The organism is Nonomuraea sp. NPDC050547 (assembly GCF_044457345.1).
Taxonomy (GTDB): domain Bacteria; phylum Actinomycetota; class Actinomycetes; order Streptosporangiales; family Streptosporangiaceae; genus Nonomuraea.
On sequence record NZ_JBITGW010000025.1, the window covers coordinates 170,018 to 211,183 of the forward strand.

General features: G+C 67.7%; 35 protein-coding genes and 4 pseudogenes (1 of these 39 running past the window's edge). 19 read left to right on the plus strand and 20 right to left on the minus strand.

Annotated elements, in window-relative coordinates:
• Window positions 1-909 carry the 3' portion of a PucR family transcriptional regulator gene (locus ACIBHY_RS47165; protein ID WP_397310177.1) on the plus strand. The gene continues 645 nt to the left of window position 1, outside the view, so 909 of the gene's 1,554 nt are visible here — the last part of the coding sequence; the start codon falls outside the window, past its left edge; its stop codon occupies window positions 907-909.
• Between the two features lie 31 nt (window positions 910-940).
• On the opposite strand, the gene ACIBHY_RS47170 is transcribed toward ACIBHY_RS47165, so the two are convergent.
• The 4 genes from ACIBHY_RS47170 to ACIBHY_RS47185 are packed head-to-tail and all read right to left on the minus strand — an operon-like array spanning window position 941 to window position 5,207.
• Window positions 941-2,116: an ABC transporter permease gene (locus ACIBHY_RS47170; protein WP_397310178.1), complete on the minus strand. Its 1,176-nt coding sequence runs from the start codon at window positions 2,114-2,116 to the stop codon at window positions 941-943.
• On the minus strand, window positions 2,103-2,780 hold the full coding sequence (locus tag ACIBHY_RS47175; protein ID WP_397310179.1) for an ABC transporter ATP-binding protein: 678 nt from the start codon (window positions 2,778-2,780) through the stop codon (window positions 2,103-2,105). The genes ACIBHY_RS47170 and ACIBHY_RS47175 overlap by 14 nt, the downstream gene beginning before the upstream one ends.
• The gene (locus tag ACIBHY_RS47180; RefSeq protein WP_397310180.1) at window positions 2,773-4,413 is read right to left on the minus strand and encodes a peptidoglycan-binding protein; all 1,641 of its coding nucleotides are present in this window, start codon (window positions 4,411-4,413) and stop codon (window positions 2,773-2,775) included. The genes ACIBHY_RS47175 and ACIBHY_RS47180 overlap by 8 nt, the downstream gene beginning before the upstream one ends.
• Window positions 4,410-5,207 carry a hypothetical protein gene (locus ACIBHY_RS47185; RefSeq protein ID WP_397310181.1) on the minus strand — a complete coding sequence of 266 codons (798 nt, stop codon included), beginning with the start codon at window positions 5,205-5,207 and terminating at the stop codon, window positions 4,410-4,412. The genes ACIBHY_RS47180 and ACIBHY_RS47185 overlap by 4 nt, the downstream gene beginning before the upstream one ends.
• Before the next feature lie 131 nt (window positions 5,208-5,338).
• Here ACIBHY_RS47185 and ACIBHY_RS47190 point away from each other — a divergent pair, with 131 nt between their 5' ends.
• Window positions 5,339-7,072: a hypothetical protein gene (locus tag ACIBHY_RS47190; protein ID WP_397310182.1), complete on the plus strand. Its 1,734-nt coding sequence runs from the start codon at window positions 5,339-5,341 to the stop codon at window positions 7,070-7,072.
• Window positions 7,073-7,074: 2 nt separating this feature from the next.
• The gene (locus ACIBHY_RS47195) at window positions 7,075-7,368 is read left to right on the plus strand and encodes a hypothetical protein (RefSeq protein ID WP_397251860.1); all 294 of its coding nucleotides are present in this window, start codon (window positions 7,075-7,077) and stop codon (window positions 7,366-7,368) included.
• Window positions 7,369-7,376: 8 nt separating this feature from the next.
• Here ACIBHY_RS47195 and ACIBHY_RS47200 read toward each other — a convergent pair whose 3' ends face one another.
• A complete protein-coding gene (locus ACIBHY_RS47200) occupies window positions 7,377-7,874 on the minus strand; it encodes a hypothetical protein (protein ID WP_397310183.1) in 498 nt (165 codons plus the stop codon).
• 48 nt (window positions 7,875-7,922) lie between these two features.
• On the minus strand, window positions 7,923-8,222 hold the full coding sequence (locus ACIBHY_RS47205; protein WP_397251858.1) for a nucleoside triphosphate pyrophosphohydrolase: 300 nt from the start codon (window positions 8,220-8,222) through the stop codon (window positions 7,923-7,925).
• Window positions 8,223-8,315: 93 nt separating this feature from the next.
• Between ACIBHY_RS47205 and ACIBHY_RS47210 the strand changes: the two genes are divergently transcribed.
• The 3 genes from ACIBHY_RS47210 to ACIBHY_RS47220 are packed head-to-tail and all read left to right on the plus strand — an operon-like array spanning window position 8,316 to window position 11,447.
• On the plus strand, window positions 8,316-9,311 hold the full coding sequence (locus ACIBHY_RS47210; RefSeq protein ID WP_397310184.1) for an HNH endonuclease: 996 nt from the start codon (window positions 8,316-8,318) through the stop codon (window positions 9,309-9,311).
• A 58-nt stretch (window positions 9,312-9,369) separates the two neighbouring features.
• On the plus strand, window positions 9,370-10,659 hold the full coding sequence (locus tag ACIBHY_RS47215; protein WP_397251856.1) for an alpha-glucosidase/alpha-galactosidase: 1,290 nt from the start codon (window positions 9,370-9,372) through the stop codon (window positions 10,657-10,659).
• Window positions 10,656-11,447 (plus strand): DeoR/GlpR family DNA-binding transcription regulator, encoded by a 792-nt coding sequence (locus ACIBHY_RS47220; protein ID WP_397251855.1) that lies wholly within the window; start codon window positions 10,656-10,658, stop codon window positions 11,445-11,447. The genes ACIBHY_RS47215 and ACIBHY_RS47220 overlap by 4 nt, the downstream gene beginning before the upstream one ends.
• Here ACIBHY_RS47220 and ACIBHY_RS47225 read toward each other — a convergent pair.
• Together ACIBHY_RS47225 and ACIBHY_RS47230 are read right to left on the minus strand one after the other, a co-directional pair.
• Window positions 11,427-12,695 (minus strand): alpha-glucosidase/alpha-galactosidase, encoded by a 1,269-nt coding sequence (locus ACIBHY_RS47225; RefSeq protein WP_397310185.1) that lies wholly within the window; start codon window positions 12,693-12,695, stop codon window positions 11,427-11,429. The two genes, ACIBHY_RS47220 and ACIBHY_RS47225, sit on opposite strands and share 21 nt — an antisense overlap.
• The gene (locus ACIBHY_RS47230) at window positions 12,692-13,582 is read right to left on the minus strand and encodes a carbohydrate kinase family protein (RefSeq protein ID WP_397310186.1); all 891 of its coding nucleotides are present in this window, start codon (window positions 13,580-13,582) and stop codon (window positions 12,692-12,694) included. The genes ACIBHY_RS47225 and ACIBHY_RS47230 overlap by 4 nt, the downstream gene beginning before the upstream one ends.
• Window positions 13,583-13,742: 160 nt before the next feature.
• On the opposite strand from ACIBHY_RS47230, the gene ACIBHY_RS47235 reads away from it, so the two are divergent.
• Genes ACIBHY_RS47235 through ACIBHY_RS47250 form a run of 4 tightly spaced genes read left to right on the plus strand, consistent with a single transcriptional unit; the run spans window position 13,743 to window position 17,720 of the window.
• Window positions 13,743-14,681, plus strand: a complete 939-nt coding sequence (locus ACIBHY_RS47235; protein WP_397310187.1) for a carbohydrate ABC transporter permease — start codon at window positions 13,743-13,745, stop codon at window positions 14,679-14,681.
• Complete coding sequence (locus tag ACIBHY_RS47240) at window positions 14,678-15,544, plus strand: carbohydrate ABC transporter permease (protein ID WP_397310188.1); 867 nt, start codon at window positions 14,678-14,680, stop codon at window positions 15,542-15,544. Before ACIBHY_RS47235 ends, ACIBHY_RS47240 begins: the two co-directional genes overlap by 4 nt.
• A 3-nt stretch (window positions 15,545-15,547) precedes the next feature.
• Entirely contained in the window at window positions 15,548-16,864 is a 1,317-nt protein-coding gene (locus ACIBHY_RS47245) for an ABC transporter substrate-binding protein (protein WP_397310189.1), read from the plus strand.
• A gap of 1 nt (window position 16,865) precedes the next feature.
• Window positions 16,866-17,720, plus strand: coding sequence for an endo alpha-1,4 polygalactosaminidase (locus ACIBHY_RS47250; protein WP_397310190.1), 855 nt, complete (start codon window positions 16,866-16,868; stop codon window positions 17,718-17,720).
• Here the strand turns inward: ACIBHY_RS47250 and ACIBHY_RS47255 are convergent.
• Together ACIBHY_RS47255 and ACIBHY_RS47260 are read right to left on the minus strand one after the other, a co-directional pair.
• A complete protein-coding gene (locus tag ACIBHY_RS47255; protein WP_397310192.1) occupies window positions 17,689-19,599 on the minus strand; it encodes a DUF2075 domain-containing protein in 1,911 nt (636 codons plus the stop codon). The genes ACIBHY_RS47250 and ACIBHY_RS47255 overlap by 32 nt on opposite strands.
• 15 nt (window positions 19,600-19,614) lie before the next feature.
• The gene (locus tag ACIBHY_RS47260) at window positions 19,615-21,465 is read right to left on the minus strand and encodes a DNA/RNA helicase domain-containing protein (protein WP_397310193.1); all 1,851 of its coding nucleotides are present in this window, start codon (window positions 21,463-21,465) and stop codon (window positions 19,615-19,617) included.
• A 256-nt stretch (window positions 21,466-21,721) separates the two neighbouring features.
• Here ACIBHY_RS47260 and ACIBHY_RS47265 point away from each other — a divergent pair, with 256 nt between their 5' ends.
• The 7 genes from ACIBHY_RS47265 (at window position 21,722) to ACIBHY_RS47295 (ending at window position 28,278) form a co-directional block, all read left to right on the plus strand.
• Window positions 21,722-23,266: a toxin glutamine deamidase domain-containing protein gene (locus ACIBHY_RS47265; RefSeq protein ID WP_397310194.1), complete on the plus strand. Its 1,545-nt coding sequence runs from the start codon at window positions 21,722-21,724 to the stop codon at window positions 23,264-23,266.
• A gap of 16 nt (window positions 23,267-23,282) precedes the next feature.
• Window positions 23,283-23,576 carry a YrhB domain-containing protein gene (locus ACIBHY_RS47270; protein ID WP_397310195.1) on the plus strand — a complete coding sequence of 98 codons (294 nt, stop codon included), beginning with the start codon at window positions 23,283-23,285 and terminating at the stop codon, window positions 23,574-23,576.
• Window positions 23,577-23,648: 72 nt separating this feature from the next.
• The gene (locus ACIBHY_RS47275; RefSeq protein WP_397310196.1) at window positions 23,649-24,434 is read left to right on the plus strand and encodes a S1C family serine protease; all 786 of its coding nucleotides are present in this window, start codon (window positions 23,649-23,651) and stop codon (window positions 24,432-24,434) included.
• A gap of 9 nt (window positions 24,435-24,443) precedes the next feature.
• On the plus strand, window positions 24,444-25,409 hold the full coding sequence (locus tag ACIBHY_RS47280) for an AAA family ATPase (protein ID WP_397310197.1): 966 nt from the start codon (window positions 24,444-24,446) through the stop codon (window positions 25,407-25,409).
• A 5-nt stretch (window positions 25,410-25,414) separates the two neighbouring features.
• Complete coding sequence (locus ACIBHY_RS47285; RefSeq protein ID WP_397310198.1) at window positions 25,415-26,299, plus strand: DUF58 domain-containing protein; 885 nt, start codon at window positions 25,415-25,417, stop codon at window positions 26,297-26,299.
• Window positions 26,296-27,231 (plus strand): VWA domain-containing protein, encoded by a 936-nt coding sequence (locus ACIBHY_RS47290; RefSeq protein WP_397310199.1) that lies wholly within the window; start codon window positions 26,296-26,298, stop codon window positions 27,229-27,231. The genes ACIBHY_RS47285 and ACIBHY_RS47290 overlap by 4 nt, the downstream gene beginning before the upstream one ends.
• Complete coding sequence (locus ACIBHY_RS47295; RefSeq protein WP_397310200.1) at window positions 27,232-28,278, plus strand: VWA domain-containing protein; 1,047 nt, start codon at window positions 27,232-27,234, stop codon at window positions 28,276-28,278. It begins immediately after the preceding gene.
• Here ACIBHY_RS47295 and ACIBHY_RS47300 read toward each other — a convergent pair.
• From ACIBHY_RS47300 to ACIBHY_RS47310, 3 genes and pseudogenes are all read right to left on the minus strand, one after another.
• Window positions 28,264-28,944 carry a DUF899 domain-containing protein gene (locus ACIBHY_RS47300; protein ID WP_397310201.1) on the minus strand — a complete coding sequence of 227 codons (681 nt, stop codon included), beginning with the start codon at window positions 28,942-28,944 and terminating at the stop codon, window positions 28,264-28,266. The two genes, ACIBHY_RS47295 and ACIBHY_RS47300, sit on opposite strands and share 15 nt — an antisense overlap.
• A 1,082-nt stretch (window positions 28,945-30,026) precedes the next feature.
• Complete coding sequence (locus ACIBHY_RS47305; RefSeq protein WP_397310203.1) at window positions 30,027-32,537, minus strand: hypothetical protein; 2,511 nt, start codon at window positions 32,535-32,537, stop codon at window positions 30,027-30,029.
• A 562-nt stretch (window positions 32,538-33,099) separates the two neighbouring features.
• Window positions 33,100-33,258 (minus strand): annotated as a pseudogene (locus ACIBHY_RS47310) (transposase); the annotation flags it as partial.
• Window positions 33,259-33,676: 418 nt separating this feature from the next.
• Here ACIBHY_RS47310 and ACIBHY_RS47315 point away from each other — a divergent pair.
• Both ACIBHY_RS47315 and ACIBHY_RS47320 read left to right on the plus strand, forming a co-directional pair.
• The gene (locus ACIBHY_RS47315; RefSeq protein ID WP_397310204.1) at window positions 33,677-34,105 is read left to right on the plus strand and encodes a hypothetical protein; all 429 of its coding nucleotides are present in this window, start codon (window positions 33,677-33,679) and stop codon (window positions 34,103-34,105) included.
• A gap of 92 nt (window positions 34,106-34,197) precedes the next feature.
• Window positions 34,198-35,073, plus strand: a complete 876-nt coding sequence (locus tag ACIBHY_RS47320; RefSeq protein ID WP_397310205.1) for an HNH endonuclease — start codon at window positions 34,198-34,200, stop codon at window positions 35,071-35,073.
• A gap of 106 nt (window positions 35,074-35,179) precedes the next feature.
• Here ACIBHY_RS47320 and ACIBHY_RS47325 read toward each other — a convergent pair.
• The 7 genes and pseudogenes from ACIBHY_RS47325 to ACIBHY_RS47355 all read right to left on the minus strand — a co-directional run.
• Window positions 35,180-35,410, minus strand: a pseudogene (locus ACIBHY_RS47325) (integrase core domain-containing protein); the annotation flags it as partial.
• Between the two features lie 128 nt (window positions 35,411-35,538).
• The gene (locus ACIBHY_RS47330) at window positions 35,539-36,708 is read right to left on the minus strand and encodes an IS701 family transposase (protein ID WP_397310212.1); all 1,170 of its coding nucleotides are present in this window, start codon (window positions 36,706-36,708) and stop codon (window positions 35,539-35,541) included.
• 64 nt (window positions 36,709-36,772) lie between these two features.
• Window positions 36,773-37,665 (minus strand): annotated as a pseudogene (locus tag ACIBHY_RS47335) (IS5 family transposase).
• Window positions 37,666-37,716: 51 nt separating this feature from the next.
• Window positions 37,717-38,707, minus strand: a pseudogene (locus ACIBHY_RS47340) (IS3 family transposase); the annotation flags it as partial.
• A 24-nt stretch (window positions 38,708-38,731) separates the two neighbouring features.
• The gene (locus ACIBHY_RS47345; RefSeq protein WP_397310206.1) at window positions 38,732-38,923 is read right to left on the minus strand and encodes a hypothetical protein; all 192 of its coding nucleotides are present in this window, start codon (window positions 38,921-38,923) and stop codon (window positions 38,732-38,734) included.
• A gap of 75 nt (window positions 38,924-38,998) precedes the next feature.
• Window positions 38,999-39,994: a hypothetical protein gene (locus ACIBHY_RS47350; protein ID WP_397310207.1), complete on the minus strand. Its 996-nt coding sequence runs from the start codon at window positions 39,992-39,994 to the stop codon at window positions 38,999-39,001.
• A gap of 776 nt (window positions 39,995-40,770) precedes the next feature.
• The gene (locus tag ACIBHY_RS47355) at window positions 40,771-41,043 is read right to left on the minus strand and encodes a hypothetical protein (RefSeq protein WP_397310208.1); all 273 of its coding nucleotides are present in this window, start codon (window positions 41,041-41,043) and stop codon (window positions 40,771-40,773) included.
• Window positions 41,044-41,166: the final 123 nt, after the last annotated feature.

Here is a 41,166-nt window from a genome sequence, read left to right on the forward strand (position 1 = left end):
ACCCAGCAGGCGCTGCGCTTTCACACCGGCGAGCCGTTCGACAACCCGGAACAGCGCGTCTGGCGCATCGGCGTGGGCATCCGCAGCGGACCCGAGCCGCTCGGCATGCTCTGGATACTCGAAGGCCACGAGCGGCTGCCGGAAGAGCGCCTCGTGCTCGCGGAGGAGTTCGCCCGCCTGGCCGGGGCCCACCTGCTGCGTGCCCGCACCGCCCGCGACGCCGACCGCGAACGCCGCGGCCGCCTCGTCGGCGACGCCCTGGACGGCGACGCCGCCGCCTGCCGCCGCCTGGGCCTGCCCCGTACCGGCCTGGCGGTGCTGGCCATCACCTCACAGGGCCAGCCCGAGCACCTGCTCGACGCCGTGGCCACCTACCTGGACGCCTACCGCCGCTCGGCCGCCTGCGTCCTGCGCGACCACACCGTCTACTGCCTCCTGCCGGCGCCCGACCTCCGCACCGCCCGCGACACCGCCGCCGACCTGGCCGGCCGTCTGGCCCCCCGCCACCGCCTGACCGCCGCCGTGGGCTCCCTCGCCACGGCCGACACCCTGACCGTCTCCCTGCGCCACGCCGACCTGGTGCTCACCGTGCTGCGTTCCTCGGGCGCGCGGGTGGCCACCATCGACGAGGTACGGCCCGCCGCCGCCCTCATCGAACTCCAATCCCTGCTGTCCGCCCACCCGGACCTCCTGCTCCACACCTTCACCCCGCCCGCGGGGGAGGAGACGGTCACGGCCTGGCTGGAGGCCCACGGCGACATCCGCGCCGCCGCCGCGACCCTGGCCGTCCACCCCAACACCCTCCGTTACCGGCTGCGGCGCCTGGAATCCTCCGGCTACGACCTCTCCACCCCCGACGCCCGCCTCACCACCTGGCTCCGCCTCCGCCTCACCCAACCCCACCCTTGACCCCCCGGCCACCTCGGCGACCGTCGCGGGGTCAGCGTAGGGCGTCTACGGGTTCCATTCGGGCGGCTCGGAGGGCTGGGTAGAGGCCGGCGAGCAGGCCGACCAAGGCGCCCGCGATCGGGGCCGCGACGGCCAGCCGTACGTCCAGAACGGGGGTCCACTGCTTGATCGCGCAGATCACCACGATCGCCACCACCCCCACGGACGCGCCGATCACGCCGCCGGTGAGGCCGGTCAACGACGACTCCAGCAGGAACTGGGCGGCCACATGGCGGCGGGCCGCGCCCAGCGCGCGGCGCAGGCCGATCTCGGTGACGCGTTCCATGACCGTGACCAGCGTGACGTTCGCGATGCCGACCGCGCCCACGACGAGCGAGACCAGGCCGAGGATCAGGAAGAGCGCGTTGACGTCGTTCTCGACCCCGTCGCGTGCCCTGGTCGGGCTCTGCGGGGCGGTCACCTGCAGCATGGCCGCGTTGCCGGGGCTGAGCGCGAGCGGCGCCTGCTTCGCGATGAGGTCGGCCGCGCCGATGCTGGTGTTGATCAGCACGCGGGTCACCTCGCGCAGGCCGAAGCGCTGGCCGATGGTGGGCGGCAGCAGGACCGCGCTGCCCAGGCTCTTCTCCCGCCGCAGGTCGCCGAGCACCCCGATGACGGTGTACGCGTGCGTACCGATGAACACGGCCGGAGCGCGGTCGAGCCGCGTCACCCCGAGCAGTTGCGCCGCCCGCTCGCCCAGCACCACCACCTTGTCCCCGCGGGCCAGATGCCCGGCGTCGAAGTAGCGGCCCTGGACCATGCGGCCCTTCACCGCCGAGGGCAGCCCGGGACTGCTGGCGACCACGGTCAGCGTCAGCTCGGTCATCCGGCTCGGATCGACGAGTTCGTTGGCCCGGACGCTGATGTTGGCGCTCTCCTTGGCCTCGGCCACCGCGGCGGCCGAGGTCACCCCGCGCAGGCGCGTCACCTCCGCCACGTCGCCCCACCCGACCAGCGGACGGTCGTCTGCCGGGACGTCCACGGTGACGGAGGTGGCGGTCAGCTCGTCGAAGCGGCCGACGATCTGGTTGCCGGCGGTGGCGGCGGTGCCCAGCGTGATGACGAGGGTGGCGATGCCCAGCACCGTCCCCAGAGCGGTCAGCGCCGAGCGGACCGGACGGGCCAGCAGGCCGGCCGCCGCCTCGGCCCACAGGTCAAGGATCTTCACTGAGCACTCCGTCCGTGATCCGCAGCCGGCGCCGAGCCCTGCCGCTCACCTCGTTCTCGTGGGTGATGACGACGATCGTCATCCCCTGCGCGCACAGATCGTCGAACAGGGCGAGCACGGCCTCGGTGTTCTTGCTGTCCAGCGCGCCGGTCGGCTCGTCGCACAGCAGCAGCGAAGGCTCGCCGAGCAGGGCGCGGGCGATGGCGGCGCGCTGGCGTTCGCCGCCGGACAGCCGTTCGGGCGGGAAGTCCACCCGGTGGGAGAGGCCGACCCGGTCCAGTTGTTCCAGGGCGCGGGCTCTGCGGGTTTTGCGTTCGCGCCCGCCGTACACCTCGGCCAGCATGACGTTCTCCACCACGCTGCGGTGAGCGAGCAGGTGGAAGGACTGGAACACGAAGCCGATACGGCTGCCGCGCAGCCTGGTCCGCGCGCTGTCGGGCATCGAGGTGGTCTCGATGCCGTCCAGCCGGTAGCTGCCCGAGGTGGGACGGTCCAGCATGCCCAGCACGTTCAGCAGCGTCGACTTGCCCGATCCGGACGGGCCGACCACCGCCACGTAGTCGGCCGCGTGCACGCGCAACGACACCCGTGACAGCCCGAGCACCGGCGGGTCGGCGGGGAACTCCTTGGTCAGCTCGGTCAGCTCGATCACCGCCTCAGGCACCGCCGACCACCACCCGGTCGCCCTCCTTGAGCTCGCCGGTGACCTCGACGTCGCCGTCGGCGGTCAGCCCGGTGCGTACCTCGACCTCCTTCGTCCGGTCCTTACCGACCTCGACCTGCACCCGCGGCCGGCCGTCCGCCGCCGTGACCACGGCCGCGACCGGCACCGACAGGACCTTCTCCCGGGTCACGCCGACCGTCACCCGCACGGTGACACCCGCGCCGGACAGGCCCTTGAGACCGGCCATCGACTTGGGCGTGATCAGCACAGCCTCCGAGCCGAGCTTGGCCTTGCCCGCTCCTACCGAGCTGACGGTGGCGGGAATGGCCTTGCCCGCCTCGGTCTCGATCACCGCCGCCAGCCCGTGCTTCAACAACTTCGCCTCCGCCGTCTCCACCGAGCCGGACACCACGAACGTCGAGCTCGTCACCGTGGCGAACGCCTTGTCCACCACCCCGCCCGCCTTGACCGCCGCCTTGTGCAGCCGGGCCGGCAGTTTCGGCAGGAACACCACCTCGCCCGCGGGGACGGTCGTGCCGTAGGTGAGCGTGTACTCCGCGAGGATCGCCCTGGCCGCGGCCAGGTCCTTCTGCGCCCCTGCCACCTTGAGCTTGACCGGGGACAACTGCCTGGCCTGCCGCAACGCCTGGTCGGCCGTGGCGAGGGCCTCGCGGGCGAGCCGTACCGCCTTGCGCGCCTCGGTCAGCCGGCGCTCGCGCGCCTGCTCCGCCTCCACCTGGACGCGGTCGAGCGCCCGGCGCGCGGCGTCCAGGTCGGCGCGCGCGTTGGCGACGCGCAGCTCCTTCAGCCTGCCGTCCGACGGGGTCGGCGAGGGGCTGGGCTCCGGCCGGCTCGCCTCCTGCTCGGCCTCAAGCAACTTCTCCTCAGCCGTCCGTACGGCGGCCTCGGCCGCCTCCACCTTGGCCGCGTCCTCGGGGGTGAAGTGGGCCGCCTCGTCCAGAGCCCGGCCGGCGTCCCGGAGGTCCTGCTCGGCGTTGGCCAGCTTGAGCTTGAGCGGCCCCACGTCCCGCCCCTGCTCCAGGGCCTTGCGCTGGTCGGCCAGCACTTCCTGAGCAGTCTGTACGGCCCGGCGAAGTTCGTCACGCCGCTGCCTGGCCTCGATCGTGGGCTGCTGCGCCGCGTACCCCTTCTTGGCGTAGAAGCGCGTCACCGCCGCGACCGTGGCCGGATCGAACACGCCCGACACCCGCACCCGCAGCGCCCGCTGCAACTGCCGGACGTCGTCGCCTTTGGTGCCCGGGGCCAGCGTGCGGTGCATCGGCACCTTGCCGGTGAAGGCGAAGACCGGGCGGCCGTTCACCTCCATGAGCGTCCCGCCGTTCCTGACCTTTCCCGGCCGCGGGGCGCGGGTGGCGCGCTGGAGTGCCTCACTGCCGCCGACGACTCCGGCCAGCATGATCGGCTGCGGCGAGCCGTACTCCAGAGTGCCCGCGACGACCACGGTGCTGACCAGCTTGCGGCGCTCCACCAGCGCGGTGACCAGCGACGGCTTGGGCGGCGTGCGCAGCGCGGCCTCGTCCGCCGGCGAGCGCAGCCGCGTGCTCACCCCCCAGCCCGCCCCCGCGACCACGACGACGCCGGCCAGCACGGCCAGCAGCTTCTTCTTCCTCACGACTGCGGAAGGAAGCCGAACTTCAGCCGCGCCTCGGTGTTGAGCCGCGTGCTCAGAGGGTTGAACGCGGCATAGAACTCCTTGCCGCACTCCAGGTCGGTCAGCGCCGACTTGATCTCTCTCGTCAGGTACGGCCGCGCCTCCGCCGCCGAGGGCTCCTTCTGCTTGGCGACCAGTTCCTCCCACTCCATCGGACCCCTGTTGACCAGGTCGAGAGGCTTGCTGGAGCTGACCTTCTCCCCCTTGCCGGTCAGGCACTGCGCGAACGGCCCGGCCAGCTCGTTGAGCTTGGCGTCGCCGTTGAGCTCCCTGTCCACCTTCTCGATCTCCTTGGCCGTCATGTCCGAGAAGTCGGCCAAGGACTTGACCTCGAAGCCGAAGACCTGCTTGACCGCGGTGGTGTAGCAGGTCTTCGTCTGCAGCTCGTACGCCTCCCGCTGCCCCTTGTCCAACCCCGCCTTGATGGCCTCGTTGGGATCCTTCCTCTCCGGCTCGCCCCCCTCGTCCTTATAGACAAACCGGGAAAAGGCCCCGTACCCATGCTTGGACCGGACCTCCTTCAAACTCGCGTAGTCGCCGCTCGCCACCCGCTTCTGAAGGTCGGACTGCTTGAACGGCGGCACGTGGATCACATATTTGAAGCCCTTCTGCTTCATGCAGTCCGCGATCAGTGTTTCCCGCTCGTGCCGTTTGTCCTTCGCCCCGGACTCCGGGGCGGCAGCCGTACTCTCTGCACCGCACCCCGCCAGCAGCGCCAGCCCCAGCAGGCCGCAGACGGCCAGTCGCTTCTTCATGCCGGACACTCTGGCCCCCGCGTTCATCCGCCCCGTAGTACCCGCGTATCGGCCGTGTATCAGTTGGCGTTTACCGTGCTCTGACGGTGTGCTTGACTCCTCCCTTGTAGCCGCAGCCTCGGGGAGGGGCCATGGGGGAGTTCGTCGGGATCGACCCCCGCCGGGCGGAACAACTGATGCGGGAAATGGCCGGTGGCCAGGCCGTTCTGGGCCGCGCCAGGCCGGGTCTGGAAGCGGCCATCGCCGAAGCGGGCCCCTCCTGGACCGGCCCCGCCGGCACCACGGCCATGCACCAATCCTGGGCCTTTCTCGACGAGACCCAGCGCGACCTGAAATGGCGCGTGGACACGCTCCGGCAAATGGTCCCCGGCACCGGCCTCCTAAGCGGATCCCTGCCCTTCTTCAGTGAGACGGAGGCGGCCCGCCAGGGCACGGCCGACGGCCGCCGGATAGCGGACGCCCTGAAAGAGCTTGAAATCGACCACACGGTGGAGACCTGGCGCGCGGTCACCGAGGCCGCCGCCGCCGCGACCTCCCACCTGACCGACCCCGCCTACGCCGCCGCCCTGCTCAACGCCCTCGGTCCCGACAGGTTCCGCGCGTTGTTCATGCACTGGATGAAGAACAGGGGCCCGGCCATGGACAAGGGCCTGCCTCCCGGCGTCCTCCAGCAGAGCGGCCTGGGTCCGCTGGCCCAGGCGTACGCGAACGCCGAACGAGCCGGCCGCCTGGACACGAAATGGCTGGACGCCTTCGTCGAAACCACCCAGCCCGGCGTGCTGACCGCGTTGATCACGCTGTCCCGCCCGTCAAGCAGACTCCTGAACCAGGTGGCCACCCGCGTCCTGGGCCGCCCCCTCGCGGCCGACCTCCCGACCAGCCCCAACTGGAACCTGAACGCCCTGATCGACGCCTACACCCACGACCCCGCCGCCCTGCAGTCATTGCTGGCCACCAACAAGAACGCCGCAGGCTGGCTCCTGCACCCCCAGCGCATCCGGCTCAGCGGCGTGGACGGCCTCCAGACCAAGCTGGCCGCGGCCCTGAACCAGGCCCTGGCCCAGGGCCCCCACCGCGACCAGGCGATGTTCAACATCATCCGCACCATGGGCGCCGAGAACAGCCCGTGGATCTCCACCGGCTGGGGCATCTGGAGAGACTCCCCGATCAGCGAAACCCTGGCCGCCAACATGGGTCCCTACCTCGACCAGCTGGCCCGCGCCCAGTCCCAACGCGACTCACCCGAACTCACCGCCATCTACCCCACATCCCCCTGGAACACCCTCACCCCCGACGACGCCTCCCGCTTCGTCGGCGTCCTGATGCAGGACGCCGACGCGGCGAAGCTGCTGATGAAGGCCTCCCAGGACTACACGCTGAGCCTCGACATCGGCCGCTTCCGCCCCTTCGGCGACGAGGCCACCCAGGACCAGTACACGTCCCGGGCGGCGCTGGCGGGGGGAGTGGCGAACCTGATGCTGAGCGGGACCACGTACGCGGAGTGGGCTGACGACGAGTACGCGGATTGGGTGGCGGGGGTGGCGTTGCTGCCTGTGTCATGGCTTTCCAACAAATACTGGCCCATCCAAAACCCCACAACAGCCACCGGCCGCGACATCGGCTTGGACGCGGCGAAAGACGGCCTCAAGGGTCTGATCACGGACTACCTTGACAAAAGGACCCCTGCCACGGCGAAGGACGTTGGCGACAGCATCGTGTACAAGCAGGTTCAGTGGATAACGGAGTCGCTGAACGAGCATGGACAGAAACCGTTGACGGCCTCCCAGCGGAATGAGGTACGGATGGCCTTTCGAGGGCGCCTCTATGAGGCCTTGGTCACGGCATTGAAGCAGCGGGGAGGGTGAAAGTGACTATTCCAAGCCAGGGGCAACTGCTGCTGCAGGCCGCGGACAAGGAGCTGCTCGCCGCCACGTTCATGAGATATGCCGAAGAGCTTGACCAGGTCTTCTCCGGAATGCTGGCGCAGCCCCAGACCGTCGACACGTTCTGGAAGGGTCCCGCCGCAGGGCGCTTCACCACCCAGGCCGCGCAACTCGCCCGTGAGATCCGCCTGCTCAGGGAAGCTTGCGTGTCCACCGCTGAGCGCCTTCGCCGGCAGGCCCAGCTCACCCGAACCGAAGCGGCTCAGCTTTCCAGCTGAGCCGTGCGTCAGGCTCCGCGCTCGTAACAGCTGGTCTTGCCGACGATCATGATGTGGGGTTTCTGCCCATTGCGAATGGTTATCGCAAACGTAACTCCTGTAGTGGAATGCTGGAGTACCGCCGTTCCGAGGTTCTCGTCACGAAGATCCAGGTCATCCACAATGCTGGAGTAGCTGCGCAGTCGCAGCCAACTCGCCAGCAGTCCGGCTACGCTCCCCGGCGACTGCTTGTACGGCGGCCCTTTGAGATCCCCCTGCGCGCGAAAGAACCGCTGCACCTGGCCCTTCAAACATCCCACTTCGCCATCCCGATCCGCCCGTTCGGTCACGGCGGCCGACCCCACGGAGCGCATGTCCTGCGAATCCAGCAGTTTTTCCCCATCGGCGACGAGCAGTTTCGCGGCCTCATCCAGGCCGGGTTTCTCAGGATCCCCTGAACAGCCCGTTATCCCGAAAAGCGAAACGAGCGCTGCTGCGGCTGCCAGTCGTTGAATGTCTGGGCGCACGACCGGGACACTACCCAACCCGTACTCCCACGTACACCTGTCAAGGCGTCACGCCAGGTAGAGCCGATCCCGGAACGCCCCCCGCTCCTCACGCTTGGCGGCGGCCGCCTTCTCGATGGCGTCCCAGTCATGCCCGTCGACGGTGGCGATGGCCCGCAGCACCTCATACACGTCCGCGATCTCCCCGGCGACCTCACTGTCCGAGGCGTCACGTAGCTCGGCGGACTCCTCGAACAGCTTCTCCACCAGAGCCCGGCGATACTCGGCCAGGTCAAGCACGCGCACGATCGGCTCGCCGCCGTTCTGCCGGATGATCTCCGGGATGTTGTCCCGCACCAGCTTGCCCATGACGCGCGAGCCTACCGAGTCGCAGTGACATTCCTCGGTGATCGCGAACTACCCTGAAACGATCAATATCGCGATCAAGGCTGGTATGTCCGGATGACTGTGGAGTTCTTCCGTGAGGAGCCGACCGCCCGCACCTCATGGCGGCTGGCGGTGCTCATGGGCGCCAACGTGCGTACCTACAAGTTCGCCCTGGGTGAGGCGTTGCTGGGCGCCGCGGCCCAAGGGCAGGGCGACATCCTGCTCAAGGACCTGGCCGGGCCGTACGCGATGAGTCTGGTGGAGCATCTGGCCCAGGCGCCGCAGGCGTCGCCCAAGGTCGTGGCCGCCGGGGCGGACTTTCTTGCCGTGGCCCGGGAGGAGGCGGCCGAGTCCATGCGGTTCGGCGGGCCCACGGAGAAGCTGCTGGCCGCCGCGATGAAGTCGATGCCCGCCATGGTGATGCGGAAGTTCCACCGGCTGCGTGGCGACGGCGGCGCCGAGGTTCCCCATCGGTTCTATGAGGTGACGGGGCCCGCTCGCGAGCGCGTGATCAGGCTGACGGGGCCGCTGCTTGAGGTCGCGCTGTCCGAGCAGCGGCCGAGCTTGCTGGCGGAGCTGGCGGCGCGGTGGGGCATCGTCGAGATGTCGTTCGCCGCGGGGGTGGGCAGAAGCCTGGTCGAGGAGGGGGTCGCGGTCGATCTGGAGACGCTGCGGATCACCGACAAGGAACGGCGGCGCCCGGTCGCGGGAGTCACCGAGGCCGTCATCGGGTTCCAGCATGGCCGCTGCGGCATTTGCGGCGATCCGCTCATCCTCGGCGTCGATGAGATCGCGGTCGACCACGTGTTCCCGTACTCGTTCAGGCGCCTCATGCCCGCCATCGATCTGGACGCGATCTGGAACCTCGCCCCCGCGCACCGGCCCTGCAACGCCCAGAAGAGCAACCGGCCGCCCACGCCCGGCCAGCTCACCCGGCTGGCCATGCGGAACGAGGCGATCATGCTGTCGCCCCATCCGCTGAAGCGCACCCTTCAGCTCACGCTGAAGCGGCACGGCTTCCGGGACGGTTGGTGGCACTTCATCCAGGGGGTGCGCGATCAGCTCGGGTAGCGGGCCGTACCGTGAAGGCGTGGGGGTCGTCTAGATTGCTCAGCACAGGAGGTGGGCGATGCGACGGATCGTTCTCGTCGGGCTGGGCGACGTTGAGCTGGTTCGGCGCGTGCTGTCTGATCTGCTGCTCACCCCCGCCCTTCGCGGGCAGCTGGAGGTTGTGCTTCATGACGTCGATCCGGGGCTGAGGGCCACGGCGGAGGCGCTGGTCAGGTCGCTGGATGCCGAGGCGGACGCGCGGGCCGTGATCGGCGTGAGTGCCGAGCGGCGGCGGGCGCTGGCGGGGGCGGATTTCGTGGTGGCCGCCATTGACGTGGGCGGGTTCGAGGCCACGCTCAAGGACTTCGAGATCCCCCACCGGTACGGCCTGCGCCAGACCATTGGCGACACCATCGGCATAGGCGGCATCTTCCGCGGCCTGCGCGGCATCCCGACGTTCGTCGAGCTGGGTCACGAGATGGCCGAGCTGTGCCCCGAGGCGTGGCTGCTGAGCTGCAGTGATCCGATGGCCATGACCGGTCTGGCGGTGCAGCTCGCCACCGGTTTCACCCGGTTCGCGGGCTCCTGCCACGCGGTCTGCGACACCCATCTCTATCTCGCCGATCTGGTGGGCAGGGGGCTCGACGAGGTGGAGTTCGTCACCGCGGGGCTCAATCACCAGTCGTTCGTGCTGCGGTTCGAGGCTGAGGGGCGCTCGCTCTATCCGGAGCTCGATGCCGCCCTGGCCGCCGACGATCAGCATGTCCGCGTGGAGATCTACCGGCGTTTCGGATATTTCCCGACGGAGTCGAGCGAGCACGCGGCCGAGTACTTCCCCTGGTTCATGCGGCACAAGGACGAGACCTCGCGCCTCGGCGTCCAGGTCGAGGAGTACCTGAGGCGCAGCGGCCAGACCCTGCACCGCTACGAGGAGACCAGGCGCGCGCTGTCGGCGGGACGCTCCCTGCTGGTGCGCTGGCAGCACGCCGAGCCGGCCTCCGTGGCGATGCTGGCCATGCTGACCGGCCAGCCCAAGGAGGTCTACGTCAACGTCCCGAACGAGGGCCTCATCGAGAACCTGCCGCGCGAGGCCTGCGTGGAGGTCCCGGCCCTGGTCGACGCCGCCGGCATCCACCCCAAGCGGATCGGCGAGCTCCCGGTCCAGCTCGTCGCGCTCAACCGGACCTTCCAGAACGTGGTGGAGCTGACCGTGCGCGCCGTACTCGACGGCGAAAGACGGCACGTCCACCACGCCGCGATGGTCGACCCCAACACCGCCGCGACGTTGCCGCTGCACGCCATCGAGGCGTTGTGCGACGAGCTGATCGACGCCCACGGCGACCTCATGCCGGAAGGGGTGCGCCGATGACCGAGCCCGTGCCCACGGAGGTGCGGCGCGAGCGCATGCTCGGCCTGCTCATGGAGCAGGAGTTCGCGCGGGTGGCCGAGCTCGCCGAGGCGTTCGGCGTGTCGAGCGTGACCGTCCGCGCGGACCTCGACGCGCTCGAAGAGCACGGCAAGGTACGACGGGTCCGCGGCGGAGCGGTGGCGGCGGGCCCACCGGCGGCCCCGGGCGAACCGTCGTTCGAGCAGTCACTCGGCGCCGCCGCGGTGGAGAAGGCCCACATCGCCAAGCTCGCCGCCCATCTGGTGCGCTCAGGTGACAGTGTGCTCATGGGCGCCGGGACCACGACCACGTACGTGGCCAGGGAGATGGTGGCCCGTACCGATCTGACCGACGTGACGGTGTTCACCAACGGGCTGCGTACCGCGCTGGAGCTGGAGCCCGCGCTCCCGCGGTTCGCGATCGTCGTGACCGGCGGCAGCCTGCGCCGGGCCCAGCATTCGCTGGTGGACCCGCTGGCGAGCAAGCTCCTGGAGGGTGTGCGGGCGGCCAAGGTCTTTCTCGGTTGCGGCGGGGTGCATCCGGAGGGCGGGTTCACCAACGTCAACCTGCCCGACGCGGAGATGAAGCAGCGCATGCTCAAGGCCGGCACCCGGCGGATCATGGTCGCCGACTCCACGAAGCTCGGCGTGATCGAGATGGCCCCGATCTGCCCGCTGAACGGCGTCGACCTGCTCATCACCGGTGAGCAGGCCGATCCCGAGGTCGTGCGGTCGTTGCGGGCGGGCGGGCTAGAGGTTCAGCTGGCGTAGGGAGTCGGGCAGCAGGTCCCAGTGCGCCCGGGTCAGGTCGTCGCACATGCGGGAGATGTCCTCCAACGGCAGGGTCGCCGAGGCGTTGGGGTCGACCATGACGGCGTGCCGTACATGATCGGGGCGTCCTTCCCGCGCGGCGCGGACGGTCAGTTCCGCGACGCTGACATAGGCCTGGTTGAGCGCCGCGCACTGCGGCGGCAGCGCGCCCACCCTGGTCGGGCGCACGCCGCCGCCGTCGACCGCGCACGGCACCTCGACCACGCAGCCCGCGGGCAGGTTGGAGATGAGGCCGTCGTTGACGACGTTGCCGTAGACGATCCGCGGCGTGCCCGTCGCGATGCTGTGGATGATCTGCGGGGCGTACTCGTTGGTGCCCTCGACGGTCAGGGCCCGCCCATGCAGTACGGCGTCGCGGGTGCGCCCGTATTCCGCGAGGTTCTCCGCGCTGATGCGGACATAGTCGCCGACCGGGATGCGCAGTCGTTCGATCTCGCTGTCGTGTCTGAGCAGCCACGGCAGGTATTCGGCGGAATGCTCGCTGGTCTCGGTCGGGTAGTAGCCGAGCCGGCGGAACATCTCTACCCGTACCCGCCGGCTCAGCTCGGGGTCGCGGACGTCGAGCCGGTCGTAGAGGTTCTCGCCGTCGCGCTCGAAGCGCAGCACCCAGGCCTGGTGGTTGACGCCCGCGGCGAGGTAGGTGACCTCCTCGTACGGCACGCCGACCAGCGCGGCCAGATCGTGCATGGTCCAGTAGACCGAGTGGCACAGGCCGACGACGTTGCGCACCTTGCCGGACAGGTACCAGACGTTCATGGCCATCGGGTTGGTGTAGTTCAGCAGCCAGGCGTCGGGGCAGACCGCGTTCATGTCGGCGGCCAGGGCGTCGAGCACGGGGAACGTGCGCAGCGCGCGGAACACCCCGCCGACCCCGATGGTGTCGGCGATGGTCTGGCGCAGGCCGTAGCGGGCGGGGATCTCGAAGTCGGTCACGGTCGCCTCGTGCCCGCCGACCTGGATCATGTTGATGACGAAGTCGGCGTTCTCCAGCGCGTACTTCCTGTCGAGGCTGGCGCTGAGGTTGGTCACCCCGACGCGCCGGGCGACGGCCTCGGCCACCTCCAGGCGCTCGGCGTCGATGTCGTGCAGGGCGATATGGGCGTCTTTGAGCTCCGGAAAGGCCATCAGGTCGGCCAGCAGGCCCTGCGTGAACACGACGCTGCCCGCGCCGACGAAAACAATCTTCATGAAGTGGCTTCCTCCCAGGTGGGCTGCGCCGCTGTGCCCCCCGCGGCTCGGGTCGAGAGGGTTCCCGCCTTCGCGGCCACGGCCAGGCTCCGCCGTACGGCGAGGCCCCTCGCCCGCGCGGCGAGGAAGCCCGCGTTGAAGCTGTCACCGGCGCCGACGGTGTCCACGACCCGGGCCGGTGTGGCGGGGACGCGGATCACGGCGCCGTCGTGCACGGCGAGCGCGCCGTCGGCGCCGCACTTGATCACCGGCGTGGTGGTCCTGGCGAGCTCGGCCGCCGCTTCCTCCACGGTCGCGGCACCGGTGACGGCGAGCGCTTCGCGGTCGTTCGGCAGGAAGTAGTCGGTGACGGCGAGCAGTTCGTCCAGGCCCTTCCACCGGCCGGACGGGTCGTCGTTGGTGTCGAGCGAGGTCGTGGACGCGACCGTGCGGAAGTACTCCGCCAGCCCCGAGCCCAGCTCCGGCTGCAGAAAATAGGAGGAGACGTGCACATGGGCGGCCCGGAGACCGTCCGGAATGTCGGCCACCGTCAGCCGGTCCAGGCAGCCCGTGGCGGTCAGAATGGCCCGGTCGGTCCCGTCGGCGAGCACGACCGTGAGCGCCGTCCCCGCGCCCGGATCCACCACGCAGGACGAGACGTCCACGCCGCGTTTCTCCAGCTCATCGAGGACGAACCGGCCCGCCGCGTCATCGCCCACCCGGCCGGCGAAGGCGGTACGCAGTCCGAGCCGGGCCGCGCCGCACGCGGTGATGGCCCCGGAGCCGCCGAGCGTCAGCCGTCCCGCCTCGACGAGTTCTTCGCGCTGACCGAAGGCGGGGACCCGGGGCGCGCCGGCGACGATCACGTCCGGATTGGCGTCACCGACGACGAGTAGGTCGAAGTCCATGCCCCGGACCCTCGCAGCGCCTTCAGTAACTTGTCAATACTTTCGTTTCAGAGGGCATTGACAAGTTTTCGAAAGTCATCATGATGGGCTCCAACGCAATCCCCCCGCCAGGAGGTCCCATGCCCGGCCCAGTCTGCCCGCCGCCGAACGGCGGGCGCCGATGACGTCGACGCTGGTACGGCTGGCGGCCGACAAACACGTCAAACACGCCGCACCCCGGACACGCAAGCGGGGCGACGGCCGGCTCGCGCTCGTCTTCCTGGCTCCCGTCCTGGTGGGGTTCGGGGTTTTCTACCTCTATCCGGCGGTACGCGGCGCCTGGTTCTCGATGACCGACTGGAACATGCTGTCGGAGCCCGAGTTCGTCGGCCTCGACAACTACGAGCGGCTGGTCGGCGACCCGCTGTTCTGGAACGCCATGAAGGTCACCGGGTTCTACGTCGTCATGACGGTGGTCGTCCAGGTGGGCCTCGGGCTGCTGCTCGCGGCGCTGCTGCACAGGCTGACCCGATCCCTGGTGGTCAGGACGCTGATGGTGGTGCCCTGGCTGGTCCCGGGCGTCACCACCGCGCTGCTGTGGATGTGGCTGCTCGATGCCAACCTCGGCTTCGTCAACCACCTGCTCGTCGGCCTCGGGCTGCCGAACCAGGGCTTCCTGACCTCGCCCGACCTCGCGCTGCCGAGCATCTCGCTGATCAACTCGTGGAGCGGGACCGGCTACACCGCGCTGCTGCTCTACGCCGGGATGCTGCTGATCCCCAAACAGATCTACGAGGCGAGCGCGATCGACGGCGCGGGGGAGCTGCGGCTGTTCTTCAAGGTCACGCTGCCGCTGCTGCGGCCGATCCTGGCGTTCGTGCTGGTCATCTCGCTGATCACGGCCGTGCAGGTCTTCGACACCGTCGCGGTCGCCACCAAGCCGGGCGGCGGCCCGGTCAACGCCACCCGGGTGATCTACTTCTACATCTACCAGCGGGCCTTCACGAACTTCCAGATGGGCTACGCCTCGGCCATGGCGCTGACGCTGGTGCTCGTGCTGGGTGTGCTGACCTTCGTCCAACTGCGCCTTCTGCGCGCCTCGACCTCGGACCTGTCATGAGACGCGCACTCGGGTGGGCCTGCCTGATCCTGGCCCTCGTCATCTCGTTGTTCCCGCTGTACTGGATGATCAGGACGGCGATCACGCCTGGTAGGGAGCTGGCCGGGGACAATTCCGGATTTTTCCCGCAGAACCCTACTTTGTTTAACTTTGAGCGGGTTCTGGGGCTGGTGAGCCCCGAGGAGTCGCGGGCGGCCGGGGGGTCGGGCGCGGAGCTGGACTTCTTCCGCTATCTCGGCAACTCGATCGTCTACACGGGCCTGATCACGATATTTCAGACATTGTTCTGCGGAATGGCCGGCTACGCCTTCGCCCGCCTGCACTTCTTCGGGCGCGACGTCCTGTTCGGTCTGTTCGTCGGCGCGCTGATGGTCCCGCCGATCTTCACGTTGCTGCCTAACTTCGTGCTGGTCAAAGAGCTGGGATTGCTCGACAGTACGGCCGGCCTCGTCGCCCCGAGCCTGCTGATGACCCCGTTCGCCGTCTTCTTCCTCCGCCAGTTCTTCCTCGGCTTCCCCCGCGAGGTCGAGCAGGCCGCGCTGATCGACGGCGCGACCAAATGGACCATCTTCTGGCGGATCGTCCTGCCCATGACCAAGGGCCCGCTGTTCACGCTCGCGCTCACCACCGCGGTCTGGACCTGGAACGACTACCTGTGGCCCCTGCTCGTCGCGCCCGGCGAGGACACCCGCGTGCTGACCACGGCGCTCGGCCTCTTCCTCAAGCAGTCGCCCAACACCCACCCCGACTGGACCGGCCTGATGGCCGGCTCGGTGCTGTCGGTGATCCCCGTGCTGCTGCTCGTGGCCGTCTTCGGCCGCCGCCTGGTGGATTCGATCCAGTTCTCTGGAATGAAGGGATAAATCATGAAGCGAGGCATCTTGGTGCTCGCACTGCTGGCGGCGGCCGGTTGCGGCGGCGCCCAGCAGACCCCGGGCACGGTGACGCTCACCTACGGCCTCTGGGACGACGTCCAGCAACCCGCCTACCGGCAGTGCGCCGACGCCTTCACCCAGGCCAACCCCGACATCACCATCAAGATCACCCAGAACGCCTGGGACCAGTACTGGCAGAACCTCACCACCCAGATGGTCGCCGGCGGAGCCCCCGACGTCATCACCCTGCAGGCGTCCTACTACCCCCAGTTCGTCAAGAACGGCCAGCTCCTCGACATCCAGCCCATGGTCGAAGCCGACAAGGTCGACCTGGCGCAGTACCGCCCCGGCCTCGCCGAATCCTGGGTCAAGGACGGCGGAAGATACGGCCTGCCCAAGGACTGGGACACCATGGCCGTCATCTACAACACCGACCTGGTCAAGAAGGCCGGAGTAGACCTCTCGAACCTCACCTGGAACCCCGCCGACGGCGGCACCTACGAGAAGGCCATAGCCCGCCTCACCATCGACAAGAACGGCAAACGGGGCGACGAGCCGGGCTTCGACAAGACCAAGGTCGCCACGTACGGCATGGTGCCCGAGCTCAACGACGGCTCCCTCGGCCAGAACACCTGGGCCAACCTGGCGGTCTCCAACGGCTTCTCCTTCATCGACAAGAACCCGTTCGGCACCACGTACTTCTACGACAATCCCCAACTGGCCGAAACCGCGGCCTGGTACAGACGCCTGATCGAAAAGGGCTACATCGCCCCCTACGACAAGACCAGCACCCTGGGCACCGACGCCGTCCTGGCCGCCGGCAAGGGCGCCATGGGCGTCACCGGCTCCTGGATGATCACCACCTACCTGGGGGCGAAGGAGCGGAAGTTCGCCTTCGCGCCCCTGCCCAAGGGCCCGCTGGGCCGTAAATCCGCCATCAACGGCCTGGCCGACGCCATCTACGCCGGCACCAAGCACAAGGACGCCGCCTGGAAGTGGGTCAAGTTCCTCGGCTCCACCGCCTGCCAGGACATCGTCGCCAAGGCCGCCGTCGTCTTCCCCGCCATCACCTCCTCATCGGACAAGGCGCTCCAGGCACACGAGGCGGCGGGCCGCGACGTGAAGCTCTTCGTCGACCAGGCGAACGACAAGGACGGCACGTTCCTGCTCCCCGTGAGCGACCACGCCGACGAGATCAACGAGATCGTCGGCACCGCGATGGAACAGGTATGGCTGGGCGAAAAGGACGCCCCCTCCGCACTCACCACGGCCAACACCCAGGTCAACGCCCTCTTCGAAAGGGGATGACATGAAACTCCTCGCCCTGACCTCCCTCTTACTGACCGGCCTGCTGACCCCGGCCCCGGCCGCCGACTGGGTCCCCTCCGCCTCGGACCGCTGGCAGTACCAACTGCAGCCCACGGCCACCGGGGCCGGAACCGCAGGCGGCATCCGCCTCAACCTCTGCGCCGTGCCGTACACCGGAGGCGCCTGCGTGAAGCCCGACGTCTACAACATCGACCTCTACGGCCCCGACAAGGTCACCCCGAACAAGACGGCCGTCAACGCCATCCACGCCGCCGGCGGCCACGCCATCTGTTATGTGTCGGCCGGAAGCTGGGAGGACTGGCGCCCCGACAAGAACAGCTTCCCGGCCTCCGTGAAGGGCAACGACCTCGACAACTGGCCGGGCGAGAAATGGCTCGACATCCGCAAGCGCGACATCCTGCTGCCCATCATGAAGGCCAGGGTCGCCAAATGCGCCCAGGCGGGCTTCGACTCCGTCGAATTCGACAACGTGGACGCGTTCCAGAACGAGAACACCGGCTTCCCCCTGACCGGCGCCCACCAACTCGCGTACAACAAGGCCTTGGCCGACCTCGCCCACTCCCACGGAATGTCCGTGGGCCTGAAAAACGACCTCGACCAGGTGGATGCGCTGGTCGGCCGCTTCGACTACGCGGTGAACGAAAGCTGCCAGGCCTGGGACGAATGCGAAGCCCTGGCCCCGTTCCTGGACGCCGGAAAGCCCGTCTTCCAGATCGAATACACCGACGAAGGCGCAACGGCCCGCGAATCCTGCCCACCCGCGAACAAGGCCGCCCGCAGCACCATCCTCAAAACCCTCGCCCTCACCGCCACCCCCTGGACCCCCTGCCGCTGACCAGGGGGATACCGAGCCGCTCGAACATGTGGTTGGTCTCCGGGTCGTTCGAGAAGAGCACCGCTCCGGACATTCCCCTGGTGGCCAGCACCCGATAGGTGTTGCGGACCAGCTCACCGAACCGGGGCGCGCCATTCACCTGGGAATCCTTGTTCGCCTGCCGGCGCGCCTGCCATCCGTCGCCCCTCCAGACCAGATCTTCTCCGAAGATGACACCCGCGTAGTCGTACTCGAAGCCTTGAGCGGTGTAGATGCAGCCGATCTGCCCGAACCCCGCCGGGTGGGTGGCCCAGAGGCTGGAGGGAGGGACACCGTTCTTCTCCCGCTCGGCCCGCGAGTTCCAGGGACGGCGCCAGTCCCCGATCTGAACATCCTCCACCAGGGTCCCGTCACCCTGAGGGTCGCTCCACGGCCAGCAGAAGCCGGCCGCCATCCGGGCAGTTCGGCCCTCACCCTGCTTGGCGCGTAGAAAATCCTCCATGTCCGCGGGAGTACGGGCGACATACAGCTCGAAGGTCTCCAGAGGCCGCCACCGTTGTGGCCCGTGCTCCCACCCCAGCCCCAGAAGCTGCTCCACCCAGGTGACATATTCCGGGCAGCCGCCGCACCGGAACCGGTGGCGCAGGTCGATCTGCTGAACCTTCACCCCCATGTCGGTCGCGACGTCGTGGATCAGCCGCACGGAGCCCACCTCGCCGCGGCGGACCAGCTGGTGCTCATCGAGCAGGAACACCGGAACGGCCGCCGCCTCGATCAGCTCCTGCACCTGAGGCTTTCCCTGCCGCGGGTCGTCGAAGTGGCGGCGGCGGTCGGACGTCTCCCGGAGGCGGTGGGCTTCGTCGCAGATCAGAACGTCGATGTCGTGTGGCGTCGCATGGGTGTAGCTGTTGAAGTAGGAGAAACTACGCGCGGCCCGCCGATTGACCCTCTCCACGTTGTCGCGCAAGGTCAGCGTGAAGGATTTGCTGCCGGCGGCGTGCACCGCACGGATGCCGTGCCGGTTCAGGACGCCCAGCAGTTCCACGGCGATCACGCTCTTCCCGGTGCCCGGACCGCCCACGATCAGGATGGCCTCCTTGGGCGCGCCCCGCTTGCTCGCGTTCACCGCCGCCCGCACGTACTCATAGGCGTCCCGCTGCTCGTCGAGCAGCGGAAAGACCGACCGCTCGCACACACTCTCACTCACCAGCGCCATCAGGCTTTCCGTCGGCAGCACCGGCGCCTCGAGAAACTCCTGAGCGTGGTCAGCGGCCATATCCGGCGAGAGTACGGCCCGCAGCGCGTTCTTGAAGTGGTCCCGATGGTCGGAGCAGAACATCCGGACCGAGGAGGTGTCGTACTCAAGCCCGACGGCGGTCGGCTTGATGGCGGCCAGGTTCTCGCTGGTCGCATTGTGCATGTTGACGATGCAGTACACCTTGGCCGATTGCCGCACCAGAGGGATGTAGTCCACCAGGACCTGGCGGTAGTCCCAGACCTGCCGGATGGGGTGGGAGTGCGGCCTGGCGTTCGGTGAGCGGGAAAGGACGACCAGTTCGGGCGCAGGACCGGGCGCGGCCCACTGCCACTGCTTGTTCTCCACCACGACCAGCGACATCTGTCCGGTGCCCGGAACGGAGCCGATCAGGACCATGTCCATCCGCACGTCGCTGATCGGCGTCTTCAGCTCGATCAGCACCTGTACCTCGCCCAGGCCGGCTTCGAGCAGGAGACCGACGACGGCGGGGATGCTGTTCCGCCAGGAGCCGACCTCCTGGGGATTCAGCTTGCCGCCGATCAGTTCGTCGTAGCCGCGCCTGAGCTCGGCTAAGAGCCCGCCCGCGGCGATGAGGGCGGCGAGCTCGTCGGCGGTCGCGTGGTACAGGCAGCGTGACGCCATGAAAGCCGCTCCTTCTCACCGCATCAGGCTTGCCAGGAAATCCCGCAGCTCGGGATCGACGGCGTAGATCGCCGTTCCGCGCATGCCGCGGGTGAGCAGGACCTTGTAGACGTTGCGTACCAGCTGGTCGAAGTCGGTGTCGGGGACGGACTTACGGCTCTTGAAGGCGGGGTCCTTGTTCTCCGCGCGTTCGGTGGCTATCCGGCCGTCGCGGACGGTCAGGTCCGGGCCCAGGATGACGCCGTTCCAGTCGTACTCGAACCCCTGGGCGGTGTAGACGCAGCCGACCTGTCCGAACCCGTTGGGCTCGCTGGCCCACAGCATGCTGGGCGGGTGGTCGCCGACGGCGCGGTCCTTCTTGACGTTCCAGGGGCGGGTCCAGTCGCCGATGACGATGTCGTTGACGAGGGTGTCGTCGGGGCGAGGGTCGCTCCAGGGCCAGCAGTAGCCGGCGGTCATGCGGGCGGTTCCGCTCTTGCCGCTGAGGAAGGCTTCGAGTTCTTGCGGTGAGTGGGCGAGTTGCAGGTGGAAGTCCCTGTCTCCGTCCCACTCCATGGGCCCGCCGTCGGCCAGGTTCAGCAGGCGGAGTACCCACTGCTCGTATTTACGGCTGCCGCCGCAGCGGAACTGCTCATCGAGTGACACGAACCGCACGTCATGGCCCTTGGCCTGGGCGTACTGTTCGATGCCGGTCACGGTGCCGAGTTCGCCGGGCCGTACCACCTGGTGCTGGTCGAGCAGGAAGACCGGGACCCGCGCCGCGGACAGCAGTTCGTCGAGCTGGCTGCGCCCGGTGCGGCCGGCCGCGGGGGTGAAGCGATTGGTGGAGGTCTCGCGGATGCGGTGGGCCTCATCGCAGATCAGTACGTCCATGCCGTTCTGCTCGGCGTCGGTGAAGCTGTTGAAGTATTTGAACAGGTTCTGGATCCGGGTGCTGCCGCGGCCGGGGTAGCGGCGCATGGTGCGGGTGAACGACTGTGAGCCGGTGGCGTGCAGTGCCGAGCGGCCTTGTCTGTACAGCTCCCCGAGCAGTGAGAGGGCGATGACGCTCTTGCCGCTGCCGGGGCCGCCGGTGACCACGACGACCTGTTTGGAGTCGGCCCGCCGGGCCTTGCCGACGGCGCCCATGACCAGCTCGTAGGCGACCTGCTGCTCGTCCAGCAGAGTGAACTGCTCCCGTTCGCGGATCTCCTGGGAGGCGTACGTCATGAGCTGCTTGCTGGGCGCGACCGCGCTGGACAGGAGCCGGTCGGCGGCTTCGGCGCCCGGCTTGTCCGACAGCCGCTCGCTCAGGTACCGCAGGAACTCGCCGCGCCGCTGCTTGGTGAACAGGCGGCCTCGTTCGTCGCGAACCTGTTCCGGCAGTCCGTCGATGTCCAGGTCCATGGCGTTGTGCAGGTAGGCGGCGCCGTACACGGCGTTCGGGTTGAGCGCTCCGAGGAAGTCGCACATGTACTCGCAGTACCGGCGTACCTGCTCGGCCGGATGAAGCTGTTCCCCGCCCGGCATGCCGTCCACGATGACCAGATGCTCACCCAGTTCGGACGGCTCGGCACGACTCCACTGCTTGAGTTCGACGACGACATAGGAGTCTTCGCCGGTACGCGGATGGACACCGGCGAGCACCACATCGACCCGCCTGCTGGTGAGCGGAAGCTTGTACTCCACCAGCATCTCGACCCTGCGCAACCCCGCGTCGGCCAGATCACGGGCGAGAACCGGCAGGCTCCGCTGCCAGGACCTGACCTCGGACGGAGAAGCACGGCGCCCCGTCGTCACCCGCACGTGCTCGGCGATCACCTCCGCGAAGGCGGCCTCGTTCGGAGACACGAGCAGGTTCTCCACAGACAGCCGCAGCGCCGTCACAGATCGTCCCCCAGGCAGCACGAAGTCGCTCGTGCGGGTGGGGGCGTATCCGCTCCGGCCGGAGCCGGACGACCGCGGAAGCCCGTCGGGCCGCATCACATGGTCATCAAAAGCGTAGCGGCGCGAATGCCGCGGCGACACCGCCTGCGACAGTCGAGATGGAGTGGCGGACCCGACCTGCGTATTGGTTGTATTGAGCACATCGATAATCGCGAACAAGTGGGAGCTCATGGTCCCTCCCGAGGAAGCCCAGCGCGTGCTGGTCACCGTCGCGCGAATAGCCGAAGAGCAGGGAAACGCCCTGGAGCGGACATTTCACCTCTTCGGTGACGGGGCTTTGCTGGGGCCCGGTGCGGCGCGAATGTTCCAAGGATTGACCGAGCGGTACACGATTGTCCGGCAGGCACTTCTCCGGGCCTTCGACGCCGTCGAGCGAATCGCGACGGCCGAGGGAAAGCCGGCCGGAGTCGAGCCTCCGCGTTTTCGCCCGGCTCCGACGGCTCTTCCACCGTCTCCCGGCGGGTACGTGGGTGGCTCGCCCGAACTCATGCAGGCACTCGACGCTGAATTCGGGCGCGTGGGGAGAAACTGGCAGGACGCCGGACGCGAGCTCTCCTTGGCGCTGTCCAGACTGAGCCTGGCCACGGCGGCGGGTCAGGCGGTCGCGATGGCCGGTGGCCGGCTCCTCGAGCAGCGCGACGACCTTCGGCGACGCCGTGCCAAACTCCTGGAGACCCCGGCGGAGACCCCCGCACCCACCCTTGGCCTGGTCCCCCTTCTCCTCGGCGCGCGGAGCCGGGGCGGCTCTCCGGTGGTGGACCTCGCGGAGCAGGCGACCTCGCTCCTCAACAAGGGGATCGCATGGTACGGAGACTTCTGGGCGGCCAATGTCGGCCGGCTGAGCGTGAAGCTCGGGCGGCCGGAGGTCGGCGACGTGGCCCAGCGGTACGTCGACAAGATCGCGGAGCCGTTCGTCCAGGGAGCGAACGAGGGAGGCTGGGCGCTGATCAAGGGCGCGTGGAACTGGTCGCAGCTCGGCCTGATCACTGATCCGTTCGGGTATCTGGACCGCATGCGCGGGGCGGGAGAAACGGCCGCGTTCGCCAGGCGGCAACCTGTCGAGTTCGCCAAGGCACTCGTCGATCTGGAAACTCTGCAGAAGGATCCCAGCCGCTGGTTCGGCCGGCTTCTGCCCGACATCATGCTCAGCGTCGCCACCGTGGGTGCGGGCACTGCGAACCGTTTAAACAGAGGGCTCGGCAACGGCGGCCGCCGCGGGACCTCATCCGGGCCGCCGGTGAAGTCACCATTCCAGGATCCGGCCATCACCCGTCACGCCGGTAACGCGAAGCAAAAGGAGTTCGACGCGAATTTCGCCGACCTCAAGGACGTGAATCCGCAGTTCTCCACGCGGGCCTGGGAATACAGCAACAATTGCCAGAGCTGTGTCGTGGTCGTGGATCGTGTTCTCGGGGGTTCTTCGCCGATCTCCGCGGTTCCGTACCATCCCGCACACCCGTTCAAATGGCCTGGCGGTGTGACCGACAGCGTCGGGGGTGGGCGGGCGTTCCGCCTGGTCAAGGATTATGACGAGATCGTGGCGGAGCTGCTGCGGTCCGGAGACGGCGCCCGCGGAATCGTCCACGGCATACGCGTCGATCCACGGACAGGACTCCCTCGCGCGGGTCACGTCTTCAACGTGGTGAACCGTAGTGGAAAGATATACTTCGTCGACGGTCAGTCCGGAACGTGGGCGACGCCTGAGACGTATTCCCGCATCGAATTTCTGCGCACGAACTAGCCGGGAGGAAAAAGCGTTGGACATCGAGCGGGCCAAAGCGCTGGCCGAGCAATGTCTCGCACGCTTCTCAACCGCCGAGGAGCCGTTGGCCTTTTATGGCGACGAAACCATAGACGACCTCGGCTGGTGCTTCGTCTTCCCGTGGAACACGGCACGGTTCGTCGAGACGCGCGACTTCGCGCACGTGCGCGGTCCGGGGTACGGTCCGATCGTCGTGGTCAAGGGCAGTGGTGACACCTGGATGATGAACGGCCTGCCCGAAGATCAACAGCTGGCCGCCTACGCCGCGGAGCACGGCCTGTCCCCGTGACGGGCTCGGCTCTCATGGAGTTCTTAGGCGGGCTTTATAGCGCTTTTCGCTCATATTGCTGACGATGGGGCGATGGAGCGCGTGCCGCAGGACGCCGGTGCGGCCGAGGCTCGGGGAGCCGCGGCCGGGCGGGTTCGGCGGTTTGTCGTCGGAGGCGGTGCTCTTCTCGTCGTGGCGGTGCTGGCGTACTGGATCGGGAGCCAAGGAGGACGCGGTGGTGAGGCCGCGCCCAGGCCAAATGCGACGCCGACGCCCAGTGCGACGCTGACGACGCCCGAGGTGTTCAAGCGGGTCGGGCCGTCCGTGGTGGTGATTCAGGCCGGCAAGGCGTTCGGGACCGGGATGATCGCGGCCGAGGATGGGACGATCCTGACGGCGCACCACGTGGTCAAGGGCGCGAAGGACGTCACCCTGACGTTCGCGGACGGGACCAAGGCGAAGGCCGTCGTCGCGTCGTCGAATCCCAAACGGGACATAGCGACGCTCAAGCCGGAAAAGCTGCCGGAGATCGTCGTCCCGGCCACACTCGGCGGCGTCGTCGCGGTGGGCGCGCCGGTCGTGGCGATCGGCAACCCGCTCGGGCTGACCTACAGCGTCTCCACCGGGGTCGTGTCGGGTCTTGACCGTACCTCCAATGAGGGTGATCTGAGGGGGCTCATCCAGTTCGACGCCTCGGTCAATCCGGGCAGTTCGGGCGGGCCGCTCCTGGATGCCCGCGGGCTGGTCATCGGGGTCGTGGTGTCGATCGCCGATCCGGGCGGCGACGAGGCGTTCGCCGGGATCGCGTTCGCGGTGCCGATCGGCGTGGCGCTGGGCGGCGACGAAGGCGACGGCCCGCCGGGCGGGCCCCAGATCTGAAGGAAGGCCATGACCCATCCGCTGGAACAGGTGTTGTTCGAGGTCAAACGTACGATCGTCGGGCAGGACGTCCTGCTGGAGCGTATGGCCGTGGCGCTGATCGCCGACGGTCATCTGCTGGTGGAGGGCGTGCCGGGCCTGGCCAAGACGCTCGCGGTGAAGTCGCTGGCCGCCGCGATCGCCGGGAGTTTCCAGCGCGTTCAGTTCACGCCGGACCTGGTGCCCGCCGACCTCGTGGGTACGCGGGTCTACCACCAGCACTCCGGCGAGTTCCGCACCGAACTCGGCCCGGTCTTCGCCAACCTGCTGCTGGCCGACGAGATCAACCGCGCCCCCGCCAAGGTGCAGAGCGCCCTGCTGGAGGTGATGCAGGAGCACCAGGTGACGATCGGCCGTGAGACGTTCCGGGTGCCGGAGCCGTTCCTGGTGATGGCGACGGAGAACCCGATCGAGTCCGAGGGCACCTACCCGCTGCCCGAAGCGCAGGTCGACCGCTTCATGATGAAGGTGGTCGTCGACTATCCGACGCAGCCGGAAGAGCAGGCGATCGTCGCACGGGCGCTGCGCCCGCCCGAGCCGCCGCAGCCGACGCTGACGGCCGAGGACCTGATCGCGATGCGGGCCCGTGCCCAGCAGGTGTACGTCGATCCGGCCATCGTCGACTACGCGGTACGGCTCGTCGCCGTCACGCGTTCCCCCGCGACCGCCGGACTGGGCGAGCTGGAGCGGTACGTCACCTACGGCGCCAGCCCGCGGGCGTCCATCGCGCTCGTCACCGGCGCGCGGGCGCTGGCGTTCCTGCGCGGCCGCGACTACGCCCTGCCGCACGATCTGTCCGAGCTGGCCCTCGACGTGTTACGGCACCGCCTCGTCCTGTCCTACGAGGCCCACGCGGACGACGTCGACCCGGACACGATCATCACCAGGGTGCTCGGCGCCGTCCGCGCACCCGACGTCGTCCTCCAGAACCGCTGAACCCCATGGCCACCGCCCCCGAAAGGCTCCTGCTCCGCCTGGAGTGGAAGGTCGTCCGCAGGCTGGACGGCCGGCTCCAAGGCGCCCATCGCACCGCGCATCGCGGTTCCGGGATAGATTTCACCGGTTTGCGCGCGTACACCGACGGCGACGACGCTCGCCACATCGACTGGAACGTGACCGCCCGGCTGGACGAGCCGCACCTGCGGGTGTTCACCGAGGACCGCGAGCTGACGGTGTGGCTGGTGCTCGACCGGTCGGCCTCGATGACGGCCGGGCGGCCGGGGCGCGGCAAGCACGACGTGCTCGCCGAGCTGGCGCTCGTCCTCGCCCGGCTGTTCGGCAGGGGCGGCAACCGTGTCGGCGCGCTGCTGTTCGACGCGGGGGTGCTGCGCGTGGTGCCGCCCGGCACCTCACGCCGGCACACGTTGCGGATCGGCGCCGAGCTGGTACGCACCGGCGAGGCACGCGGCGCCACCACCACCGACCTGGCCGAGATGCTCGATGCCGCCGGCCGGCTGGCGCGCCGCCGCGCCCTTGTCGTCGTGCTGTCGGACTTCATCGGCGACGGCGACTGGGAACGCTCACTCCAGCGCCTGGCCAGGCGGCACGAGGTGGTCGCCCTGCGGATCACCGACACCGCCGACGACGTCCTTCCCGAAGCCGGGCTGATCGTGGTCGAGGACGCCGAGACCGGCGAGCAACTCGTCGTCGACTCCGCCGACCCGCTGCTCCAGGTTCGGTTCCGCGCCGCCGTCGACGCCCGCGACGCCCGGCTCGCGGCGGGCATGCGGCGGGCCGGCGTACCCGTCCACCGCGTCGACACCGACCGCGACCTGGTCGAAGCGCTGGTCGAGGTCGTCGCCCGGACCCGGGACCGGTCGCCATGACCCTTTCCTCCCCGCTGCTGCTGATCATCGGGCTGCTCGTCATGGCGGGGCTCGCCTGGGCGGCCGTCGTCACGGCCCGGCGCCGGGCGGCGTTGCTCGCGCGGGCCGGGGTCGCCGTGCCGGCGGGCCGCCGGCCGTACCTCGGAGTGGGTCTGACCATCGCCGGCGTCGGGGTGCTCGCGATCGCCACCGCGGGACCGGCGGCGATGGTGCCGGTGCCGCGGACGGCGGGCACCGTCATCCTCGCCATCGACGTCTCCAACAGCATGGGCGCCGACGACGTCGCGCCCACGAGGCTGGCCGCGGCGCAACGGGCGGCCCGCGCGTTCGTGGCGGCGCAGCCCGAAAACGTCGACATCGGCGTTGTCGCGTTCGAGAGGGGCGCGCTCACCACCGCCCGGCCCGACGCCGACCACTCCGTCGCGCTCAAGGCCATCGACCGCCTGAAGATCACCGGCGGCACCTCGCTGGGGACGGCCATCACCGCCTCACTCTCGGCGATCACCGGCAAGCAGGTGACCATCGGCCGCGACATCGGCTACTGGCCGTCCGCGACGATCGTCATGTTCTCCGACGGCCAGAATCTGGGCGCCGACGTCGAACCCGCCGCAATCCTCGCCCAGCGCGCGAACGTCCACATCCACACCGTCGGCGTCGGCACCACCGCCGGGACCACGGTCAAGGTCGACGGCTACCACCTGCAGACCTCGCTCGAACAGGACACGCTCACCTTGATCGCGCAGACCACCGGCGGCGCCTACCACCCCGCCTCCGACACCGCGCGCCTCGACGGCATCGCCGACACGATCGACCTGCGACTCACCGTCTCCGACGAGCCGCTGCCCCTGGCCGGCGCGCTGATCGGCCTCGCCCTGGTGCTCCTCACCGCCGGCGCCGCGCTCACCGTGCTCCGGTCGGGACGGGTGATCTGAATGACGTTCTCCTGGCCGTGGGCGCTGCTGTCCGTTCTGGCCATCCCGCTGATCTTCGCCATCCGCGAGTGGGCCCGGCGGCGCCGCCGGCGCGCCGCCGTGCGTGTCACCTCTCTTGCCCTGGTACGCACCGCGTTGCCGAGCCGTACCCGATGGACACGGAAAATCCCCCCGGCGCTCCTCATATCCGGACTCGCGCTCCTGGCAGTCGGAGCCGCGCGGCCACAGGCGTCGGTGCCGGTGCCGTCCACCTCGGCGACGATCCTGCTCGCGCTCGACACCTCCGGCTCCATGTGCTCCACGGACGTCGACCCCAACCGCATCACCGCCGCCAGGAAGGCCGCGGCACAGTTCATCGAGTCGCAGCGGGGCGGCCCGCGCATCGGCCTGGTCACCTTCGCCGGAAACGCCGGCCTGCTCGTACCTCCCACGGACGACACCGACGCGCTGATCAAGGCCCTGGACGGCCTGTCCGTGGCCCGCGGCACCGCGATCGGGCAGGCCATGCTCGCATCGATCGACGCGATCGCCGAGGTGGACCCGTCGGTCGCCCCCACCGGGGCGGACATCGGCGCGGACTCCGGGCCTGGTTTCGCCGGCGCCGCGATCGTCGTGCTCACCGACGGGGCCAACACCCAGGGCGTCGACCCGCAGATCGCCGCGCAGGAGGCGGCGCTACGCCGCGTCCGCGTCTTCACCATCGGCTTCGGCACCACGAACCCGGCGCCGATGGTCTGTGACAACTCCCAGTTCGACGGGCGCGGGTTCGGCTGGGGCGGCGGCCGTGGCGGCTTCGACCGCGGCCGCAACCCCCGCACCATCGACGAGCCCGCACTCAAGCAGATCGCCCAGACCACCGGCGGCTCCTACCACCGCGCCGAGAACGCCGGCCAACTCCAAACCGCCCTCGACACGCTGCCCGGCAGCTTCACCGTCATCCGGCAACGCATCGACACCGCTGCCTACTTCGCCGCAGGCGGCGCTGTCCTCATTACCTTGGCCCTGTCCCTCTCGCTCTGGTGGAACCGCCCCCTACGCCCCGTATAGACGGGCGATGTCCTCCGATTCGGGCCAGCCACTGTAGGCGGGCGACTTCGGCCAGCCGTCGGGCGAGTCCTGCCACTCCTCCTGCCGCCCATAGGGCAGCAGATCGATCAGCGGGAAGCTGTGGCTGATCTGCTCGGTACCCCGGCCGTTGGTGTGCCAGGTCCGGTACACGGTGTCGCCGTCGCGCAGGAACACGTTGACCGCGAACCCTTCACCCGGCCCCGCGCCCACGTCGGCGCCGAACGGGCTGTTCGCCGTGGAGTACCAGTCCATCTTGTTCCCCACACGCCGTTTGTAGGCGAGTGCTTCGTCGATCGGACCCTGGGTGACGATGACGAACCGGGCGTCGTAGTTCTCCAGGAAGTGCAGGCGGGTGTACTGCGAGGTGAGCCCCGTACATCCCGAACACTGCCACTCCTCGCCCTCGAACCACATGTGGTTGTAGACGATCAGCTGCGTCCTGCCCTCGAAGATGTCCGCCAGCCGGATCTCCCCTTCCTCGCCCTCCAGGGTGTAGTCCGGCATCCTCACCATGGGCAGGCGGCGGCGCTGAGCGGCGATGGCATCGAGTTCCCTCGTGGCGGCCTTTTCCCGGGTACGCAGCTCGTCTAGCTGGTGGCGCCAGGTATCGGCGTCGACGACGGGCGGAAGCGCGTTGGTGCTCATGAGTTCCCCCTTGATCATGTTCGCTACCTGTTGTGTACGAAATAGACCCGACCCAGCAGCCGAACTCATCGGTGACTTGGGGAAAGCATGGAACGAGGGCAGCAAACGCCGCGCTGCTGGTCGCGGTTGCGCTATGCATCCACTTCAGTGGCGATGTCGCTGACGGCGGGTTCACCTGATGCGCCCGTTGTGTTTGACTCCTGGTGTGTAGCCACGCCTTCAGGGAGGGGTCACTGGGGAGTTCGTCGGCATCGATCCCCTCGGTGCGGCAAACCTGATCCGTCAGATGGAAGGCGGGAAGGACATCCTCGGCCGGGCGCGCCTGGGGCTTGAAGCGGCGATCGCGGAGGCGGGTGAGGACTGGACCGGCCGCGGGGGGCATCGCCGCACGTCTGCGATGGAGTGCCCTCAGCTGTGCATCAGGGCAAAGGTCGTAGACAGGAACGGCAAGACGCACCGATTGAGATTAGCTGCCCCAGCAGGATTCGAGCTTGCGACACCCGCCTTAGGAGAGCGGAGGCTTCCCCGCACATTCAGGCACCTTAAGCTGGGCAAACAGTCCATTGAGTGCCTGGGGCATGCATGATCATCCCGCGCATATCCCCACCTGTCAATCGAGACCCACCCGCGATCGCGAGAGCAACCATGTCATCCAGCGGTAAGACGCCGGAGCCAGCTTGAAGTGTTCGTGGCCCGTTTCGACGTGCTTCAGCCCAGCCAGGCTGGCCCGCCGCCATCCCCCTGACCGACACGAACGCGCTGCCGTCGACGACGGCCAAGCCGCCCGCCCTCGACCAACTCCTCGACCGGCTCACCGACACCCCCACCCCAGCCGGCCCAACACCCAGCCAGATCGGCATCCCAGCCACCGCGACCGACCTTCCAATCGTGGAAGTCTGCCAAAGTCCCGGACTGACGACCGACCCGCGAAACCGCCTATGACCTCGACGACTGCGGCAGAGTGGAGTGCATGCCGCTCCTGGGCTCTGAGATTTGTCCGACGGCGTCCCGGCCCTCTGCGCCGCACCTGATGGTCGTCTGTGAGGGCATGAGGGCCGGACGGCGTCGGACAGCCCTGCTCGCTACAGCTGCAGGATCAGGGTTTCGGCGTGCTGAAGTGCTGTCACGCTGGCCTGTGCCGCGTCACGAACCTTGGCGAGGCGCTCCATCCACTCGATCCGCTGGTCCGCCGACAAGGGCTCCTCCTCTAGCTGGATGCGGAGGAGGTGCGCCGTGTCGAAGTCTCCGAGCAGCTCTTCAGCGCCCTGAACGGCGCGTTCGTAGATGCCGGCAGCTACCTCGATTCGGGCAGAAAGCTCGCGCCGGAGGTCGTCGAGCAGAGCCCGGGGGTCCGAAGACGCCCCATCGTTGGTCCGTCGCGTAGTGTCGGAGCCACTGCTGTCCGCCTCGTCGTCGTCCGTGACGTCGATGGGCTCATCCGACGACGCGATGTCAGGCGGGAACGTGTCGTCGAACCACGCCTTGTCCATGACGAGGCCGGTAGGGTTGCCGTCGGTGTCCGGAGCGAGCACCATGCCTGGGACGATCGGGCTCCGCCCCGCGGTTATGTTCTGCTCGCCGTAGCAGATCGGCATCGCGCCGTCAGGTCCCCGAGGAGCGTCGGTCGCGTCCGGATGCGCGATCATCGCTTTAGCGAAGGCGATGAGGAGCTCTCTTGTGGCCCTTGGCGGCTTTCGTGTGAAGGCCGTCTTGAGGGCCGCGACGGCACTTGTCGGGGTGCGGCGGACGCCCTTGCGCTTGTGGCCCGCCTCGCTGCCCTGGCCGGGAGTGATCAATGGCTCAGGTGCGTGGATGAGGTTTGGGACCATCCGGTCGACCAGCATTGACCATGCTGTGGCGTCGCCAGCCTTCGCCTCTAGCAGCAGCTCCTGGATCGACCGGGGATCCTGCTGAAAGCCCTCCTTGACATCAGAGACCCCAAACAGGCCGTTCGCGGAGAGGATGTTGCCGCGGTGCAGGTACAACTGGGCGACGGCGGCGGACCAAAGCTTGGTCCGAGCATCGGCGTCCTTCCTCCGGATCTGGCTCCATGCGGGTTCCTGCAGGGCAGCACGGACGATCGGCCAGTACTCCCCGGTGTCACGCCACTTGCGCCGCCCACTCTGTGCTTTCCCCTCAGGTTCCGGGGGCAGCATCGGGAAGATCAGCGCGGTGGTGGCACGGATGGCGACGTCACGCAGCGCGGCGGCTGTGGGCGTCTCCTCGAGCGGCAACAGGGGAATGAGCGCTTCGAGCGGCCCGTTCGCGGTGAGAGCGGCTTGTACCGCGTTCTCATCGAGGCGGTCGGCGCCCCTGCCGCTGGGAAAGGTATCGCCCAGTGCGGCGAGGAGCTTCTCCTCGGTGGCGTAAGCGTCCACGAGGATCGCCCACAGGGCGATCAGACGTGCGTCCTCCTCGTACGGCTGGACGCCGCGCAGGTGGTCGTCGACGTTTAGCGCACGCAGGACGTGTTCCAGGCCAGCCGGGTTGCTGCAGCCGACCACGACCTCGGCGGGCACGGTCGTGATCTTCGCGGCCCGTTGGGCGGCGTGATCTGGGCTCACCTCGTCTCCGGACCGTGCAGCGTTCAGCGTCTGGGAGATGCGGTTCAGCACCTCCCGCTGGCTGAGCAGCAGGAGCCCGGAGTCTGTGGTCTCGTTCGGCAGCAGCCACTGCGACTGCGGCATGCCGGTCACGAGGTCCTCGGCCCGGACGCCGTAGATGCTGAGACGAGCCAGTGCCCTGTTGTTCGCCGTCACGGCGACCATGCGCCAGAGCCGATCTGTCTCCCCACCTGGCCGTTGGATCTGCCACTGCTGGAGCGCGCACATTCCCCTCGACAGCTGGCCAGATGCGACCAGGGATTCCTCGAGGTCGTAACCGCGGCGCCGGCCGAAGCGGCGGAGCTGCTCCGACCCGTAGCGCTGAAGGTGAACTGCGACGTCCTGCGGCTGCGGCGCAAGCGCGAACGCCGCCGACGCCTGCCCGTCGTGCTCCGCGGGGCGGATGACCGGGCGGGGGCGGCGATTGCCGAGCGACGACAGAACGCGATCCCGCTGGTACTGCGCCTCCGTGAGGACCTTAGCCGCCTCCTTGCGCTGGTCGTCCGCGGCCGCGAGCGCCGCGGCGGCGTGCGGCTCGTCGCTTCCGGCCCGGCGGCGAGCGTCACGCTGCATCTCGGCGTACTTCAGGTCCTTCTCCGCTTGCGTCACGGCGCTTTCCGCCGCGATCAGCTCGGTGACCCGGCGGAAAGCCTCCGCGCTCGGCGGGGTCCACGCACCGACGGTGCGGTCGTTCAAGTCCCAGGGAACGACGCCCGCGCCGTGGACATCGCAGATGAGCAGGAGAACCTTCTCGTCACCTGCCTGCACGACCCGGTAACTGCTCGGAGCGAGCACGCGCTTGCCGCTCCGGGTCTCCACGAGCTTCTTGATCTCTGTGTCGCCCAGGGCTGAGGCAAGCCCCTCGATGACGGCTTCGCGCGGCGGCGCGATCACGCCCTCCTGGGCGCATGTGTTCTCAACGGCATCCGCAAGCCGCTCCGCATAAGCGGTCGTACCGATGTAGGGAAAGATGCCTTCCGGACGCTTCATGGCAGACAACGCATCTGCTGCTTTCTCCGGCAGAGGCCGGGAGAAGCACACCCTCGGCTGTCGAGGGCGTGACACGCACCCGAGAGCCGAAATTCTCGTGCCAGCAGGACTGCGAAATCGGGGGGTGCTCAGCGCCCGATCGCGGTCTGCTCCGTACGATCCGCCTGCCGCTACCCGGGGAGGATCCGCCCCACCGGCACCCTAGTGGTACCTGGGCTTTCTCACAGCCTGCTCCTACTCCGCCGACGGCGGCATGAGGCGGACAACAGTGGAGAACCACCGACGTGTTGGGGCGATATTCGCATGGCGGACGGTCCGGGCGCAGGGGAACGGTAGATTTGTGTCCTTATGTGATGAGATCTTGATGGACTGGCCAGGACCGGAGAGTCGGCCTGCGCGCCACCCCTTCCTCCCGCAGACCTTCCGGGCGGAGGCCTCACACCGAACCGGATCATCTCGATCACCGAGCCGCAGTCGACCGTTATCCGATGACCGATCACGCTTGACAGCCCGGCCTCAGATTCCGCATAAAGGGTGGATAGTCGAACGGCAGTTGGCGTCAGGCGCAGCCGGTGCGGATCACGTACAGGATCGCATCGACGATGTCGCGCCGGAGGTGCTTCTCAGACCGGCCACGTGTGTTCGAGGCGGGTAGCAACGGCTCGATTAGCGCCCATTGGGCGTCGGTAAGGTCGGAGGGGTAGCGACGCTCGCGGGGCACCCAGCAATGATCGAGATCATCGGCATGCCTACGAGACCAATACGCCGACCGTTTTGTCCCAAAGCTCACAAGATCATCCCCCCGAATATCCAGCGTCTGAAGAGTCCTTAGGGTCCTCGCCTGCCTTTTACGGGCTCCGTCGTTTCCCCGCTGGGGCACGGGACGGTCGATTGATCCGCAGGATCGTCTCACCCGAAGTGACCCGGATGGATCTGGCCTGGGCCTGTCCCGAAGGTGCATAGGCCGCCCCTGAGGTGTGAAAATGTGCCGCACCCCTCCATTTTCTAAGGCTGGTCGATAGATGAGTCCTGATGGCCGTGTCTGGACAGCTATGCTCTCGTCCCTCCCGGTACCTTGCGTCCTTGTGCCCTCATGCTGCTGCCTAGGCCAGCACTGATGCGCCCGCTGGAGTTGGGGGGTGCCTGCCGGATTCGACATTCCGGTCTACGCCGTGGACATCGACAAATGGCCGAACAATCCAGGGAAGGGCTCCGGCTGGGATCGCTGGCCCGCGCTACCCGCCGGCCTGGCTACCGCCGCCCAGTTGGCCAACCGAGGCCTGCGCCCGGGCAACGCGCTCCGGCCGGACGCCCTGCAGGTGGGCCCGGCGTTGCTAGACGGGGTGCTGGTGGCGATCGACTGGAGCAGGTTGCGCCGACATCGAGGAAGTGTCGACTGGGACAAGATTCAGGACTGGTGGGAGAACACTGTCGGGTCGCACACGGGTGGCCGCTACAACTTTACCTACCCGTGCGTGTCCGTTTATGCGGAAGCGCACGCACAGCCGCTGACCCAGCCGCCCACAGCCAGTGAGCAGGCCGAGGACTGCCGGGCGGCGGCGGCATGAGCGCATACGGTGCTCGACGACCCTCGCACGCTCATCCTGGAGTCGGCACCATTGGGACCTTCAATGTCGCCGACCCGCTCTGTCGGACGGCAATGTGCGAGATCGCTATCCGCACGGCCGACGGCGACTTGCTGATAGACACACTCGTCAATCCGTTCTGGGACCCCCTTCCCGCCAGGGAACTGACCGCTGTCGGCCTGAATCCCCGCGCGGTGAAGAATGCGCCGACGTTCCGTAACCTCCGTCGGGAGCTCCAGGACCTCTTAGTCGGACGCCGGGTCGTGTCCTTCGGCCGCAGCCGGGTCTACAGCGTGCTCTACTGCGAGCTCGAGTACGACGTTACGGACGTCTGCTTTGAGAGCGGCACCCTGGTGATGGATCACCATGACATTCTCGATCTCTTGGGTCGTTCAACATTCGAGTGTGCACAGCTGGCGTACTCCCGTTACCTCGGCCGGGAGGACGCCGATGGGCACCGCCCCAGGGTGCGCAGGCACCCGTCTCAGGCACCGTTAGCGGCAGAGCGCTCCGAAGCGGTCCTGGAAGTGCTTCGGCGCATGGCGACCCAGGCGCCGGATCGGTACCTGGACCTGTGCCGGCAGGCGGAGGAGGCGGAGCGCTCCGGGCGCAGCGGTCGTCGCGTCGAAACGCAAGGGGAGCGGCGTGTCCGGCTTGCCCTGGCGCGTCAGGCCGTTCTCATTCGCGCGGGCCGGCGGTGCGAGAATCCGTTCTGTCCCGATTCCGGCTACACACACGATGTCACCGACAAAGGGGAACCGCTGCTGCAGGTACACCACATCGACGAGCACGCCCAAGGCGGACGCGACCATCCAGACACGATGATTGCGCTGTGTGCCAACTGCCATGAACGAGTGACCCGGGGACGAAGCCGCAAGCAGCTCAACGAGACCTTCCGCGCTGCGGCACGCGCGGCACATCAGAAGCAGGCGGCCAATTCACTCAGCTGATGTCACCTTGTCAAGCCATAATCGACGGCTGAAGCCGCCACGCTTGGCTCGCTTGTAGCGTGCCGCCTCATGGACGGGGCTTCCCCCTCAAACGTGGACACCGATTTCAGGCGGCAGGCTTCAGGTTATCTGTCGTCTTCTCGTAGTCGATCGGGCTGAGCTGGCCGAGTCGGGAATGCCGTCGGACCGTGTTGTAGCGGGTGATCCAGGCGAACACGGCCAGGCGGGCGGTGCGGGCGTCGGGCCAATGATGCGCGCCCTGCAGCGTCTCGCGCTTCAGACTCGCGTTGAAGGACTCGACCGCCGCGTTGTCGGCGCTGGTGCCGACCGCGCCGCGCTAGTACTACAGTCTTATTTCGTGATGTTTAAGCCAGCGTCGCCAGTAGTGGCTGCTGCGGGCGCGGGCCTGGTGCTGGCGGCGGTGAGTGGACCAGGCGAGGGCAGAGTCGAGGGTGGTGGCGCGGGTCACGTGTGCCAGGAGACGACGGATCTCTGCTGGTGTGAGGCGGGCCAGGCCGTGCGGGCTTTTGGGGCCTGGGCTGCGGTGATGGCGAGGTAGGCGTGGGCGAGCATGGCCAGGGTGATGTGCCGGTGCCAGGCGTCGAATCGCCGGACCTGATACTGGTCGAGACCGACCTCGTTCTTCGCGGACTGGAAACATTCCTCGATCGCCCAGCGGGCGCCGGCCACTCGAATGAGTTCGGCGATCGTGGTGCCGGCGGGGCCATGACACAGGTAGTAGGCGATCTCCAGTTCTCCCTTGGCGTTGGGCGTCAGGGAGCGGCGCGCCAGCAGCCATCGCCGGTAGCCGGGCTCGGTCTCGAAGTGCACCGTGGCCAGAGCCCAGTCATACAGCCGTGGGCCTTTGGCGCCGTTCCCGCACGACAGGCGTTTCCACGCCTCGGCCGGAGCGGCGGCGACCTGGGTGTCGGCGCGAAGGTCTCCCGGCAGACCGCACGCGACGAACTGGTTCTTGGGGACGGCCACGACGTAGCCGATGCGGCGCTGTTCCAGGAACCTGCGGAACTTGCTGTCCAGGCCGTACGCCTCGTCCGCCGTCGCCCATGACACCGGTATTCCCGCCTGCAGGGCGCGGGCCATCATCTGCCGGGCCAGGACCGGTTTGGTGGCGAACTCGACCTCGTCGGGAACACCCGCCTCACGGCAACGCGGCCGGTCCTCGGTCCAGGACTTGGGCAGGTACAACTCGGCATCGATCAACGCCCGGCCCAGCGGGCAGGCATAAGCGAGGAACACCCCGAGCTGGCAGTTCTCCGTGCGGCCTGCGGTCCCGGAGTACTGCCTCTGCACTCCAGCCGACTTGGCACCCTTCTTGATGAACCCGGTCTCGTCCACGATCAGCACCGCATCTCGGTGACCGAGATTCTCCACCACATACTTCCGCAGGTCATCCCGCATCCCACGAACGTCCCAGCGGGCACTGCCCAGCAACCTTTGCATCCGATCCGGCTGTCGATCCCCGGCCGCCTCAGCCAACTGCCAGCCGTTCTTCCGCTCCACCGGAGCCAGCAGCCCCGTCACATAGGCCCGCGCCTGACGGCGCGGCTCGACCCGACCGAACCGCCCCGCCACTCGCCCGAACAGCGCGTCCAACCCCGAAACCCACACCTGCAGATCATCAGCAGTCGTCACAGGAGCACACACTACATCCAAACAATCACAAAGTCTGGTTGTAGTACTAGGGGGTGTCTGACAATTCGGCGTGCCGGAGCCAGAGCATGAGGGGGGCGATGGTGACGCCCGCCAGATAGCGGCTGGCCAGCTTGTCGAATCGGGTGGCGATGCCACGCCATTGCTTGAGCTTGCCGATGCAGCGTTCGACCAGGTTGCGCTGTTTGTAGGTGAGAGCGTCGAAGGCGTGCGGGCGGCCGCCGCGGCTGCCCCTGCGCTTGCGGTTGGCGAGTTGGTCACGTCGTTCGGGGATGACCGCCTTGATCCCGCGTCGGCGCAGGTTGAGCCGGATCTTGTGGGTCGAATAGCCCTTGTCGCCGAGCAGCGTGTCCGGTCGGGTGCGCGGGCGGCCGCCGGCTGGGCGGCGTAGCCGGAGCTTGGCCGGCACGGCCTCAAAGGCGGTGCAGTCGACAATGTTGCCGCCGGTGAGATGCAGGACCAGTGGCAGCCCTCGGGCCTCGACGAGCAGATGCAGTTTGGTGGTCAGTCCGCCGCGGGATCGTCCGAGCGCCTGCCGGTTTTGCGATTGCTTCGCATCGATCGTCCCGCCGTCGTCCCCCTTTTACGGGCCCCGGCGGCATGCTGATGGGCGCGGGCGACGGTGGAGTCGATGCTCACGGTGAACTCAACCTGACCAACTGCGTCGTCCTTGACCTGCATCTCCTCCAGCAGCCGCGCCCAGGTGCCGTCTTCCTCCCAGCGCTTGAACCGCTCGTAGCAGGTCTGCCAGGGCCCGTACCGCTCGGGAACATCCCGCCACGGCGCGCCGGTCCGCAACCGCCACAAGATGCCGTTGATCACCTCCCGATGATCACGCCAGGGACGTCCACGCCCATCGACCACCGGCAGCAACGGCTCGATCCGTGCCCACGCCCTATCGGTCAGCTCACCACGTCGCACCACGATCGACCATTGAAGCGCGAACATTGATCATTTGTCAGACACTCCCTAGCGGGTGACGCCGAGCCGGCGGCAGGCCCGCGCGAACTCCCGCGAGCAGTACTGCGCCCCGTTGTCGCTGTGAAAGGTCGCGCCGTCCAGGCGGCCGTCCCGGGTCTGCGCCGCGACCTGTAGCGCGTCCACGACGAGCTCGGTGCGCATGTGATCGGCGATCGACCAGCCCACCAACCGGCGCGAGCACAGGTCCACCACGGTGGCCAGGTAGAGGCACCGGCCGCCGCCGACGGGCAGATAGGTGATGTCGCCGACGTAGCGGGTGTTCGGCCGCTCGGCGGTGAAGTCACGCCGGAGCAGGTCCGGCACCGGCGCCGCGTCCGGCTCCGGGATGGTGGTGCGGACCTTTTGCGCAGGTGCAGCCCGGCGATGCCGTGCTCGCGCATCACCCGTTCCACCCGCTTGTGGTTGACCTTCATCCCGGCCGCACGCAGCTCGGCCGTCAACCGGGGCGAGCCGTAGGTGCCGTCATGCTCGGCATGGATCCGCCGCATCTGCTCGGCCAATTGCTCATCGGCCTGGCGGCGGGCCAGCCGCGCCGCGGTGCCCTTCAACCACCGGTAGAAGCCCGAGCGTGACACCTGCAGTACCCGGCACAACCGCTTGACCCCGTAGAGCGCCTTGTGATCCTCGACAAACCGGAAGCGGTTCACCAGTTCGTCTCGTTCGCGAAAAGCTTGGCCGCCTTGCGCAGAATGTCCCGCTCTTGCTCCAGCTCCCGGATCCGCGCCTTGAGCTGCTTGTTCTCCTCTTCCAGCACGTCGTCCGAGGGTACGTGCCCGGACGACGCCGGCCGACCGGCAGCGGTGCCACCGATTCCGCCTTGAGCGCCCTCACCCCGAGCCTGCGCGGCTCGTACCCATACTCGCAACGTCTCACGGCTGACCCCCAGATCCCGCGCGATCGACGTGATCGTCCGATCCGGCCTCGACAACACCAGCGCCACCGCGTCGGCCTTGAACTCGGGCGGGTAGTTCTTCATCACCATCAGGGACATCTCTTCCCCTGGACCTCAAGATCCAGTCTCCAAGGTGTCCACGTTCAAGGGGGAACCTCCGACCTGCTCGTCGGAGAATCCAAGCGTTCCGACGAGGGCTGCCAGCATCTCGTAGATGTCAGCCAGTTCCCCGGCGAGCGAGGCTTTATGCTGACGCGTCATCGGTTTAGAAGGTGTGCCTTTGGTTGCAACGTCTGCGTAGATCATCGCCTTTAGTGTCGTTCTTTATCTGGATGTTCTGATTTCCGGGTCAATAGCTCTTGGGATTAGCTGAATGTGGCGTTACGTGGGTAGATCGCCTCGATAAGTGTGGCCACGATGCCACGCAAAATATTTCTCTCGGGCCTTGTTCCACCAAGTGGTGGTACGGCCCTTAAGGTGGTGATCCACATGGTCGCTGATACTGGGCCCATTGAGCGCAGCGCTGCTGATCCTGATCTCTCCGCCTGGAGCAACAGTCACATATCCGTGTTCATAGAGCGCGTCGCAACCGAGGATGCAGTTGAGCATCGCCACGTTACCAAGGTCTCGCCGCTCCTGTTCCGAACATGCCGCGCGCTTCTTGATGTGGGCAGCCACCAATAGCCGGCGTTCGAACGTTCGTCCGCAGAGTGCGCATTCCCCGGTGGTCCCGGGTAATAGGATGCGTTTGAGCTTTGCCTGCTCACGGCGGCTGGCCCGAGACACGTCCCGCTCAAGGTCCCCGCTGAAAGGGATGCTTTCTGATACAAGGTCGGGATCCGCGGCTCTGGAAGTTGTTGGCACATCTCCGATATCCACGTGAGCAAGGTCGATGAGATTTTCCGCGTCCTCCCCCTCTGCGACATAGGGATTCTGTACAAAGAAGTTAGATCCAAGAGCAGCCACGCACTCTCGTACCTCTTCGATGGAAATATCACAGCCCCTGAGGTCATCGAGAGCGTACATATACTCCCAGGTCTGCCCGTCCTCATCGGCACCCCATAGCTGGCGGGCGAGCGCAGAATTTTGAAAGGTGTGCGTGACTAATCCGCCTAGGTATAGCCGCTTCTGGCCGTAGAAGAACACGTAGTCACCAGGTCGCAGCTTGTTGTACTTGGCGACGTTCACGTTCTTCTTGCCCGGCGTCATACCCCACATGGGCGCTGTAGCGGACGGATAGACCGTGAGCAGCACGTCCAGATCCGAGCCAAGGATGTGGCTATGGAGGTTCAGGTCCACAGGTCGCTGGATGGTGTCCTCGTAGTGGCGGCGTACGGAAGGGTTAGCCAATCGGGCCGGCTGCATCATGACTCGCATGTATCCTGCTTTTCCGGTACAAAAAGGACATGATAGGGTAGGCTGCACAAGGCGCCCAAATCTGGATAACCATATGAAAGCGTATAAACTATCTTTATGGGTGCACGTCTCTCTGGCAAGTCGCGATCAAGGCCGGCCGCTACAGGCTCAGGTGGTCGCTCCACTAGCCGCGCAAGTGCTCACTGCCGCTCGTTCGCCCTGCACCCGCGCTGACATGTGCTGTTCGGTGCATAGTCGGGTACCCACGACAACTGCCTGCAATGATGCAAGGGTTGATGACGAGTGCTCTGCACCTGTGCCTCCACCCTGAGCAGTGGAGACCAACAGCAGGCCGTAACTTGACGCCACATGTCAGGTCGTCGGGATGTGGGCTGGGCGTGAAGACTCGTCGCTCTATGTAGGCGTGTGATGGCGTTCGCACAGGCGAGTCGCGGCTCGGGCCTGTCGCCGCTTTTTCGCCTCTGCACTCCGAACTAGCGGGTCGTCGCCGCAGATGGCGAGCTAGGGGAACCACCCGACGAGATTTCCGACCCACCCGTTGCCGCTACCGTCTACAAGAAGACCATCGCGAAAATGCGCTCCGCTCGAGCTGGAGGTCAACCGCAGAGTCGATCTCGCGATTCTCGTAGCAACCGCGTTCAGTCGTCTTGGAGACGTTCGAAGCGAAGGACGACAGACCGCGGCGCACAGGCAACTTCGTGGCGTCTAACCAGCCGGTGCCTATCTTGTTGTAGAGCATTGTCAACGGTTCGCGGAAGGGGAGATTCACACCCTCTTCAGCCCGAGTCGAGGTCGTACAGCTTCCATGCCGGGTAGCGTATTGCTGTGCCTTGGCACTCACTGTCGTCCATAAGGTTCCTGCGGTGCAGCATGATCCGCATGTGTCGTGCTGCGTCGCTGCCGTCAACCGGGCCTGGGTCGAACAACACCGCAGTTGGAGCTCCTTCGCCGTTTCGCAGAATCGCATCGGCCGGATGACCGTTGATGCTTTCCCCGAGCGTGACACTGGTGCGTGGCTGTTTGGACAACTGTTGGTAGAGGCGTTTCAACAGCTCGTCCGTATCGCCTTCGCGGCGACTACAGAGGATGAAAGCCTGAGGTGACACGGCGTGGTTGCGTGTTCATCGGCTGGTTCGGGAGTATGCCGGTGGGATGCGTTATCCGGATGGTGG

Excerpts from the sequence above, each read along its gene's own strand:
- ACIBHY_RS47305 (WP_397310203.1), bottom strand. The coding sequence starts at position 32,537 with ATGAAGCGTCCGGAAGGCATCTTTCCCTACATCGGTACGACCGCTTAT.
- ACIBHY_RS47230 (WP_397310186.1), bottom strand. The coding sequence starts at position 13,582 with ATGGACTTCGACCTACTCGTCGTCGGTGACGCCAATCCGGACGTGATC.
- ACIBHY_RS47255 (WP_397310192.1), bottom strand. The coding sequence starts at position 19,599 with ATGGCGTCACGCTGCCTGTACCACGCGACCGCCGACGAGCTCGCCGCC.
- ACIBHY_RS47210 (WP_397310184.1), top strand. The coding sequence starts at position 8,316 with ATGACTGTGGAGTTCTTCCGTGAGGAGCCGACCGCCCGCACCTCATGG.
- ACIBHY_RS47220 (WP_397251855.1), top strand. The coding sequence starts at position 10,656 with ATGACCGAGCCCGTGCCCACGGAGGTGCGGCGCGAGCGCATGCTCGGC.
- ACIBHY_RS47285 (WP_397310198.1), top strand. The coding sequence starts at position 25,415 with ATGGCCACCGCCCCCGAAAGGCTCCTGCTCCGCCTGGAGTGGAAGGTC.
- ACIBHY_RS47245 (WP_397310189.1), top strand. The coding sequence starts at position 15,548 with ATGAAGCGAGGCATCTTGGTGCTCGCACTGCTGGCGGCGGCCGGTTGC.
- ACIBHY_RS47250 (WP_397310190.1), top strand. The coding sequence starts at position 16,866 with ATGAAACTCCTCGCCCTGACCTCCCTCTTACTGACCGGCCTGCTGACC.
- ACIBHY_RS47295 (WP_397310200.1), top strand. The coding sequence starts at position 27,232 with ATGACGTTCTCCTGGCCGTGGGCGCTGCTGTCCGTTCTGGCCATCCCG.
- ACIBHY_RS47205 (WP_397251858.1), bottom strand. The coding sequence starts at position 8,222 with ATGGGCAAGCTGGTGCGGGACAACATCCCGGAGATCATCCGGCAGAAC.
- ACIBHY_RS47320 (WP_397310205.1), top strand. The coding sequence starts at position 34,198 with ATGTGCGAGATCGCTATCCGCACGGCCGACGGCGACTTGCTGATAGAC.
- ACIBHY_RS47300 (WP_397310201.1), bottom strand. The coding sequence starts at position 28,944 with ATGAGCACCAACGCGCTTCCGCCCGTCGTCGACGCCGATACCTGGCGC.
- ACIBHY_RS47275 (WP_397310196.1), top strand. The coding sequence starts at position 23,649 with ATGGAGCGCGTGCCGCAGGACGCCGGTGCGGCCGAGGCTCGGGGAGCC.
- ACIBHY_RS47280 (WP_397310197.1), top strand. The coding sequence starts at position 24,444 with ATGACCCATCCGCTGGAACAGGTGTTGTTCGAGGTCAAACGTACGATC.
- ACIBHY_RS47350 (WP_397310207.1), bottom strand. The coding sequence starts at position 39,994 with ATGCGAGTCATGATGCAGCCGGCCCGATTGGCTAACCCTTCCGTACGC.
- ACIBHY_RS47240 (WP_397310188.1), top strand. The coding sequence starts at position 14,678 with ATGAGACGCGCACTCGGGTGGGCCTGCCTGATCCTGGCCCTCGTCATC.
- ACIBHY_RS47190 (WP_397310182.1), top strand. The coding sequence starts at position 5,339 with ATGGGGGAGTTCGTCGGGATCGACCCCCGCCGGGCGGAACAACTGATG.
- ACIBHY_RS47185 (WP_397310181.1), bottom strand. The coding sequence starts at position 5,207 with ATGAAGAAGCGACTGGCCGTCTGCGGCCTGCTGGGGCTGGCGCTGCTG.
- ACIBHY_RS47345 (WP_397310206.1), bottom strand. The coding sequence starts at position 38,923 with ATGATCTACGCAGACGTTGCAACCAAAGGCACACCTTCTAAACCGATG.
- ACIBHY_RS47215 (WP_397251856.1), top strand. The coding sequence starts at position 9,370 with ATGCGACGGATCGTTCTCGTCGGGCTGGGCGACGTTGAGCTGGTTCGG.
- ACIBHY_RS47290 (WP_397310199.1), top strand. The coding sequence starts at position 26,296 with ATGACCCTTTCCTCCCCGCTGCTGCTGATCATCGGGCTGCTCGTCATG.
- ACIBHY_RS47225 (WP_397310185.1), bottom strand. The coding sequence starts at position 12,695 with ATGAAGATTGTTTTCGTCGGCGCGGGCAGCGTCGTGTTCACGCAGGGC.
- ACIBHY_RS47235 (WP_397310187.1), top strand. The coding sequence starts at position 13,743 with ATGACGTCGACGCTGGTACGGCTGGCGGCCGACAAACACGTCAAACAC.